The sequence below is a fragment of the uncultured Azohydromonas sp. genome (genome assembly GCF_937926365.1).
Lineage (GTDB): Bacteria > Pseudomonadota > Gammaproteobacteria > Burkholderiales > Burkholderiaceae_C > Azohydromonas.
Genome location: NZ_CALAOH010000226.1, coordinates 1 through 57421 on the forward strand (window position 1 = coordinate 1; position 57421 = coordinate 57421).

General features: G+C 68.2%; 49 protein-coding genes and 1 pseudogene (1 of these 50 cut by a window edge). 36 read left to right on the top strand and 14 right to left on the bottom strand.

The genetic code is table 11. The features are described from left to right. A partial coding sequence (locus tag Q0741_RS24755) for a sigma 54-interacting transcriptional regulator (protein WP_298235860.1) occupies window positions 1-840 on the bottom strand: 840 nt, incomplete at its 3' end. A gap of 709 nt (window positions 841-1549) precedes the next feature. On the opposite strand from Q0741_RS24755, the pseudogene Q0741_RS24760 reads away from it, so the two are divergent. The 13 genes and pseudogenes from Q0741_RS24760 to Q0741_RS24820 all read left to right on the top strand — a co-directional run. After that, window positions 1550-2137, top strand: a pseudogene (locus Q0741_RS24760) (sugar transferase); the annotation flags it as partial. Continuing rightward, a complete protein-coding gene (locus tag Q0741_RS24765) occupies window positions 2137-3348 on the top strand; it encodes a glycosyltransferase (RefSeq protein ID WP_298235862.1) in 1212 nt (403 codons plus the stop codon). The pseudogene Q0741_RS24760 and the gene Q0741_RS24765, both read left to right, overlap by 1 nt. Continuing rightward, on the top strand, window positions 3345-4682 hold the full coding sequence (locus tag Q0741_RS24770; protein ID WP_298235863.1) for a UDP-glucose/GDP-mannose dehydrogenase family protein: 1338 nt from the start codon (window positions 3345-3347) through the stop codon (window positions 4680-4682). The genes Q0741_RS24765 and Q0741_RS24770 overlap by 4 nt, the downstream gene beginning before the upstream one ends. Beyond that, the gene (locus Q0741_RS24775) at window positions 4679-6103 is read left to right on the top strand and encodes a chain length determinant protein EpsF (protein ID WP_298235864.1); all 1425 of its coding nucleotides are present in this window, start codon (window positions 4679-4681) and stop codon (window positions 6101-6103) included. Before Q0741_RS24770 ends, Q0741_RS24775 begins: the two co-directional genes overlap by 4 nt. Then, window positions 6096-7049: a cellulose synthase operon protein YhjQ/BcsQ gene (locus Q0741_RS24780; RefSeq protein WP_298235865.1), complete on the top strand. Its 954-nt coding sequence runs from the start codon at window positions 6096-6098 to the stop codon at window positions 7047-7049. The genes Q0741_RS24775 and Q0741_RS24780 overlap by 8 nt, the downstream gene beginning before the upstream one ends. A gap of 14 nt (window positions 7050-7063) precedes the next feature. Beyond that, on the top strand, window positions 7064-8557 hold the full coding sequence (locus Q0741_RS24785) for a DUF6418 domain-containing protein (protein ID WP_298235866.1): 1494 nt from the start codon (window positions 7064-7066) through the stop codon (window positions 8555-8557). After that, the gene (locus tag Q0741_RS24790) at window positions 8557-9675 is read left to right on the top strand and encodes a glycosyltransferase (protein ID WP_298235867.1); all 1119 of its coding nucleotides are present in this window, start codon (window positions 8557-8559) and stop codon (window positions 9673-9675) included. The genes Q0741_RS24785 and Q0741_RS24790 overlap by 1 nt, the downstream gene beginning before the upstream one ends. Next, on the top strand, window positions 9675-10820 hold the full coding sequence (locus Q0741_RS24795; protein WP_298235868.1) for a glycosyltransferase family 1 protein: 1146 nt from the start codon (window positions 9675-9677) through the stop codon (window positions 10818-10820). Before Q0741_RS24790 ends, Q0741_RS24795 begins: the two co-directional genes overlap by 1 nt. 116 nt (window positions 10821-10936) lie before the next feature. Beyond that, window positions 10937-12196 carry a glycosyltransferase family 4 protein gene (locus tag Q0741_RS24800; protein ID WP_298235869.1) on the top strand — a complete coding sequence of 420 codons (1260 nt, stop codon included), beginning with the start codon at window positions 10937-10939 and terminating at the stop codon, window positions 12194-12196. Between the two features lie 15 nt (window positions 12197-12211). Continuing rightward, window positions 12212-13642 carry an oligosaccharide flippase family protein gene (locus tag Q0741_RS24805; RefSeq protein ID WP_298235870.1) on the top strand — a complete coding sequence of 477 codons (1431 nt, stop codon included), beginning with the start codon at window positions 12212-12214 and terminating at the stop codon, window positions 13640-13642. A 17-nt stretch (window positions 13643-13659) separates the two neighbouring features. Continuing rightward, on the top strand, window positions 13660-14760 hold the full coding sequence (locus Q0741_RS24810) for an acyltransferase (protein WP_298235871.1): 1101 nt from the start codon (window positions 13660-13662) through the stop codon (window positions 14758-14760). A gap of 19 nt (window positions 14761-14779) precedes the next feature. Further along, complete coding sequence (locus tag Q0741_RS24815; RefSeq protein WP_298235872.1) at window positions 14780-15388, top strand: hypothetical protein; 609 nt, start codon at window positions 14780-14782, stop codon at window positions 15386-15388. Continuing rightward, complete coding sequence (locus Q0741_RS24820) at window positions 15385-16647, top strand: glycosyltransferase family 4 protein (protein ID WP_298235873.1); 1263 nt, start codon at window positions 15385-15387, stop codon at window positions 16645-16647. The genes Q0741_RS24815 and Q0741_RS24820 overlap by 4 nt, the downstream gene beginning before the upstream one ends. Here Q0741_RS24820 and Q0741_RS24825 read toward each other — a convergent pair. After that, complete coding sequence (locus tag Q0741_RS24825; protein ID WP_298235874.1) at window positions 16634-18475, bottom strand: right-handed parallel beta-helix repeat-containing protein; 1842 nt, start codon at window positions 18473-18475, stop codon at window positions 16634-16636. The genes Q0741_RS24820 and Q0741_RS24825 overlap by 14 nt on opposite strands. 329 nt (window positions 18476-18804) lie before the next feature. Between Q0741_RS24825 and Q0741_RS24830 the strand changes: the two genes are divergently transcribed. After that, window positions 18805-20412: a galactose oxidase-like domain-containing protein gene (locus Q0741_RS24830; RefSeq protein ID WP_298235875.1), complete on the top strand. Its 1608-nt coding sequence runs from the start codon at window positions 18805-18807 to the stop codon at window positions 20410-20412. 240 nt (window positions 20413-20652) lie between these two features. Further along, window positions 20653-21456 carry a TSUP family transporter gene (locus Q0741_RS24835; protein ID WP_298235876.1) on the top strand — a complete coding sequence of 268 codons (804 nt, stop codon included), beginning with the start codon at window positions 20653-20655 and terminating at the stop codon, window positions 21454-21456. Between the two features lie 22 nt (window positions 21457-21478). On the opposite strand, the gene Q0741_RS24840 is transcribed toward Q0741_RS24835, so the two are convergent. Together Q0741_RS24840 and Q0741_RS24845 are read right to left on the bottom strand one after the other, a co-directional pair. Further along, a complete protein-coding gene (locus tag Q0741_RS24840; protein WP_298235877.1) occupies window positions 21479-22396 on the bottom strand; it encodes a stomatin-like protein in 918 nt (305 codons plus the stop codon). Between the two features lie 43 nt (window positions 22397-22439). Further along, entirely contained in the window at window positions 22440-22868 is a 429-nt protein-coding gene (locus Q0741_RS24845) for an NfeD family protein (RefSeq protein WP_298235878.1), read from the bottom strand. A gap of 106 nt (window positions 22869-22974) precedes the next feature. On the opposite strand from Q0741_RS24845, the gene Q0741_RS24850 reads away from it, so the two are divergent. Further along, the gene (locus Q0741_RS24850) at window positions 22975-25236 is read left to right on the top strand and encodes an arginine/lysine/ornithine decarboxylase (RefSeq protein ID WP_298235879.1); all 2262 of its coding nucleotides are present in this window, start codon (window positions 22975-22977) and stop codon (window positions 25234-25236) included. A 104-nt stretch (window positions 25237-25340) separates the two neighbouring features. On the opposite strand, the gene fabI is transcribed toward Q0741_RS24850, so the two are convergent. After that, window positions 25341-26132 carry an enoyl-ACP reductase FabI gene (gene fabI / locus Q0741_RS24855; protein ID WP_298235880.1) on the bottom strand — a complete coding sequence of 264 codons (792 nt, stop codon included), beginning with the start codon at window positions 26130-26132 and terminating at the stop codon, window positions 25341-25343. Between the two features lie 234 nt (window positions 26133-26366). Here fabI and rimP point away from each other — a divergent pair, with 234 nt between their 5' ends. From rimP to Q0741_RS24900, 9 genes are all read left to right on the top strand, one after another. Continuing rightward, complete coding sequence (rimP, locus tag Q0741_RS24860; protein WP_298235881.1) at window positions 26367-27041, top strand: ribosome maturation factor RimP; 675 nt, start codon at window positions 26367-26369, stop codon at window positions 27039-27041. Beyond that, window positions 27038-28516 carry a transcription termination factor NusA gene (gene nusA / locus Q0741_RS24865; RefSeq protein ID WP_298235882.1) on the top strand — a complete coding sequence of 493 codons (1479 nt, stop codon included), beginning with the start codon at window positions 27038-27040 and terminating at the stop codon, window positions 28514-28516. Before rimP ends, nusA begins: the two co-directional genes overlap by 4 nt. A 59-nt stretch (window positions 28517-28575) precedes the next feature. Beyond that, window positions 28576-31635, top strand: coding sequence for a translation initiation factor IF-2 (infB, locus tag Q0741_RS24870; RefSeq protein ID WP_298235883.1), 3060 nt, complete (start codon window positions 28576-28578; stop codon window positions 31633-31635). Between the two features lie 70 nt (window positions 31636-31705). Beyond that, the gene (gene rbfA / locus Q0741_RS24875) at window positions 31706-32071 is read left to right on the top strand and encodes a 30S ribosome-binding factor RbfA (protein WP_298235884.1); all 366 of its coding nucleotides are present in this window, start codon (window positions 31706-31708) and stop codon (window positions 32069-32071) included. A 4-nt stretch (window positions 32072-32075) separates the two neighbouring features. Then, window positions 32076-33068, top strand: a complete 993-nt coding sequence (truB, locus tag Q0741_RS24880) for a tRNA pseudouridine(55) synthase TruB (protein WP_298235885.1) — start codon at window positions 32076-32078, stop codon at window positions 33066-33068. Window positions 33069-33081: 13 nt separating this feature from the next. After that, complete coding sequence (typA, locus tag Q0741_RS24885) at window positions 33082-34911, top strand: translational GTPase TypA (RefSeq protein ID WP_298235886.1); 1830 nt, start codon at window positions 33082-33084, stop codon at window positions 34909-34911. Window positions 34912-35109: 198 nt separating this feature from the next. Beyond that, entirely contained in the window at window positions 35110-36051 is a 942-nt protein-coding gene (locus Q0741_RS24890; RefSeq protein WP_298235887.1) for a DMT family transporter, read from the top strand. A 218-nt stretch (window positions 36052-36269) separates the two neighbouring features. After that, window positions 36270-38171 carry an AAA family ATPase gene (locus tag Q0741_RS24895; protein ID WP_298235888.1) on the top strand — a complete coding sequence of 634 codons (1902 nt, stop codon included), beginning with the start codon at window positions 36270-36272 and terminating at the stop codon, window positions 38169-38171. Then, on the top strand, window positions 38168-39835 hold the full coding sequence (locus Q0741_RS24900; protein WP_298235889.1) for an ATP-dependent helicase: 1668 nt from the start codon (window positions 38168-38170) through the stop codon (window positions 39833-39835). The genes Q0741_RS24895 and Q0741_RS24900 overlap by 4 nt, the downstream gene beginning before the upstream one ends. A gap of 9 nt (window positions 39836-39844) precedes the next feature. Here Q0741_RS24900 and Q0741_RS24905 read toward each other — a convergent pair whose 3' ends face one another. The 7 genes from Q0741_RS24905 to Q0741_RS24935 form a co-directional block, all read right to left on the bottom strand. Then, complete coding sequence (locus Q0741_RS24905) at window positions 39845-40099, bottom strand: pyocin activator PrtN family protein (protein ID WP_298235890.1); 255 nt, start codon at window positions 40097-40099, stop codon at window positions 39845-39847. Then, window positions 40096-40482: a DUF4326 domain-containing protein gene (locus Q0741_RS24910; protein WP_298235891.1), complete on the bottom strand. Its 387-nt coding sequence runs from the start codon at window positions 40480-40482 to the stop codon at window positions 40096-40098. Before Q0741_RS24910 ends, Q0741_RS24905 begins: the two co-directional genes overlap by 4 nt. A 143-nt stretch (window positions 40483-40625) precedes the next feature. Further along, on the bottom strand, window positions 40626-41627 hold the full coding sequence (locus Q0741_RS24915; protein ID WP_298235892.1) for a hypothetical protein: 1002 nt from the start codon (window positions 41625-41627) through the stop codon (window positions 40626-40628). Continuing rightward, window positions 41624-43681, bottom strand: a complete 2058-nt coding sequence (locus Q0741_RS24920) for a ParB/RepB/Spo0J family partition protein (protein ID WP_298235893.1) — start codon at window positions 43679-43681, stop codon at window positions 41624-41626. Before Q0741_RS24920 ends, Q0741_RS24915 begins: the two co-directional genes overlap by 4 nt. Further along, window positions 43681-43905: a hypothetical protein gene (locus Q0741_RS24925; RefSeq protein WP_298235894.1), complete on the bottom strand. Its 225-nt coding sequence runs from the start codon at window positions 43903-43905 to the stop codon at window positions 43681-43683. The genes Q0741_RS24920 and Q0741_RS24925 overlap by 1 nt, the downstream gene beginning before the upstream one ends. Beyond that, window positions 43896-44261, bottom strand: coding sequence for a hypothetical protein (locus Q0741_RS24930; RefSeq protein WP_298235895.1), 366 nt, complete (start codon window positions 44259-44261; stop codon window positions 43896-43898). Before Q0741_RS24930 ends, Q0741_RS24925 begins: the two co-directional genes overlap by 10 nt. Next, entirely contained in the window at window positions 44258-44572 is a 315-nt protein-coding gene (locus Q0741_RS24935) for a hypothetical protein (protein ID WP_298235896.1), read from the bottom strand. The genes Q0741_RS24930 and Q0741_RS24935 overlap by 4 nt, the downstream gene beginning before the upstream one ends. 2055 nt (window positions 44573-46627) lie before the next feature. Between Q0741_RS24935 and Q0741_RS24940 the strand changes: the two genes are divergently transcribed. After that, window positions 46628-47128 carry a phage regulatory CII family protein gene (locus tag Q0741_RS24940; protein WP_298235897.1) on the top strand — a complete coding sequence of 167 codons (501 nt, stop codon included), beginning with the start codon at window positions 46628-46630 and terminating at the stop codon, window positions 47126-47128. Between the two features lie 261 nt (window positions 47129-47389). Here the strand turns inward: Q0741_RS24940 and Q0741_RS24945 are convergent, their stop codons facing one another. Then, complete coding sequence (locus Q0741_RS24945; RefSeq protein WP_298235898.1) at window positions 47390-47875, bottom strand: hypothetical protein; 486 nt, start codon at window positions 47873-47875, stop codon at window positions 47390-47392. Window positions 47876-48143: 268 nt separating this feature from the next. Continuing rightward, on the bottom strand, window positions 48144-48350 hold the full coding sequence (locus Q0741_RS24950; protein WP_298235899.1) for a hypothetical protein: 207 nt from the start codon (window positions 48348-48350) through the stop codon (window positions 48144-48146). 127 nt (window positions 48351-48477) lie between these two features. On the opposite strand from Q0741_RS24950, the gene Q0741_RS24955 reads away from it, so the two are divergent. From Q0741_RS24955 to Q0741_RS25000, 10 genes are all read left to right on the top strand, one after another. Next, complete coding sequence (locus Q0741_RS24955) at window positions 48478-48843, top strand: hypothetical protein (protein ID WP_298235900.1); 366 nt, start codon at window positions 48478-48480, stop codon at window positions 48841-48843. Window positions 48844-48909: 66 nt separating this feature from the next. Next, the gene (locus Q0741_RS24960) at window positions 48910-50007 is read left to right on the top strand and encodes a DUF1376 domain-containing protein (protein WP_298235901.1); all 1098 of its coding nucleotides are present in this window, start codon (window positions 48910-48912) and stop codon (window positions 50005-50007) included. 86 nt (window positions 50008-50093) lie between these two features. After that, on the top strand, window positions 50094-50813 hold the full coding sequence (locus tag Q0741_RS24965; RefSeq protein ID WP_298235902.1) for a hypothetical protein: 720 nt from the start codon (window positions 50094-50096) through the stop codon (window positions 50811-50813). Between the two features lie 152 nt (window positions 50814-50965). Next, entirely contained in the window at window positions 50966-51367 is a 402-nt protein-coding gene (locus tag Q0741_RS24970; protein WP_298235903.1) for an HNH endonuclease, read from the top strand. 263 nt (window positions 51368-51630) lie between these two features. Beyond that, window positions 51631-52119 carry a hypothetical protein gene (locus tag Q0741_RS24975; RefSeq protein ID WP_298235904.1) on the top strand — a complete coding sequence of 163 codons (489 nt, stop codon included), beginning with the start codon at window positions 51631-51633 and terminating at the stop codon, window positions 52117-52119. 83 nt (window positions 52120-52202) lie between these two features. Then, the gene (locus Q0741_RS24980) at window positions 52203-53822 is read left to right on the top strand and encodes a terminase TerL endonuclease subunit (RefSeq protein WP_298235989.1); all 1620 of its coding nucleotides are present in this window, start codon (window positions 52203-52205) and stop codon (window positions 53820-53822) included. A gap of 4 nt (window positions 53823-53826) precedes the next feature. Then, on the top strand, window positions 53827-55158 hold the full coding sequence (locus Q0741_RS24985) for a phage portal protein (RefSeq protein ID WP_298235905.1): 1332 nt from the start codon (window positions 53827-53829) through the stop codon (window positions 55156-55158). Then, the gene (locus Q0741_RS24990) at window positions 55106-55885 is read left to right on the top strand and encodes a head maturation protease, ClpP-related (RefSeq protein ID WP_298235906.1); all 780 of its coding nucleotides are present in this window, start codon (window positions 55106-55108) and stop codon (window positions 55883-55885) included. The genes Q0741_RS24985 and Q0741_RS24990 overlap by 53 nt, the downstream gene beginning before the upstream one ends. Window positions 55886-55952: 67 nt before the next feature. Beyond that, entirely contained in the window at window positions 55953-57236 is a 1284-nt protein-coding gene (locus tag Q0741_RS24995) for a phage major capsid protein (RefSeq protein ID WP_298235907.1), read from the top strand. Window positions 57237-57291: 55 nt separating this feature from the next. Then, window positions 57292-57421, top strand: partial view of a hypothetical protein gene (locus Q0741_RS25000; protein WP_298235908.1) — the 5' portion only. The gene runs 101 nt beyond the window's last position; the window shows 130 of its 231 coding nt (coding positions 1-130); it begins with the start codon at window positions 57292-57294; its stop codon lies off the right edge, out of view.

The window sequence follows — 57421 nt, forward strand, 5'->3', positions numbered from 1 at the left end:
CGCCACCGCGCGCGCGGCCGCCGCGGCGGCGGCCCGCGGCGGCGGCTTGAGGTTGAGGCAGTCGGCGCCGATGACGTCGCCCTTGGCGACGATCAGCGCGTAGTGGATGACGTTCTCCAGCTCCCGGATGTTGCCGGGCCAGCCGTGGGCCAGCAGCGCTTCGCGCGCATCAGGGCCCAGCCGCATGTCCGAGCGGCCCTGGCGGCGGCTGTAGACGGCGACGAAGTGCTCCGCCAGCGCCAGGATGTCCGCCGGACGCTGCGCCAGTGCCGGCAGCGTCAGCGTCGCGATGTTGAGCCGGTAGTACAGGTCGCGGCGGAAGTGGCCCGCCTCCACGGCCTGCGCCAGGTCCACGTTGGTCGCCGCCACCAGGCGCACGTCCACGTCGATGGGCTTGCGCGCCCCCAGCCGCACCACCTGGCGCTCCTGCAGCACCCGCAGCAGCTTCACCTGCATGGGCATGGGCAGGTCGCCGATCTCGTCGAGCAGCAGCGTGCCGCGCTGCGCGGCCTCGAACCAGCCCGGCCGGGACTGGCTCGCGCCGGTGTAGGCGCCGGCCTCGTGGCCGAAGAGCTCGGCCTCCACCATCGTCTCGCTGAAGGCCCCGCAGTTCACGGCCACGAAGGGACCGGTGCGCCCGCTGCAGGCATGCACGTGGCGCGCGAGCAGCTCCTTGCCGGTGCCGGTCTCGCCAATGATGAGCACCGTCGCGTCGCTGGCCGCCACGCGCTCCGCATTGGCCAGCAGTGCGCGCGACACCTCGTCTTCGAACACCAGGGCCTTGGCACGCACGGACAGCGCCTGGGACTGTGCTTCCGGCAGGGTCAGGATCTTGGACACGTCTTGCTTTCAGAGAGCAGGGCCTTGCCTTGCGAAATCAGGAGCCCACCGGCGCCGATTCCCACGTTTTGGGACAGAGGCGGGTGGTGAATGACCTGCAATCTATTCAGGGTTTACACGCAGGCCAACGGATGAATCCGACTTTGCATATGCCAGTCCAGACACATCCGGTGACACCCTGGGCGCTGGCGCCGCGAGGCGGCGCGCGGGTTCGGGTGGAGGCCGGCAACGCCGGCGGGGCGGCGTGGCGGCGGCGGGTTGCAGGGGCCGTGCCAACGCCAGAGCCGCCACACGGGCCCGTTTTGCACCCCGGCTGCTGCGCAGGCAGCAGCGGCGGCCCGCGGCTGTTGGCATGCGTGCAGGCTGTTGCTGGCGCAACAGGCGGCGTCCGCCCGCGCTTTTTCGGTTTGAAAATACGCTGGCTTGAATTTCTCATATTGAAGCCAGCCTCCGGCGGAGTGAGCCGTCAAATGCCGCCTCGTTTGCCAAGGCGCATGTTCCGCAGCTGAATATGAGTTTTCCGATAATGCAAGCCATAATCCCTTGAATAGGGGAAAGCACTTATTGGGCATGACATGCTGCAATGCATCAGAAGCAGGCGAAATGCTTGTGCAAAAGGAATGCCGTGCAGTCAGCAGTCTCGTCATCCAGATTTTCGGACAGGCTTTTCGCTGAGGAAGACCGGAACCAGGCGCTCTTTTGGAGCGTGTTCAACCAGGCCGCGGCCATCGTTTTGCTGGTGTTGCTGTCGCCGGTGATGGTGGTGATCGCGGTGCTGATATGGCGTATCGACGGCGCGCCGACGGTTTTTCCGCATTACCGCGTGGGCCTGGGCGGCAAGGTGTTTCCGTGCCTGAAATTCCGCACGATGGTGCGAAACTCGGAGCAGGTGCTGCAGGCTTTGCTCTGCAGCGACCCGGCGGCGCGCGAGGAATGGGAGCGGGATCGCAAGCTCAGCAGCGATCCGCGCATCACGCCCATCGGCCGGATATTGAGAAAAACCAGCCTCGACGAGCTGCCTCAATTGATCAATGTATTGCGGGGGGAGATGAACCTGGTCGGGCCACGGCCCGTCATGCTGTGCGAATTGCCGCGCTACGGGCCGGTGCGGTGGCATTACCTGAGCGTCAAGCCCGGCATGACGGGCCTGTGGCAGGTCAGCGGCAGAAATACCACCAGTTATGAGGAGCGGGTGGCGCTGGACCGGCATTACGTGGAGCAGCGCTCGGGCTGGCTGGACCTGTGCATCCTGTTCAAGACCCTGGGCGTGGTCGTGAGCGGGCGTGGAGCGCAGTGATGGGGCCGGTCTCCTCGCCACGCCTGCGGGCGCCCGAAGCGCCGCGGCCGGGGGCCGATGCGCAAGTACCGGGTGAGCACGCCGCCCCGGCGCCGGCGGCGGCGCCCAGGCCCCAGGCCGTCGTGCACGTCGTGGGCCACGTCACGGCCGAGCTGCTCGGCCCCTTGCGTGCCTCGCTGCGGGCCTGCACGGCGAACGGCCTGGAAGCCTGCGTGGTGCTGATCGATCGGGACAAGCACCGCCACTGCCTGGTGCACCTGGACGGGTCGGCTGAGTTGTTCCTGGTGGCGCCGGTGCGCAACCCGCTGTCGCAATGGCGGGCCGTGTCGCGGACCATCGACAGCCTGCTGCATACCGCCTTGCCGCAGGCGGTCCATCTGCACGGCCTGCTGCCCTGCGCCGTCGGCGTGTTGGCGCTGCACCGGGCCGGGGCCGAGGTGCCGGTGTATTTCTCGCTGTACGGTTTCAGGACCCTGAATTTGCTGGGCCGCTCGGCGGCCCGGGTTTTGTCGCGCTGCCGGAGCATTTTGCAGGGCACGCGCCCGGCTTCCATCGTTTACGTGCCGCGCGAGGAGCGGGCGCTGCAAATATGGAGCGCTTCGGGCTGGTCCGGGTTGGGCGACGCTGCCGGGCGCGCCTCGGCGCTGCGCCACGAATCGGCGCAACCGCTGATATTGTCGGGCGGGCACGCGCATGAATCCCGCGGTGTCAAGGCGTTCTCGCAATTGGCCGTGCTGCTGGGCGGGGGTGAGTCGCGCATCGGGTTCAAATGGATCGGCCCGGTGGGAGAGCAGGAAAGAAAACACCTGGAAGCCGCCGGCGTGCGCCTGCTCGGTACTGACGACAAGGACCAAACGCTGCATTTGACCTCGGGCTGGATTTACGTCGCTCCCGATGTGGCGGAGGGTTTTCCGGTCACGCTGGTATGCGCCATGGCGTTGGGGCTGCCCTGCGTGGCCCGGGATTGCGAGCAGCACCGGCAAGTCATTGAACACGGGCGCAGCGGCTATTTGTGCGGCAGCCTGAAGGAATTCATGGATCACATCGGCGCGCTGCTGGAGGATGCGAATCTGCGCGAGCGCATGGGTCACGAAGCCCGGCAGCAGGCGGTTTTGCGCTTCAACGCCGAGAGTTTGGGCAGGCGGCTGTTCGCAGCCTATTCGCTGGACGCCATGGCGGCCGGCGCAATTTCACGGCGGGGGCAATCTTGAAAGTCACCATCATCGGCAGCGGCTACGTGGGGCTGGTCACCGGCGCCTGCCTGGCCGAAGTGGGCAACGACGTGACGTGCCTGGACGTGGACGCGCGCAAGATCGCGCTGCTCAACGACGGCCAGGTGCCCATCCACGAGCCCGGGCTGGAACCGCTGATCCGCCGCAACGTCGCGGCCGGGCGTCTGCACTTCACCACCGACGTGGCGGCGGCCGTGCGCCACGGCGAACTGCAGTTCATCGGCGTGGGCACCCCGCCCGACGAGGACGGCTCGGCCGACCTGCAGTACGTGCTGGAGGCCGCGCGCAACATCGGTCGGCACATGAGCGACCACAAGCTCATCGTCAACAAGAGCACCGTGCCGGTGGGCACGGCCGACCGTGTGGAGGCCGTGGTGCGCGAGGAACTGGCCGCGCGCGGGCTGAGCCTCGAATTCGCGGTGGCTTCCAACCCGGAGTTCCTGAAGGAGGGCAGCGCGGTCGAGGACTTCATGCGTCCGGACCGCATCATCGTCGGCGCCTCGGACGAGCGCGCGCTGCTGCTGCTGCGCGCCCTGTACGCGCCGTTCTGCCGCAACCACGAGCGGCTGGTGCTCATGGACCGCCGCAGCGCCGAGCTGACCAAGTACGCGGCCAACGCCATGCTGGCCGCGCGCATCAGCTTCATGAACGAGCTGGCGCGGCTGGCCGAGCGCGTGGGCGCGGACATCGAGGCCGTGCGCCACGGCATGGGCAGCGACCCGCGCATCGGTACGCATTTCCTCTACGCCGGCATCGGCTACGGCGGCTCGTGCTTCCCCAAGGACGTGAAGGCGCTGCTGCGCACGGCCCAGGAGCACGAGGTCCCGCTGGACGTGCTGCAGGCCGTGGAAGGCGCCAACGAGCGCCAGAAGCACGTGCTGGTGGCCAAGGTCGTGAAGCGCTTCGGCGACGACCTGGCCGGCCGCCGCTTCGCCTTGTGGGGCCTGGCCTTCAAGCCCAACACCGACGACCTGCGCGAGGCGCCGAGCCTGGTGCTGATCGCCGAGCTGCTGCGCCGCGGCGCGGCCATCCGGGCCTTCGACCCCGTGGCGATGCCGCAGGCGCGGCGCCGGCTGGGTGCCACGCCGCGCCTGGAGTTCGCGGCCACGGCGGAGGAGGCGCTGCAGGGCTGCGACGCGCTGCTCGTCGCCACCGAGTGGCTGGAGTTCCGCAGCCCGGATTTCGACCGGCTGCGCGCCACGCTGCGCGAGGGCGTGGTGTTCGACGGCCGCAACCTCTACAGCCCCGCGGCGATGAAGGCCGCCGGGCTGGAGTACCACGCGGTCGGGCGTGCCCTGGCGGAGGTGGCATGAACATGACCTTCTCCCGCCTGGCCCTGACGCTGCGCGCGCGCTGGCGCGCGGCGCTGGCCGCCTTCGCGCTGGTGCTGGGTGCCGGCGCGCTGCTCACCGCGCTGCTGCCGCGCCAGTACACCGCCGAAGGCACCGTGATGCTGGACGTGCGCACCGCCGACCCCATCGCCGGCACGCCGCTGCAGCCGCTGGCCTTCGCCAGCTACATGGCCACGCAGGCGGACCTGCTGCTGAGCGAGCGCGTGCTGCGCGGGGCGCTGCGGCGCACCGGGCTGGACCAGGACGAGGAACTGGACACGCGCTGGAAGGAAGCCACCGGGGGCCGCGGCGACAAGCTGAGCTGGCTGGCCGACGCGCTGCTGCAGGAGGCCGAGGTGGTGCCGGCGCGCGAGTCCAACGTCCTGACGCTGCGCTACACCGACGCCTCGGCGCAGCGCGCGGCCGACGTGGTCAACGCCATCATCGAGTCCTACATCGCCACCACGGTGGAGCTGCGCGCCGAGTCCGCGCGCCAGCAGGACGCCTTCTTCGACCAGCGCGCCAAGGTGCTGCGCGACGCGGTGCAGCAGGCGCAGGCCGCGCTGTCGGAGCACCAGCGCCAGGCCGGGCTGGTGGCCAACGACGAGCGGCTGGACATCGAGAACGCGCGGCTGTCGGACCTGTCCTCGCAGTTGGTGGCCGCCCGCGGCGCGGCACAGGAGGCCGCCACGCGCCAGGGCCTGGCCAGCCGCGACCCGGCGCAAATGCCCGAGGTGATGGCGCACCCGCTGGTGTCCGGGCTGATGGCGCAGCTGGCCCAGCAGCAGGTGCGGCTGCAGGAGCTGGAGACGCGGCTGCAGGCCGCGCACCCCTCGGTGGTCGAGGCCCGCACCAGCATCGAGCAGCTGCGCCGGCAGATCGACGAGCAGGCGCGCAAGGTCGCCACCGGCCTGGGCATCAACCGCAGCGTGGGCGACAGCCGCGTGGCGCAGCTGCAGGCGGCCGTCGATGCGCAGCGCGCCAAGGTGATGGAACTGAAACTCAAGCGCGAGCGGGCCGGGGTGCTGCAGCGGGACCTGGACAACGCGGTGCAGGCCTACGCGTCGGTGTCCAAGCGATCGGACTACGCCAGCATGGAAGGGCAGGCCACGCTCAACAACGTCTCGCGCCTGAAGCAGGCCACACCGCCGGCGCTGCCTTCGCAGCCGCGGGTGGCCGTGAACCTGGCCGTGGCGCTGGTGCTGGCGACCCTGGCCGCGCTGGCCACGGCGGTGGTGCGCGAGGTGCGCGATCCGCGCCTGCGCGACGAGGCCGACATCGAGCAGCTGCTGGGGCAGGTGGCCCTGGGGCGGCTGCCCGACCACCGCGCGCTGCGCGGCCCCTCCGACCAATGGCAGCGCCTGGTGGCGCCGCAACCCGCCACGGGAGGCGCTCATGGGTAAGCGCGAGAGCACGATCCTGGCTTCGCAGGCCGGTCCGGTCCTGGAGCGCCTGATGCGCGGTCCGGGCAGCGCCGCGCCGCAACACCACGACGAGGAGCCGCCGGCCGAGCAGCGCCGCATCGGCGACCTCGTGCGCCAGGTGCGGGGCCTGAGCGAGCAGCAGGTGGGGCAGGTCATGGCGCTGCAGCGCCAGCGGCCCCTGCTGCGCTTCGGCGAAGCGGCGGTGGCGCTGGGGCTGGCTTCGGAGCACGACGTGCTGTGGGCGCTGTCGCAGCAGCATGCCTATCCCTACGCACGCAGCGGCGACGCCGGGCTGGGTGCCGAGCTGGTGCTGGCGCGCGAACCGTTCAGCCGCCAGGCCGAGCATTTCCGCCGGCTGCGCAGCCGGCTGCTCGCGGGCGTGCTGGCGCCGCATCCCGCGCGGCGGGCGCTGGCCATCGCCAGCGCGGACCGCGGCGACGGCAAAACCTATTTCGCCGCCAACCTCGCCGTCGCGCTGAGCCAGCTGGGCGCGCGCACGCTGCTCATCGACGCCGATCTGCGCACGCCGCGCCTGCACGTCCTGTTCGGGCTGCCCGGCGACAGCGGCCTGAGCAACGTGCTGGCGCGGCGGCAGCAGGGCGCGCCGTCCATCCTGGCGGTGGAGAGCCTGCCGGGCCTGTTCGTCATGCCCGCGGGCACGTTGCCGCCCAACCCGGTGGACCTGGTGCAGCGCGCCACGCTCGACGCGCTGCTGCAGGAGATGGCCGGCACCTTCGAGCACGTGCTCATCGACACGCCCGCGGCCTGCCACGGTGCCGACGGCGCGGTGATCGCCGGCAAGGCCGGGGCCGCGCTGCTGGTGGCGCGGCGGCATGCCTCGCGGCTGGCGCCGCTGCGGGAGCTGCTGCGGGATCTGGCCGAGCGCCCGGTGGCGCTGGCGGGCGTGCTGGTCAACGAGCGTTGAGGACGCAACGCTCCATGCCCGTCGCCGCTTCCGTGCCTGCCCACGCCTGTGCTGTTGGCCATCGGTCCCTGGCGCTGTCGCCGGGCGTGCTGGCGCTGCTGGGCCTGCTGGTGGCCAACGCCGCGCTGGCGGTGGCCTGGCCGTTGCCGCTGTGGTCCCTGGCCGGGCTGGCGCTGTTCCTGTGGGGCGTGGCGCGGCTGTTCGCGCTGGCGCCGGCGGCGGCCGTGATGCTGCTGCCCTTCGTCGTGGTGCATGCGTCGGTGATGGTGTCGCTGCCGGCCATCGAGAGCGGCGCCTTCATGAAGGAGATGGGCTTCTCCGGGCGCGCCTCGCCGGCGGGCGCGGGCTACGTGCTGTGCTCGGCGCTGTTCCTGTGCACGGCCGCGCTGGTGTTCTCGCGCCTGCACGGGCGCGCGCCGCGGGTGGCGCCGCTGGCCGAGCGCGTGGCCGCCGGCCAGCGGCTGCTGCTGTGCGTGGCGGTGCTGGGCGGGGCCGTGCTGGTGGTGGCGTGGCTGGCGGGCACCGGGCTGCGGCTGGGCTTTCCGCTGCTCACGGGCACCGACCGCTTCGCCTTCCGGGCCGCGAACGCCGACGTGCTCACGCTCAACTTCCTGATCCTCAAGTACGTGCTGGCCGCCACGCTGGGCAGCAGCGCGGCGTGGGCGCCGGGGGCGTTCTGGCGCCGCTGCCACCACGCCGCGTTCGCGAGCTACGTCGCGGTGTCGTTCCTGTTCGGCGACAAGTTCTTCATCGTCCTCATGGCGGCGTGCTTCTACGCCATGCCGTTCCTCGTGACCCGGCCGGCCGGCATCGCCGCGCGCCTGCGCCGGGCCGTTCCCCTGGCGCTGCTGGTGCTGGGCTGCGCCTCGGCGGTCACCTTCCACATCTACTCCAACCAGGGCGAGCTCAGCGCGGCGTTGACGCTGCAACGGCTGGGCGAGCGCGTGGCGGGGCAGGGCCAGCTCTGGTTCCTGGCCGTGCGGGACGCCTCCGCGCTGCTGCGGCTGGACACGCAGGCCCTGGGGCTCAACTTGACCAACCTGCTGGCGCGCCCGCCCGCGGATTTCACCTTCGAGCACCGGCTCGCGCCCTTTTACTTCGTCGAGCGCTACTCGCCGGGGGCGATCTACAGCTCCTTCCTGAACAACGGCGGGATGGTCACGCCGACCATGGTGTTCGAGGCCTACGCGCTGGTGCTGGGCGGCTACGTCGGCCTGGCCGTGGCGCTGCTGGCCGCCGGGGCCTGGACGGGCTGGCTGGCGCACCACCTGGCCCGTGCCATGGCCAGCGGCAACCCGGTCAACGTGCTGCTGCCTTCCTACGCGATGCTGCAGACGGTGGTGCTCATGACGCAGGGCACGCTGCACTCGCTGCTGAGCCTGAGCACCTGCAAGGGCTACGCCGCCTTCCTGGTGCTGCAGGGGCTGGTGGCCGCCTGGCTGAAGCACTGCGCCGCGGCACCCCGCGCGGACTGGCCGCTGCCGCGGCGGCGGGAGGGACTGTCGTGATGAAGGTCCTGCACGTCGCGGAGTCCATCAAGGGCGGCTGTGGCACCTACCTCGACGAGATCGTGCCGCTGCAGGTGCGCGCGCTGGGCGCGCGGCAGGTGCGCTGCCTCGTGCCGCGCGAGCACGCGGCGCAGCTGCCGCGCGTGGATGCCGCGCTGCTGCGCACCTTCGAGCGGCCGGGGCGCCTGGCCGGGCTGCCACGGCTGGCGCGCGAGATCCGGCGCGTGGTGCGCGAGTGGCGGCCCGATCTGATCCACGCCCATTCCACCTTCGCCGGCGCGCTCACGCGCGCGCTGCCGCTGGCCGGGCCGCTGCCGCCGGTCGTGTACTGCCCGCACGGCTGGGTCTTCGACGTGGAGCAGCCGCGCGCGGCGCGCTGGGCCACGGCATGGGCGGAGCGGCTGATGTCGCACCGCTGCGCGCGCATCGTTGCCATCTCCGAGGCCGAGCGCCGCCGTGGCGAGACGGCCGGCATCGCGCCGCGGCGGCTGGTGGTGGTGCCCAACGGCATCGCCGCCGAGGCGCCCGGGGAGCGGGCGCCCTGGGACACGCCCCGGCTGCGCGTGCTCTTCGTCGGCCGGCTGGACCGGCAGAAGGGCGTGGATGTGCTGGTGGAGGCGGCGCGCGGGTTAGGTGATCGGGCCTCGGTGCGCATCGTGGGCGACGCGGTGGTGGCGGGCCGGCGGCCCGACTGGGGCGCGGACGCCGGCCACGTGGAATGGCTAGGCTGGCTGGACCAGGCCGGCGTGGCGGCGCAGCTCAACGCCTGCGACGTGGTGGTGATGCCCTCGCGCTGGGAAGGCTTCGGCCTGGTGGCGGTGGAGGCCATGCGCGCCGGCAAGCCGGTGTGGGCCTCGGCGGTGGGCGGGCTGCGGGAGGTGGTGGCGGACGGCGTCACCGGGCGGCTGTTCCCGGTGGGCGACGTGGCCGCGCTGCGCGCGCTGCTGATGCAGGCCAGGCCCGCCACGCTGCGGCGCATGGGCGAGGCGGGCCGTCGGCGCTTCCTGGCGCACTACACCAGCGACCGCACCCACGCGGCGCTGATGAACCTGTACGCGGAGGTGCTTCGGCGGCCGGTGGCCGCGACGGCGCGCGCGGGGATGGTGGAGGAAAGCTGATGAGCGCAAGGCCCGAGACGCTGCCCGTGGGCAGCCCCCGTACCGCCACCACGGCGCGGGACCGCGCCGTCTGCATCAACGGCCGCTTCCTCGCACAGCGCACCAGCGGCGTGCAGCGCTTTGCCGGCGAACTGGTCAAGGCGCTGGATGCCGAGCTGGCGCGCGGGCAGGGCTGGCACATCGCCGCGCGCTGGGAGCTGCTGGTGCCGCCGGGCGACTGGCCGCTGCCGCCGCTGCGGCACATCCGGGTGCGCCAGGTCGGCCAGGGGCACGGCCACCTCTGGGACCAGCTGCTGCGCCTGCATTGCGCGCGCGAGGACCTGCTGGTGAACCTGTGCAACGGCGGCGCGGTGCTGCGCGGGCGCAGCCTGTCGGTGATCCACGACGCGGCGGTGTTCCGCACGCCGCTGAACTTCACGCGCGCCTACCGTGGCTTCCACCAGCTGCTGGGCCGGGCGCTGGCGCTGCGCTCGCGCATCGCCACGGTCTCGCGCTTCTCGCAGGAGGAGCTGTCGCAGGCGCTGGGCATCCCGGCCGGCCGCATCGCGGTGGTGCCCAACGGCAGCGAGCACCTGCGCGGCGTGGAGCCTGACTTTTCGGCGCTGCAGCGGCTGGGGCTGGAGGGGCAGCGCTTCTTTCTCTTCATCGGATCGCCGGTGCCCAACAAGAACCTGGGCACGGCCATGGCGGCCTTCGCGCAGCTGCAAATGCCGGATCTGCGCTTCGTGATCGTGGGCGCGGTGGACGGCGCCGTGTTCGGCGGTGGCGGGCTGCAGGGCCCGCCGCCGGGCGTGGTGCCGGCCGGGCGGCTCAGCGACGCGCAGGTCGCCGCGCTGCTGCAGCGCGCCCGCGCGCTGGTGTTTCCCAGCCTCTACGAAGGCTTCGGCATCCCGCCCCTGGAAGCCCTGCTGCACCGCTGCCCCGTGATCGCCTCCGACATCCCGCCGGTGCGCGAGGTGTGCGGCAACGCGGTGCTGTATTTCGACCCGCGCAACGCCGGCGCGCTGGCGCTGCGCATGCGCCAGGTGCTGGAGCACCCCGCGCCGCTGCGGCCGCTGCTGGACCGCGGCGAGGCCCGCGTGGCGCAGTTCTCCTGGCAGCGCAGCGCCCGCTGCCTGCTCGATGCCCTGGCCCCGCTGGCCTGAACCCGAACGAGTGCACCCTCAACGAAAGCCCGCATGACCCGCATGACCCGCATCCTGCACCTGAGCATGCTGTACCCGCCGCAACCCGAACGAGTGCACCCTCAACGAAAGCCCGCATGACCCGCATCCTGCACCTGAGCATGCTGTACCCGCCGCACATCATGGGCGGCGCCGAGCGGTCGGTGGCCCTGCTGGCCGAGGCGCAGGTGGCCGCCGGCCACGCGGTCGCGGCCAGCTGCATCAGCCCCACGGGCTGGAAGGAGGAGGAGCGCAACGGCGTGCGCGTGTGGCGCATGCCGCACGAGACCGACTTCTGGCCTGAGGAGTGGCCGCAACACCACGTGCTGGCGCGCGGGGTGCGGCGCTTCAAGCAGCAGTTCAACCACCGCATCGAGGCGCATTTCGGCCGCGTCATCGACGCGTTCCGGCCCGACGTGGTGCACACGCACTCGCTGCTGGACGTCTCCACCCGCGTCTGGCTCGCGGCCCGCGCGCGCGGGCTGCCGGTGGTGCACACGCTGCGCGACTTCGACCTGGCCTGCGGCACCGCGGCCATGTTCAGGGACGGCCAGCGCTGCCGGCGCCGCTGCCTGGAGTGCCGGGGTTTCACCTTCATGAAGGCGCGCCACCACCGGGCGGTGGACGCGGTGGTGGGCGTGGGCGCGGGCATCCTGCGTTCGCACCTGGAGCTGGGCTACTTCGGCCACGTGGCCGAGCAGCTGCGCCGCGTGATCTGGAACCCGGCCGTGGTGGAAGGCATCGGCGCGGACTACGTGAAACCCTCGTTGGCGGGGCAGCCGCTGACCTTCGGCTACCTGGGGCGCATCAACGTGGAGAAGGGCGTGGGCACGCTGCTGGACGCCTGCGCCCGGCTGCCCGTGGGCGACTGGCGGCTGCTGGTCGCGGGCAAGGAGGCGTCCGAGGCGGACTCGCTGCGGCCGCGGGCCGCGGGGCTGCCGGTGGAGTTCCTGGGCTTCGTGCCGCCGCGCGAGTTCTTCGACCGCATCGACGTGCTGGTCGTGCCTTCCCTCTGGGCCGAGCCGCTGCCGCGCACCATCCTGGAGGCCTACGCCGCGGGCGTGCCGGTGATCGGCGCCGATTCCGGCGGCATCCCGGACCTCATCGGCGCCCACAACCGCGAGTGGCTCTACCCGCCCGGCGACGCCGCCGCGCTGGCGCAGGCCATGCTGCGCGTGTGGGCCCGGGGCCGGGATGCGCTGCCGCGGCGCGAGGCTTTCGCCTCCGTGCTGCAGGACACCACGCCGCGGAAGGTGGCGCGCCGCTACCTGGAGCTCTACGACGAGGTGCGCGCCCACCGGGCCGCGCACGGGCGCCGGTCCCCGGTGGCGCGGGCCGCCGCCGGCGCGTCGGCCTGAGCCGGAGCCGCGGCCGTGATCCTGCGCAACCTGCTGACCATGACCGGCCTGAACCTGGCCAAGGCCGGGGCGATGGTGCTGATCTCCGTATTGATCGCCGGCGCCGTGCCGCCGCACGAGTACGGGCTGGTGGCTTTCGCCATCCCGCTGATGGCCTTCGTGACGCTGCTGACCGACCTGGGCCTGTCCAGCGCCGTCGTGCGCCACCCGGGGCTGGACGCGCGCCAGGCGGGCACGGCCCTGGGGCTGATGGGCCTGGTGGGTGCGCTGGCCGGGCTGGCGGTGGCCGCCGCGGCGGCGCCGCTGGAGCGCGCGCTGGCGATGCCGGGGCTGGCGCCGGTGCTGCTGGGCTTCGCGGCCGTGACGGCCTGCGGGCTCTGGGCCACGGTGCCGCGGGCGCTGCTGGAGCGGCATCTGGCCTACCGCCGCGTCGCGCTGGTGGAGGCCGGCGCGCTGCTGGCGGCGCTGCTGGGTTTTGGGGTGGCCTTGCTGGCGGGGTTGGGCATCGCCGCGCTGGTGGCCTTCCACGTGCTGCTGCAGGCGGTGCGTGCCATCGGCTTCACGGGGCTGGCTCGCGGCCTGGCCGAGCGGGGCGGGCGCCTGGGGGCCATCGCGCCGCTGCTGCGCGTGGGCGGCTGGGTGTTCATGACGAACCTGCTGGGCTTCGCGGCGCGCAACCTGGACCGCTTCCTCATCGGCGCGGTGCTGGGCGCCGCGGCGCTGGGCCTGTACGGGCTGGCCTACCAGTTCATGACGCTGCCGCTGATGCTGATCTCCTGGCCCGCCAGCGGCGTGCTGATGGCGACGCTGTCGCGCATGGAGCACGACGCGCCGGGCCGGGCAGAGGTGGTCTGCGCGGTGTTCACGGCCACGGCGACGGCGGTGATCCCGCTGATGGCTTTTCTCGCCTTCGGCACCCGTTATCCGGTCGGCGCCTTCCTGTCGCCCCAGTGGGCGGGCCTGGCGGAGCTGATCGCGGTGCTGGCGCCGGTGGGCGCGGTGCAGGCCATCGCCGCCTACAACGGCGCCGTGCTGGTGGCGCGGGGCCGCGTGCGCCTGAATTTCCTGCTGGGGCTGCTCAACGGCGTGGCGCTGTGCGCGGCCTTCGCGGCCACGGTCTGGCTCGGCCTGGCGGCGCTGGTGCGGGCCTACGCCGTGGTGGCGCTGCTGGTGTCGGCGGTGATGGTGGCCGCCACCTGCCGCGCGGCCGGCATCGACGGGCACCGCTTCGCGCGCTGCCTGCTGCCGGGTGCGCTGGCTTCGGCCGCCGGGCTGCTGGCGGCGGCACTGGGCGGCGGCTTCGAGGCACGGAGCACCGCGGGCTACGCCGTCTCGGCGCTGGCCTACCTGGCCGCGGTCGTGGGCGTGGTGCTGCTGTTGCGGGGCCGCCTGCTCGCCTCGCTGCGGGTGCTGGTGCACACCCGCGTGGCGAGCGCGCCGAGGTGATTCATGGAGGGGGCGCGATGACGGAGCGGCTGTTGATGGTGCAGGCGCTGCGCGGCGTGGCCGCGCTGCTGGTGCTGCTGGGGCACGCCCAGGGCGAGTTGTTGCGGGCGGCGGCCGGGCAGGGGCAGGTGCTGGAGCGCTGGCCGCTGCCGCCGGGCGGTTTCGGCGTGGACCTGTTCTTCTGCATCTCGGGTTTCATCATGGTGCTGGCGTCCCGGCCGCTGTACGGGCAGCCGGGCGCGGCCGGCGCCTTCCTGCGCCGGCGCGCGCTGCGCCTGGTGCCGATGTACTGGTTCGCCACCGGGCTGTGCGTGCTGACGCTGCTGCTGGGCCGGCACGGGCTGGCGCAGACCTCCTGGACGGAGCTGGTCGCCTCGCTGCTGTTCGTGCCGTACCCGGTGTACGGGGATGCGGCGCAGCCCTATCCGCTGCTGTCGCTGGGCTGGTCGCTGAACTACGAAGTGCTGTTCTACGCGCTGTTCGCCGTGTTCATCGCGCTGCCGGCGCGGCGCGCGGTGGGCTGGACGCTGGTGGCGCTGGCCGCGCTGGTGCTGCTGGGCGCGTGGATCTCGCCGCGCTTCATGGCGCTGCACTTCTGGACCCGGCCCATCCTTTTGGAATTCGGCTTCGGCTGTGTCCTGGGCCTGTGGTGGCTGCGGGGCCGGCCCGGCCAGCCGCTGCTGTTCCTGGGCGCGGCCGCGGTGGCGCTGGGCTGGCTGGTGCTGGACCCCTTCGGGCTGGCAGTGAAGCCCGTGGGCAGCGCCTCCACGCCGAACGACGGGGTTCGCGTCATCGGCTGGGGGCTGCCGGCGGCGGCGCTGCTGGCCGGGGCGCTGGTGCTGGAAGGGCGCGTGCGGGGCGCGGCGCTGCACGCGGCGGGCCGGCTGGGCGACTGGTCGTATTCGCTGTACCTGATGCATCCCTTCGCGCTGCTGGCCGCCACCAAGGCCTGGCAGCGTTTCAGCCTGCACGAGGCGCTGCCCTGGCCGGTGCTGGGCGCGCTGATGGTCGCCGGCTCGCTGCTGCTGGCCGCGGGCTGTTACCACCTCATCGAACGGCCGCTGCTGCGGCGGCTGCGCCCGGCGGCGCTGCCGCGGCGGGCGGGGGCGGTGGCGTGACGGACCTTATGAGTTGCGCATGAAACCACTGTCCAGATTGCGCTCGATGAACGCCTCTTCTTCCCCGAGCCGGCGCCGCACCCGCGAACTGATCGCCGCCGACCTGGCGGCCTGCACGGGCCGCGTGGGCTGGCGCGCGGCGCTGTCCGCCTTCGTGTTCGAGCCCGGCTTCGCGACGCTGTGCGCGCACCGCTGCGCGCAGCACCTGTACCGCGGCGGCCGGCCGCGGCTGGCCAAGCTGCTGTGGCGCTGGAACACGGCCCGCAGTGCCTGCCACCTGCACCTGGAGGCCGAGCTGGGCCCGGGGCTGTTGCTGCCGCATCCCACCGGCGTGGTCATCGGCGCCGGCACGCGCGTGGGCGCCGGCGTCACGCTGTACCAGGGCGTCACGCTGGGGCGGCGCCATGGCGAGCACTACCCCGTGGTCGGCGACGGCGCCACGGTCTATCCCAACGCCGTCGTGGCCGGGCCGCTGCGCATCGGCCGCTCGGCCGTCATCGGTGCCGGCGCGGTGGTGCTGGAGGATGTGCCGGACGGCGCCGTGGCCGCCGGCAATCCGGCCCGGCTGCTGGCGCCGCGCGGACGCGGGGTGGCCGCCGGGGCCGCCGAGCGCGTGGAGCGGCCGTGAAGATCCTGCATCTCAGCTCCGTGTACGCGCCGCACGCCGTGGGCGGCGCGGAGAAGGTCGTGGAGCTGCTGGCCGAGGGGATGGCGGCGCGTGGGCACCAGGTGGCCGTCACCAGCGTGGTGCCCGAAGCCACCGCGCCCACGTTGCGCCACGGCGTGGAGCTGCGGCCGCTGGCGCACCGCAACCCGCTGTGGATCCAGGACTCGGCCCGCCACCCCGCGCCGGTGCGCCAGCTCAACAAGATCGCCACGCTGTTCAACGCCTTCACGGCAGCGGACTTCGCGCGGGTGCTGGACGAGGTGCGGCCGGACATCGTGCATTCGCACTCCATGGTGGAGCTCACGCCGTGGATGTGGCGCGCGGTCCGCGCGCGCGGCGCGGTGCTGGTGCACACGCTGCACGACTACGACCTGCTGTGCATCCGCGCCGCGCTGTTCATGCACGGCCGGCGCTGCGAGGGCCTGCATCGCGCCTGCGGCGCCTTCTCCAGCGTCAAGCGCCGCCACCACGTGCACATCGCCCACGTGGTGGGCGTGTCGCAGGCGATCCTGCGCACGCACCTGGAGCATGGGCTGTTCGCGCACCTGCCGGCCGAGCGGCGGCACGTGATCTGGAACCCGGTGCACCGGGCGCCGGGGCCCGCGCCGGCCCGCCCGGCGGTGCCGCAACAGAAGCCTTTCACCTTCGGCTTCCTGGGGCGGCTGGTGGCCGAGAAGGGCATCGAGGTGCTGCTGCAGGCGTGCCGCGGGCTGCTGGGCGCGGGCGTGGGCGGCTGGCAGCTGAAAGTGGCCGGGCGCGCGCCGGGAGACGACGCGGCGCTGCGGGCCGCGATGGAGGGCCTGCCGGTGGAGCGGGTGGGCTTCGTGGAGCCGATGGCCTTCCTGCGCGACATCGACGTGCTGGTGGTGCCCTCCGTCTGGCGCGAACCCTTCGGGCTGACGGTGGTGGAGGCCTATGCCGCCGGGGTGCCGGTGATCGGCGCGGACAGCGGCGGCATTGCCGAGATCGTGGGCGCGGTGGACCCTTCGGCGCTGGTGCCCGCGGGCGACGCGTCGGCGCTGGCGCGCCGCATGGCCGGTTTCGTGCGCGCCGGCCGCGGCGCGCTGTCCGCCGTGGACGCCACGGCGCTGTTGGAGCAGACCCGCCCCGAGGCCGTGGTGGAGCGCTACCTGCAGCTCTACGCTCGGGCGCTGGCGCCGCGATCTCTTTCGACCCGCGATCGCCATGGCCCGGCCCGGCGGCTGCCTACCGCGGCTTGAGCGCGCTGCTGGCCGGCGTGCTGACGAGCTGCGCGCCGGTGGTGGCGCCGCTGCGCAGGTTGTTGCCCAACTGCACCTCGGCGGCGGTGGGCATCACCAGCAGGCTGGCGCCGCGGGGGTCGAGCAGGTTCGTATCGGTGCACTGGTTGTCACGCACGCTGACGTCCACGCTGTTGGACACCGTGACGCAGCCCAGCGGCACGTTCTCGATGGTGTTGTTGGCGATGCGCACGTGGCGGTTGACCGGCGCCGTGGAGAGCGTGCCGTCGCGCGCGCCGCCGTACACGCTGATGGCCGCCCAGGGCAGCAGGCCCGCCGGGTCGCCGCCGGTGCGGCGGATGCGGTTGCCGCGCACGATCACGTTGATGGCGCCCACGCCCTCGTTCCACTGGCCCACGTCGGTCAGCAGCCGGATGGCGTTGCGGCCGATGTCCTGGAAGGTGTTGCCCTCCACCAGCCCGTTGGGCAGCTGCGCCAGCAGGCCGTGGCAGTAGCAGCGCTCGATGACGTTGTCGGCCACCGCGTAGCGCGAGCCCAGCAGGCTCAGGTCGCGCACCACGTTGACCGCCCAGCCGGCGTCCAGCGGCTGGTCCAGCGTCACGCGGTGGTCCAGGCCGCCCAGCGGCGCCGGCGTGGCCGCTACCTTGCGCTGGCCCAGGTACTGGCCCTGGGCGTCGAAGAAGGCGAGCCGGTCGCCCGCGCCGATGAAGCGCGAGTACTTGCCCAGCACCACGCTGCGCCGGCCGTCCTCGACCCGCGTGATCGGGTGCACCGGGCCGTTGAGGTTGATGGCGTCGTCGCCCTGGGCCGTGATGTGGTTGTTGGTGATGAGCGTGTCGCCGCCGCTCATCACCACGTGGATGGCGTCGTAGCTGGCGCTCAGCGGCTGGCTGCCGTCGCGCGGCGCGAAGCGCGAGCGCGTGATGGCCAGCCCCCGCTTGAGCCCGTAGGCGACGATGCCCATGCCCGGCGCGGCATGGATGGTCACGCCGTCGATGACGATGTCCTCGCTCTGGCGCGGCTGCGGCGTGTCGTCGATGCGGATGGCGTTGCCGCCGTACCACTGGTGCTTGACGGTGACGCCGCGGCCCTCGGGCAGGGTGGCGAAAGCGGTGGAGCCGTAGCTCTGGTTGCCCGCATAAACCGCCGGCGTGGAGGAGCCGGGCGGCAGGATGACCCGTGCGGCGTCGGTCGGGTAGCGCTTGGCGGCCGCGTCGTACTCGGTCACGTAGAAGGCCGGGTCGGCCGAGGTCACGGGGAACTTCGGGTCGATGCGCACCCGCGTGTTGCCGCCCTGGCGTTGCACCGTGCCCAGCGAGGCGGTGCGCAGCCCGTAGTCCAGCCGCAGCTTGGACAGCTGCAGCCGGCGGCTGCCGCGCACGAGCAGGCCATGGGCGTCCTGCATGAACACCAGCGTCGCGCCTTCGCCCTCGATGCTCACGTCGTCCAGGTCCTGCAGCAGCAGGTGCGCCGCCAGCACGGCGGGCGGGCCGGACTGCGCCGTGGTGCGGAACACGTAGCGCCCCGGCAGGATGACCAGCTTCGAGGCGCGCGAGGCGCGCACCTGCCGCAGCGCGGCTTCGAACACCGGGCGCGCGTCCTGGTCGGCCGCCAGCGGGGACACCACCACCGTCAGCGCCGCGGCACTCTCGCGGGGGCGCTGCACCACCACGCGCACCGTGCGGCCGTCGGGCGCCTTCCACTCGCGCGTCAAATCGCCCGCCTGGGCCGTGGCCGGGCTGGTGTTTTTCTCGGCGGCAATACCCGTCCAGGTATTGAAGAGATCCTGCGGCTGGGCATTTGCCGTAGTTTGAATGGCAATCAGCAAGCCGGCAGTCAAAAGCCTGCGCACGAATTTAGCCCCTTTCATGATTCAACGGATTCCAATATTAAGGTTGTAAACCAAATCCGGCCGCCGTGCATGGCGCCGGTTGTAACGTCTTGCGGTGCAAAGAAAAAGCTAAAGGCTTCAACGTACTGTGCAACGGCCGGAGGGAATCCAGCATGAATCCAGCGTAATGCGCCCGGAGGGCTGGGAATCGTATCCCTGCGCGGAATGCGGTTTGAATCCGGTAAATCTGCTCAATATTCTGGGGTTTCCGATTCCGCCTTATTTGGCGGGATCGCGTTTTCATGTTGGTTATCTGAGGAATTCGAATGAGAACTTCGGGAGTACCGCGGCGCGCGCATTTGACGGCGCTGCTGCTGATGCCGCTGCTGGCGGCCTGCCATGGCAGTTCCGAACGGCAGGGGCCGCATCCCGTGCCGCGTGGCCTCGTGACTTCGCAAGGGCCGGTGGCGCCGGAGAACGGCGGCGCGCGGGCGCACGTGGAAGGGGCCTTCGGGCCGACCTTTGGCTGGCCGGTGGTGCCGATCCACATGGTGCTGTTGCCCGATCAGCGGGTGCTGGCCTACGGCACGGACGCCTCCGGGCGGCAGGGGGCGCATCTCCACTACACCGTCTGGGACCCGCGAGGCGGCGGCGGTCCGGAGGCCTTCCTGACGCTGCCCAACGTCACCGGCACCGACATCTTCTGCGCGTCGCAGTCGCTGCTGCCGGACGGCACGGTGACGCTGCTGGGCGGCGACGACCACAGCCGCAAGCCGCTCAACAACGGCAACCCGGACATGAACGTCTTCGACCCGAGGCGCAACGAGCTGCGCAAGGCCGAGGGCATGGCGTACGCGCGCTGGTATCCGACCCTGGTGGTGATGCCTTCCGGCGACCGCGTGGCGCTGGGCGGGCGCATCCGCGATGCCGGCAGCCGCTGGACCTTCTACGAGCGCGCCGCGGCCAGCACGCCGGAGGCGTACACGCCCGGCAGCGGCTGGCGCACTTTGGACGCTGCGGCCAGCGACCGGGCCTACGGCAGCCGGCGCGAGAGCTATTACTACCCGCGCGCCTGGCTGGCGCCGGCGGGGGACGTGTTCATCCTGGGCCACGACGGCCGCATGTTCACGCTGGACCCGCGCGGCCCGGGCCGGCTGCGCGAGCTGTCGGTGACGGCGCCGCCCTCGCGCGAGCGCGTGCCGGTGGCGATGTTCGAACCGGGCCGGATCCTGGCGCTGCGCGACGGGCGGCGCGCGGTGGTGGTGGACATCAACGGCGCCGAGCCCGTGGTGCGGGAGACGGGCCGGCCGCAAGCGGAGCGCCAGTGGGGCAACGCGACGGTGCTGGCCGACGGGCAGGTGTGGCTCAACGGCGGCTCGGTGACGCCCAACGAGCTTGGGGACGAGCACCTGGACTCCGAGATCTGGAACCCCGCCACCGGCCGGTGGACGCGCGCGGCCCGCGCGGCGCAGCCGCGGCTGTACCACTCGGCCTCGCTGCTGCTGGCCGACGGCAGCGTGCTCACCGGCGGCGGCGGCGCCCCGGGGCCGCTGATCCAGCTCAACGGCGAAATCTATTTCCCGCCTTACTTGTTCCTGCGCGACGGCTCCGGGCGCTTCGCGCCACGGCCCGCGGTGGTGGAGGCGCCCACGCAGGCCGGTGCCGGGGGCGAGCTGCGCGTGTCGCTGGGCCAGGGCGTGAAGGCCAGGCGGCTGACCCTGGTGCGCATGGGCTCCGTCACGCACAGCCTCAACCACGAGCAGCGTTTCTTCGCGCTGGACTTCAGCCAGCAGGGCACGGCGCTGCGCGCCCGGCTGCCCGCCGATGCCAACCAACTGCTGCCGGGCTACTGGCTGCTGTTCGTGTTCGACGAGCAGGGCGTACCGTCCCTGGGCCGGCCGGTGCTGATCACCAACCCGACGGTGGCGGGGTGATCCCGACCCATGGGTGAGAAGGCTGCTCCGGGGAACCGGTGTCAGCCAGAACTAAGGGTTTCCCCTTATACCGGTGCATGGCGAGGCCGCCGTGTCCGGCGGCCCTTGCCGGGCGCACTCGGGGAGGGATCACATGACGCATCGCAGATGTTCAGCTTGCAAGGCCGGCCGGCCGGGGCTGTCACAGGCCGCGCTGCCGGTTCACGAGGGGGCGCGTCCAGTGACGCGGGAGGGCGGGCGGTGAGGGCGGCAGGCCGGCATGCCCGTCATGGGCAGGGTTTCGTGGCGGGCTCGCTGCTGGGGGCGCTGGGTGGCCTGGCCGGGCTGAGCGCGGGCGGGCTGCGCTCCTTCCTGGTGGCGGATCTGGTGGGCCGGGAGCGGCCCCAGGGCTTCATCGTCGGCCAGGCCATGAGCCTGCTGGCGGTGGCGTGCGCGCTGCTGTTCCGCGCCAGCGCGATCCCGCTGGACCTGCTGGTGGATCACGCGGACGTGCTGGCCTACCTGCTGGCGGGCAGCCTGGCGGGTGACTGGTGGGCGGCGGGTTCCGTGGCGGCCCTGTCGCGCCGGCGCCTGGACCGGGCCGTGGTGCTGCTGCTGGCGCTGGGCGGCCTGTGGCTGCTGTTGCTGGCCGCCGTTCCCGCGCCGGCGCTGGCCGCGCCCGATCCGCTGCGCCAGGCGCTGGGCGTGTTGGCCGGCGTGGCCGTGGGCATGGCCACCGCCGTGCTGGGCGTCGTGGGCAGCGCGCTGCTGATCCCGGTCCTCGTGCTGCTCTACGGCATCGAGCTGAAGGTGGCGGGCAGCCTGGCGCTGCTGGTGAGCCTGCCCACGCTGGTCACCGGCTTCATGCGCCATGCCCGGGTGCAGGCCCTCGACGGCTTGCGGCGGGAGCGGGCGCTGGTGGGCTGGATGGCGGCCGGCGGGGTGGCGGGGGCCGCGCTGGGCGCGCTGCTGCTGGGCCTGGTGCCCGCGCAGGCGCTGCTGGTGCCGCCGGGGCTGGTGCTGCTGGCGGGGGCGGTGAAGGTGCACCGCGCCGCGCGGCCGTAGCGGCACGGCGCGGCGGCGCGGCTCAGCGCGGGACCTTGGCGTTCTGCATCAGCGCCATGGCGCTGGCGATGAGCCCGCTGACCTCGCCCAGGCTGGCCGGCACGATCATGGTGTTGTTCTTCTGCGCCAGCTGGGCGAAGGCTTCCACGCCCTTTTCGGCCACGCGCAGCTGCACCGCCTGCTCGCCGCCGGGCTGGCGGATGGCCTCGGCGACCTGCCGGATCGCGTCGGCCGTGGCTTCGGCCACCGCCAGGATCGCCGCGGCCTCGCCCTGGGCCTGGTTGATCTCGGCCTGCTTCTGGCCCTCGGAGCGCGCGATGAAGGCCTCGCGCTCGCCGCTGGCGATGTTGATCTGCTCCTGGCGCCGGCCCTCGGAGGCGGCGATGAGGGCGCGCTTCTCGCGCTCGGCCGTGATCTGCGCCTGCATCGAGCGCAGGATCTCCGCCGGCGGCGTGAGGTCCTTGATCTCGTAGCGCAGCACCTTCACGCCCCAGTTCAGCGCCGCCTCGTCCAGCGCGGCGACGACCTGCGCGTTGATCGCGTCGCGCTCCTCGAAGGTGCGGTCCAGCTCCATGCGGCCGATGATGCTGCGTAGCGTGGTCTGCGCCAGCTGCGTGATGGCCACGATGTAGTTGGACGAGCCGTAGCTCGCGCGCATCGGGTCCGTGACCTGGAAGTACAGGATGCCGTCCACCGTCAGCTGCGTGTTGTCGCGCGTGATGCAGACCTGGCTGGGCACGTCGAGCGGAATTTCCTTGAGCGAGTGCTTGTAGGCGACCTGGTCGACGAAGGGCACCAGCAGGCTCAGGCCCGGCGTGAGCGTCGTGTGGTACTTGCCCAGCCGCTCCACGACCCAGGCGTGCTGCTGCGGCACCACCTTGACCGAGCGCACGATGAACACGGCCGCGACGGCCAGCAGTACCAGGGCGAGGATGTCCATCGGTAAGGAATCTCCAGGTTTTGTGGTTCGAGGGTTGTAGGGGTCAGTGGGCGACGCGTTCGAGCAGCAGGCGGTTGCCGTCGATGGCGCGGATGCGGTGCTCGCCCGGCGCCGGCGCGCCCGGGCCGACGTGGCGGGCCTGCCAGGCAGCGCCCCGGTAGCGCACCTGGGCCTGGCCCTGGGCGTCCCAGCGCTCGACCTGCACGTGCTCGCCGATGTCCAGGTGCAGGTTCTGGTCGCGCGCCTGCGGCGGGCCGCGCCGGCGCCGGAGATGCCACAGGCCTACCGTGGCGCTGCCCACCAGCGCCGCGGCCAGCAGCTGCGGCGCGAGGCCCAGGCCGGCGTGCGCCGCCAGCGCGCCGGCCATGGCGCCCAGGGCCAGCATCAGCAAGTAGAAAGTGCCGCTGGCCAGCTCGGCCAGCACCAGCGCGGCGGTGGCCAGCCACCACAGGGTCACGTCGCTTGGGTCCATGGGTTGCTCCGATGGCGATAGGGGAGGTCGCTCCAGGCGGGGTCGCAACCAGCGCCTACACTTCGCGGTTTTCCTGAAGGACCAACGCCCGGGAGGGCAGCCCGCAATGTTGCGTTACCGTTTCCCCATTTTCATCATCGACGAGGATTTCCGCTCGGAGAACACGTCGGGCCTGGGCATCCGGGCGCTGGCGCAGGCGATCGAGAAGGAAGGCTTCGAGGTGCTGGGCGTCACCAGCTACGGCGACCTCAGCCAGTTCGCGCAGCAGCAAAGCCGTGCCAGCGCGTTCATCCTGTCCATCGACGACGAGGAGTTCACCGCCGCCGACAGCGAGGAAGACGCGGCGGTGCAGAACCTGCGCAAGTTCATCGCCGAGATCCGCTTCCGCAACACCGACATCCCGATCTACCTGTACGGCGAGACGCGCACGTCGCAGCACATCCCCAATGACATCCTGCGGGAGCTGCACGGCTTCATCCACATGTTCGAGGACACGCCGGAGTTCGTGGCGCGCCACATCATCCGCGAGGCCAAGAGCTACCTTGACGGCCTGGCGCCGCCGTTCTTCCGCGCGCTGGTGGACTACGCGCAGGACGGCTCCTACTCCTGGCACTGCCCGGGTCACTCCGGGGGCGTGGCCTTCCTCAAGAGCCCGGTGGGGCAGATGTTCCACCAGTTCTTCGGCGAGAACATGCTGCGCGCGGACGTGTGCAACGCCGTGGACGAGCTGGGCCAGCTGCTGGACCACACCGGCCCCGTGGCCGCGAGCGAGCGCAACGCGGCGCGCATCTTCAACGCCGACCACTGCTTCTTCGTCACCAACGGCACCAGCACCTCCAACAAGATGGTGTGGCACCACACGGTGGCGCCGGGCGACGTGGTGGTGGTGGACCGCAACTGCCACAAGAGCATCCTGCACTCGATCATCATGACGGGCGCGGTGCCGGTGTTCCTCACGCCCACGCGCAACCATTACGGGATCATCGGCCCGATTCCGCAGAAGGAGTTCACGCGCGAGTCGATCCAGAAGAAGATCGCCGCCAACCCGCTGCTCGAAGGCGTTGACGCCGCGACGGTGCGCCCGCGCATCCTCACGCTCACGCAGAGCACCTACGACGGCGTGCTCTACAACACCGAGACCATCAAGGGGATGCTCGACGGCTGGATCGACACGATCCACTTCGACGAGGCCTGGTTGCCGCACGCAGCCTTCCATGGCTTCTACGGCTCCTACCACGCGATGGGCAAGAGGCGCGCGCGGCCCAAGCAGTCCATGGTCTACGCCACGCAGAGCACGCACAAATTGCTCGCGGGCCTGTCGCAGGCCTCGCAGGTGCTGGTGCAGGACTCGCAGACACAGAAGCTCGACCGCCACCTCTTCAACGAAGCCTACCTGATGCACACCTCGACCTCGCCGCAGTACGCGATCATCGCGTCGTGCGACGTGGCCGCGGCGATGATGGAGCCGCCGGGCGGCACCGCGCTGGTGGAGGAGAGCCTGCGCGAGGCGCTGGACTTCCGCCGCGCCATGCGCAAGGTCGAGAAGGACTTCGGCCACGACTGGTGGTTCAAGGTCTGGGGGCCGGAGGCGGAGCTGGCGCCCGAGAGCATCGGCCAGAGCGCGGACTGGATGCTGCATGCCAACGAGGAGTGGCACGGCTTCGGCGACCTGGCGCCGGGCTTCAACATGCTCGACCCGATCAAGAGCACGATCATCACCCCGGGCCTGGACGTCAACGGCAAGTTCGACGCCACCGGCATCCCGGCCTCGATCGTGACCAAGTTCCTGGCCGAGCACGGCGTGGTGGTGGAGAAGACGGGCCTGTACTCGTTCTTCATCATGTTCACCATCGGCATCACCAAGGGCCGCTGGAACACGCTGCTGACCGCGCTGCAGCAGTTCAAGGACGATTACGACCGCAACCAGCCGATCTGGCGCATCCTGCCCGAGTTCTGCGCCGCGCATCCGCGCTACGAGCGCATGGGGCTGCGCGACCTGTGCCAGGCGATCCACAAGGAGTACACCCAGCACGACATCGCGCGGCTGACGACGGAGATGTACCTGTCGGACCTGCAGCCGGCGATGAAGCCCGCCGACGCCTACGCGCGCATCGCGCACCGCGACACCGAGCGCGTGGAGATCGACGAGTTGGAGGGGCGCATCACCACCTCGCTGGTGACGCCGTATCCGCCGGGCATCCCGCTGCTGATTCCGGGCGAGCGCTTCAACCGCAAGATCGTGGACTACCTGCGCTTCGTGCGTGCCTTCAACGAGAAATTCCCCGGCTTCGCCACCGACGTGCACGGCCTGGTGGAAGAGGAAATCGACGGCGTGCGGCGCTACTACGTGGACTGCGTGCGCGCCTGAGGCCGCGAACCGCTTTGCGGCAAGGCATGAAAAACGGCGCCCGAGGGCGCCGTTTTCTTTTCCTCGCCGTTCGCGCCGGGGGGGGCGGCGCGGGGAGGGCGGGCTTACTGCGGGGTGGAGCGCTCGCCGCCCATCACCTGGCTGAAGCCGCCGTCCACGTAGGTGATCTCGGCGCTAATGCCCGAGGCCAGGTCCGACATCAGGAACGCGGCGGCATTGCCCACGTCGTCGATCGTGACGTTGCGGCGCAGCGGCGCGTTCGTTTCCACGATGTCCAGAATTTTGTGGAAGCCCTTGATGCCCGAGGCCGCCAGCGTCTTGATCGGGCCGGCGGAGATGCCGTTGACGCGCACGCCGCGCGGGCCGAGGTTGGCCGCGAGGTAGCGCACGCTGGCTTCCAGCGAGGCCTTGGCCAGGCCCATGGTGTTGTACGAAGGCACGTAGCGCGCGGCGCCCAGGTAGCTCAGCGTCAGCAGCGCGCTGTTCTCGCGCAGCATGGGCAAGGCGGCCTTGGCCATGGCGGGGAAGCTGTAGGAGGAAATGTCGTGCGCAATGCGGAAGGCTTCACGCGAGAAGCCGTCGAGGAAGTCGCCGGCGATGGCTTCGCGCGGCGCGAAGCCGATGGAGTGCACGAAGCCGTCGAACTGCGGCCAGTGCTCCGAGAGATCGGCGAAGAGCTTGTCGATCTGCGCGTCGTCCGCCACGTCGCAGTCGAAGACCAGGTTCGAGTCGAACTCCTGGGCGAACTCGGTGATGCGTTCCTTGAAGCGCTCGCCGACGTAGCTGAACGCGAGTTCCGCGCCTTCGCGGCGGCAGGCGCGTGCTATGCCGTAGGCAATCGAGCGGTTGGACAGCAATCCCGTGATCAACAGCCGCTTGCCGGCAAGAAATCCCATGGTGGCTCCGAGAGGTCAAAAATTCGGGCGGGATTCTCGCACGCAGCTTGCTCCACTTCAGTGGGGTGTGTCGGTCACTTGCCGGTACAGCTCTTGCAGGGTACAATCCGCTTCTCGCTGAATACCTGAATGGGCGGATCTTCCAGCCCTTTTTTTTTGCTTGATCGAATTTCGCATCCCTCACCGTTGCAACCACAGGAGGCCGCAGGTGGCGCCAGCCGCATGCGGGAAGGCATGAACTGGCAGGCTGCCATCGAGCGCACCGTCACGGGTCTGGGCTATGAGCTCGTGGAGGTGGAGCGCGCCGCGCGCGGCTTGCTGCGCGTGACCATCGACCGCGTGCCGGGCCAGGTGTACCCCGGTCCCGAGTCCGAGTCGGTGACGGTGGACGACTGCGAGGCCGTGACGCGGCAGCTGCAGTACGTGCTGGAGGTGGAGAACGCAGATTACGCGCGGCTGGAGGTCTCCTCGCCCGGACTGGACCGTCCGCTCAAGCGCGAAGCGGACTACGTCCGCTTTGCCGGGGAACTGGTGGAGATCACGCTGAAGCTGCCGTTCCAGGGGCGGCGCAAGTACCGCGGCGTGCTGCAGCCGCGGCCGGCGCCGCAATCGGGTGCCGGCGAGGGCAGCGCCGCCGAGGAGGCCGTCGCGGTGGCCCCTGCTGGCTGGCGGCTGGTGCTGCAGGACGAGACGCCGGCGGCAGCGCGCAAGGGCGGGAGCAAGGCCGGACGCTCCAACGCCAAGGCGCGTGCCAAGACCGTGGACGAGGAGGCGCCGGTGCAGGTGCTGGACTTCGCCTTCGATGAAGTGCGTGAGGCCCGGCTGGTGCCGGTGGTGGATTTCAAGGGCCGGCGGGCCCGCGCTGCGCAGCCGCAGGAGCCGCAGCAGGACGGAGGACGCACAGAATGAACCGCGAAATGTTGATGCTGGTGGACGCCATCTCGCGCGAGAAGAGCGTCGAGCGCGACGTGGTGTTCGGCGCCGTGGAGGCGGCCCTGGCCTCGGCCACCAAGAAGCTCCATGGTGGCGAGGTGGACATCCGCGTGGCCATCGACCGCGACACCGGCGAGTACGAGACCTTCCGCCGCTGGCTGGTGGTGCCTGACAGCGCCGGGCTGCAGAACCCGGACGCCGAGGAGTTGCTGTCGGATGCGCGCGACCGCATCGCTGACATCGAAGAGGGTGACTACATCGAGGAGCCCATTGAGTCCGTGACCATCGGGCGCATCGGTGCGCAGGCCGCCAAGCAGGTGATCCTGCAGAAGATCCGTGACGCCGAGCGCGAGCAGCTGCTTAATGACTTTCTCGCCCGCGGCGAGAAGATCATGGTGGGCACCGTCAAGCGGCTGGACAAGGGCGACATCGTCGTCGAGAGCGGCCGCGTCGAAGGCCGGCTCAAGCGCAGCGAGATGATTCCCAAGGAAAACCTGCGCACCGGCGACCGCGTGCGTGCGTTCATCGCCGGCATCGACCCAACCGTCCGCGGGCCGCAGATCATGCTCTCGCGCGCCGCGCCGGGTTTCATGGTCGAGCTGTTCGCGCAGGAAGTGCCCGAGATCGAGCAGGGTCTGCTGGAGATCAAGAGCTGCGCCCGCGACCCCGGCAGCCGCGCCAAGATCGCCGTGCTCTCGCACGACAAGCGCGTGGACCCGATCGGTACCTGCGTCGGTGTGCGCGGCTCGCGCGTGAACGCCGTGACCAACGAGCTGGCCGGCGAGCGCGTGGACATCGTCTTGTGGTCCGAGGATCCGGCCCAATTTGTGATCGGTGCGCTGGCGCCGGCCAACGTGCAGTCGATCGTGGTAGACGAGGAGCGTCACGCGATGGACGTGGTGGTGGACGAGGAGAACCTCGCCATCGCCATCGGCCGTGGCGGCCAGAACGTGCGCCTGGCCTCCGACCTCACCGGTTGGCGCATCAACATCATGACGGCCGAGGAATCGCAGGCCAAGCAGGCTTCCGAAACCGAGAAGCTGCGTAGCCTGTTCGTGGAGAAGCTCGACGTGGACGAGGAGGTCGCCGACATCCTCATTGCCGAGGGCTTCGCCAGCCTGGAAGAAGTTGCCTACGTTCCCATGCAGGAAATGCTGGAAATCGAGGCCTTTGACGAGGAAACCGTGGGAGAGCTGCGCAAGCGTGCCAAGGATGCGCTGCTGACCATGGAAATTGCGCGCGAGGAAGCCGTGGAGGAGGTGTCGCAGGATCTGCGCGACCTCGACGGCCTCACGCCCGAAGTGATTGCCAAGCTGGCCGACGGCGGTGTTCATACCCGCGACGACCTGGCCGACCTGGCCGTCGATGAACTGACTGAAATGACTGGCCTGGACGACGTGGCGGCCAAGGCTTTGATCATGAAGGCGCGTGAACACTGGTTCAACGCCTGATCATCATCCCTGACCCACGCCCGCAAGACCGCATCGCCCAGCAAGCAAGGATTCCCATAATGGCCGTGACAACCGTCGCTCAGTTCGCCGCCCAGCTCAATCGCCCGGCGTCGACACTGCTCGAGCAACTGCAGTCCGCCGGTGTCAGCAAGCGCTCCACCGACGACGCGCTCACCGATGCCGACAAGGAGCGGCTGCTGGCTCATCTGCGCAGCAGCCACGGAACCGGCGGAGGCGATCGCAAGAAGATCACGCTCACGAGCCGGAGCACCAGCGAGATCAAGCAGGCCGATGCCTCCGGCAAGGCCCGCACGATCCAGGTAGAAGTGCGCAAGAAGCGCACGTTCGTGAAGCCTGACGAGGCGCCCGCGCCCGAGATTTCGGCTGAAGAGCTGCGCCGCCGCGAGGAAGAGGCGCGCGCCCAGGCCGAGGCCCTGCGCCGCCAGGAAGAGGAGCTGGCCGAGCGCCAGCGCCAGCGCGAAGCCGAGGAAAAGCGCCAGCGCGAGGAGGCCGAGGCCGCTCGCCGTGCCCGCGAGGCCGAAGAGGCCGCGGCGCGCGAGCGCGAGGCTGCCGCCACCAAGGAGGCGCAGGCCGCTCAGGCGGCGCAGGCCGCCAAGACCGCCCGTGAGCAGGCCGCGGCCCGCGCCGCTGCCGAGGCCGCGGCGTTGCAGGCGGCTTCTCGTCGCCAGCACCAGGGTGTACGCCATGCGCCGCGCCAGCAGCCCGCCTCCCGTGCCGGCGCGCCGGCTCCCGCACCGGCCGCCGCCGCTCCGGCGCCTGCCCCGGTTGCTGCACCCGCGCCGGCTCCCGCACCGATTCCCGTGCCGCCGCGTGGTGCGCCCGCGGTCGCTGCGCCGGCTACACCTGCGCCTGCCGCCGAGCCGCCCAAGCCCGCGCTGCGCGTGGTGAAGGCTGCCGAGGTGGCCGATGCCGAGAAGCAGCGCCTGGCCGAGCTGGAACGCCGCCGCAAGGCCGCCGAGGCCGAGGCCGCTGCCATTCGCGCCATGATGAATGCGCCCAAGAAGGTGCTCGTGGCCAAGAAGGAGGAGCCCAAGCCGGCGCCTGCGCCCATCAAGGGCACCATCCACAAGCCCGCAGCCAAGACGGCTGGCGGTGCGCCCGCACCCGCGCAGGCGACGGCGGCCCCCGGTGCCAAGCCCGGCGACAAGAAGTCGGTCAAGTCCGAGAAGCTGTCTTCCAGCTGGGCCGATGACGCCGCCAAGAAGCGCGCCGCGGTCAAGGGCCGCACCGACGCCGGTGCCGGCGCCGCCCGCGCGGGCTGGCGTTCGCCGCGTGGCGGCCGCCGTGGCGGCGATCGCGACGAGCGCGGTTCGTCCAGCTTCGTGGCGCCGACCGAGCCGCAAGTGCAGGAAGTGCACGTGCCCGAGACCATCAGCGTCGCGGACCTGGCGCACAAGATGAGCGTCAAGGCCTCCGAGGTCATCAAGCAGCTGATGAAGCTGGGCCAGATGGTCACCATCAACCAGCAGCTGGACCAGGAGACCGCGATGATCGTGGTCGAGGAAATGGGCCACAAGGCCTTCGCGGCCAAGCTGGACGACCCGGAAGCCTTCCTGGAAGAGGAAGCCGCCACCAGCACCGCGGAGCAGAAGCCGCGCGCCCCGGTGGTCACGGTCATGGGCCACGTGGACCACGGCAAGACGTCGCTGCTGGACTACATCCGCCGCTCGCGCGTGGCGGCGGGCGAAGCCGGCGGCATCACGCAGCACATCGGCGCCTACCACGTCGAAACGCCGCGTGGCGTCATCACCTTCCTGGACACCCCGGGCCACGAGGCCTTCACGGCCATGCGCGCCCGTGGCGCCAAGGCGACCGACATCGTCATCCTGGTGGTGGCGGCCGACGACGGTGTGATGCCCCAGACCAAGGAAGCCATCCACCACGCCAAGGCGGCCGGCGTGCCTCTGGTGGTGGCGATCAACAAGATCGACAAGCCTGATTCCAACCTGGATCGCGTGCGCAGCGAGCTGGTGGCCGAGGAGGTCGTGCCGGAAGAATTCGGCGGCGACTCGCCCTTCGTGCCCGTGTCCGCCCGTACCGGCCAGGGCATCGACGACCTGCTGGAGCAGGTGCTGCTGCAGGCCGAGGTGCTGGAGCTCAAGGCGGCGGAAGACACGCTGGCCAAGGGCTTGGTGATCGAAGCGCGCCTGGACAAGGGCCGCGGCCCCGTGGCCACGGTGCTGGTGCAGAGCGGCACCCTGAAGAAGGGCGACGTGGTGCTGGCCGGCTCCAGCTATGGCCGCGTGCGCGCCATGCTGGACGAGGACGGCAAGGCCACCGAGGCCGCCGGTCCGTCGATTCCCGTGGAGATCCAGGGCCTGACCGAGGTGCCGCAAGCCGGTGACGAGTTCATGGTGCTGGCCGACGAGCGCCGCGCCCGTGAGATCGCCACCTTCCGCCAGGGCAAGTACCGCGATGTCAAGCTGGCCAAGCAGCAGGCCGCCAAGCTGGAGAACATGTTCGACCAGATGGGCGCCGGCGACGTGCAGACGCTGCCGCTGATCATCAAGGCCGACGTGCAGGGCTCGCAGGAAGCGCTGGCTTCCTCGCTGCTCAAGCTCTCCACCGACGAGGTCAAGGTGCAGATCGTTCACGCGGCCGTGGGTGGCATCAGCGAGAGCGACGTCAATCTGGCCATCGCCTCCAAGGCGGTGATCGTGGGCTTCAACGTCCGTGCCGATGCCGGTGCGCGCAAGCTCGCCGAGAACAACGGCGTGGACCTGCGCTACTACAACATCATCTACGACGCCGTCGACGAGATCCGCGCGGCGATGTCGGGGATGCTGGCACCGGAGCAGAAGGAAGAAGCCCTGGGCACGGCGGAGATCCGCACCGTGTTCGTCGCCTCCAAGATCGGCACCGTGGCGGGCTGCATGGTCACCTCGGGTCTGGTGCGCCGCAACGCGCGCTTCCGCCTGCTGCGCGACAACGTGGTCATCTACACCGGCGAGATCGAGTCGGTGCGCCGCATGAAGGACGACGTGCGCGAGGTCAAGGAAGGCTTCGAGTGCGGCATCAAGCTCAAGAACTACAACGACATCGCCGAGGGCGACCAGATCGAGGTGTTCGAGATCAAGGAGGTGGCGCGCACGCTGTAATCCAGCCTGCCGTCCCTTTCTGACGCAGCCCCGCCCCAGAAGGGCGGGGTTTGTATTTCAGGAGCTCCGCATGCGACACAAGAGAAGCATCCCCAACCGCAGTTTCCGCATTGCCGACCAGATCCAGCGCGACGTGGCCGAGCTCGTGCGCGAGCTCAAGGACCCGCGCGTGGGCATGGTCACGATCAATGCCGTCGAGGTCACGCCCGATTACGCGCACGCGAAGGTTTTCTTCTCGCTGCTGGTGGGCGACCCGCAGCAGACCCAGCAGGCTCTCAACGAGGCTGCCGGTTTTCTGCGCAACAGCCTGTTCAAGCGGCTGCAGATCCACACCGTGCCCACGCTGCACTTCCAGTTCGATCGCACCACCGAGCGCGCGGCCGAGCTGGGCGCCTTGATCGCGCAGGCCAACGCCACGCGCGCCAAGGAGGACTGACCCCATGAGCGGCGCCGCGCGCTCCCCTCGTCCTGTCCGTGTGCGCCGCGCGCTGCACGGCGTGCTGTTGCTGGACAAGCCGCTGGGCTGGTCCAGCAACGACGCGCTGCAGAAGGTGAAGTGGCTGCTGCGCGCCGAGAAGGCGGGCCACACCGGCACGCTGGACCCGCTGGCCACCGGCCTGCTGCCGCTGTGCTTCGGCGCGGCCACCAAGTTCTCGCAGGTGAGCCTGGAGGCCGACAAGCGCTACACCGCCACGCTCAAGCTGGGCCAGGTCACGACCACCGGCGACGCCGAGGGCGAGATCGTCAGCGAGCGCCCCGTGGCCGTGACCCGCGCTGCCATCGAGGAGGCCTGCGCGCGCCTGACCGGCGTGATCGAGCAGGTGCCGCCGATGCACTCCGCGCTCAAGAAGGACGGCAAGGCGCTGTACGAGTACGCGCGCGCCGGCATCGAGGTGGAACGCGCGCCGCGGCAGATCACGATTCACGCGCTGGACATCCTGCACTGGCAAGGTGACGCACTGGTCATCGACGTGCGCTGCAGCAAGGGCACCTACGTGCGCACGCTGGCGCAGGACCTGGGCGAGTTGCTGGGCTGCGGCGCGCACCTCACGGCGCTGCGCCGCACCGGCAGCGGAGCGCTGACGGTGTCGCGCGCCATCAGCCTGGAGGCGCTGCAGGCGCTGGACGAGTCCGCGCGGCTGGCGCTGCTGCAGCCGCCGGACGCGCTGGTGGCGGACTGGCCGGCGATCCGGCTGCCAGCCGAGGAGGCCGCCCGCTTCCTCTCCGGGCTGCGCCGTCGCGTCAACCACCCCGACATGCCGGCGGTGCGCGTGTACGGACCCGAGGAGCGCGCCTTCCTGGGCTCGGCCCAGGTGCGCGCCGGCGAGCTCATTGCGCAGCGTCTGCTCAGCCCGCCCGAGGTACAGGCGCTGCTCCAAGTTCCCCAAGGCGCCGTGGCGCCGCAGGCCCAAGAGGCCGCCCTGAATCCCTGAAAGACGTTCTTTTATGAGCACCCAGATTCGCAACATCGCCATCATCGCGCACGTCGACCATGGCAAGACCACGATGGTCGACCAGCTCCTGCGCCAGTCCGGCACCTTCGCCGAGCACGAGAAGGTCGTTGACACCGTGATGGACAGCAACGCGATCGAGCGCGAGCGCGGCATCACCATCCTGGCCAAGAACTGCGCCGTGAGCTGGCAAGGCACGCACATCAACATCGTGGACACCCCGGGCCACGCCGACTTCGGCGGCGAGGTGGAGCGCGCGCTGTCCATGGTGGACGGCGTGGTGCTGCTGATCGACGCCCAGGAAGGCCCGATGCCGCAGACCCGCTTCGTGACCAAGAAGGCGCTGGCGCTGGGCCTCAAGCCCATCGTGGTCGTCAACAAGGTGGACAAGCCCGGCGCCAACTGCGACAAGGTCATCAACGCCGCCTTCGACCTGTTCGACAAGCTCGGCGCCACCGACGAGCAGCTGGACTTCCCCGTGGTCTACGCCTCGGGCATCAACGGCTGGTCCTCGCTGGAAGAGGGCGCTCCGGGCGAGCAGTGGGGCCCGGACATGTCGGCCCTGTTCAACACCATCCTCAAGCACGTGCCGGCGCACCAGGGCGACCCTGACGCCCCGCTGCAGCTGCAGATCTCGGCGCTGGACTACAACAGCTTCGTCGGTCGCATCGGCGTGGGCCGCGTCAACGCCGGCAAGATCAAGCCGGCCATGGACGTGCTGGTGATGGAAGGTCCGGACGGCAAGTCCTTCAAGGGCCGCGTCAACCAGGTGCTGACCTTCCAGGGCCTGGACCGCATGCAGGTGACGGAAGCCGGCCCGGGCGACATCGTGCTGATCAACGGCATCGAGGACCTGGGCATCGGCGTGACCGTGACCGACCCGGCCAATCCGCAGCCGCTGCCCATGCTGCGCATCGACGAGCCGACGCTGACGATGAACTTCTGCGTCAACACCTCGCCGCTGGCCGGCCGCGAAGGCAAGTACGTCACCAGCCGCCAGATCTGGGACCGCCTGCAGAAGGAGCTGCAGAGCAACGTCGCGCTGCGCGTGAAGGAAACGGACGAGGACGGCGTGTTCGAGGTGGCGGGCCGCGGCGAGCTGCACCTGACCATCCTGCTGGAGAACATGCGCCGCGAGGGCTACGAGCTGGCCGTGTCCAAGCCGCGCGTGGTGTTCCGCGAGATCGACGGCGTGAAGATGGAGCCGATCGAGCTGGTGACGGCCGACATCGAGGAAGGCCACCAGGGCGGCGTGATGCAGGCGCTGGGCGAACGCAAGGGCGAGCTGGTGAACATGGAGCCGGACGGCCGCGGGCGCGTGCGCCTGGAGTACCGCATCCCGGCGCGGGGCCTGATCGGCTTCTCCAACGAGTTCCTGAACCTCACCCGCGGCTCGGGCCTGATCAGCAGCCTGTTCGACGGCTACGAGCCCTTCAAGGGCGACGTGGGCGGGCGCAAGAACGGCGTGCTGATCTCCATGGACGACGGCGAGATCTTCACCTACGCGCTGGGCAAGCTCGACGACCGCGGCCGCATGTTCGTGAAGGCGGGCGACCCGGTGTACGAAGGCATGATCGTGGGCGTGCACAACCGCGACAACGACCTGGTGGTCAACGCCACGCGCACCAAGCAGCTGACCAACTTCCGCGTCAGCGGCAAGGAAGACGCGATCAAGATCACGCCGCCGATCGAGTGCACGCTGGAGTACGGCGTGGAGTTCATCGAGGACGACGAGCTGGTGGAGATCACCCCGAAGTCGATCCGGCTGCGCAAGCGCTTCCTGAAGGAGCACGAACGTAAGCGTGCACAGCGCGAAGGCGCTTGAGCGCTACGCGCTCAAGCACCGGGGGCGCTGTCATGGCGGCACCCCCAGTCCCCGCCAGCGGGGGCTCTAGCTAGACGATTGCCCGGGCCGCTCTGCGGCCCTCTTTCATTGGGCCGCAGGTCTGTTGCGATGAGGTGTCGCCTCCCTCGCTGCTTCTGTCCCGAACCTCGTTAACCGTTCTCTGGAGCCGTTCTCGTCATGACCCACCGCCAAGGCATAACCGCCATGCTGCTCGTGACCCTGCTGTGGAGCATCGCGGGGGTGGTGACGCGGCACCTGGACAGCGCGGCCAGCTTCGAGGTGACCTTCTGGCGCAGCGCCTTCAATGCGCTGACGCTGGGCGTGCTGCTGGCCGTGCTTCGCGGCCCGCGCGTGGTGTGGGCCACGCTGCGCTCGGGCGGGCGCACGCTCTGGCTGTCGGGCCTGTGCTGGAGCGTGATGTTCACCGCCTTCATGGTGGCGCTCACGCTCACCACCGTGGCCAACGTGCTGGTGACCATGGCGCTGGGGCCGCTGTTCACGGCGCTGCTGTCGCGCTTCGTGCTCAAGCACCGGCTGGCCCTGCGCACCTGGACCGCCATCGTGCTGGCGGGCGCGGGGATCGCCTGGATGTACGGCAATGAGCTGCTGCACAGCGATTCGCGCGCGCTGCTGGGCATCGGCGTGGCGCTGGCGGTGCCGCTGTTCGCGGCCACCAACTGGACGGTGTTGCAGTACAGCCGCCGCCGTGGCGCCGAGCAGCCCGGCGGCGGGGACATGCTGCCGGCGGTGCTGATCGGCGCGCTGCTCTCGGCCGCCGCCACGCTGCCGCTGGCCGCCCCCTTCCAGGCCACGGGCTCCGACCTCGCCTGGCTGGCACTGCTGGGCGCGATGCAGCTGGCCGTGCCTTGCCTGCTGTGCGTGGCGGTGTCGCGCGTGCTGCACGCGCCGGAGATGTCGCTGCTGGGCTTGCTGGAAGTGCTGTTCGGCGTGCTCTGGGCCTGGCTGGGCGCGGGCGAGACGCCATCGTCTTCCGTGCTGGCCGGCGGCACGGTCGTGCTGGGAGCACTGGCGCTGGATGCGGCGCTGGGGTTGCGGCAGTCGTCCACGAGCAAGCCTGGTTCCGCACAACCTCAGACCGGCACGCGCATGCGTGCCTGAGGACAATCCCGCCCGTGAATTCCACCGCTACTTCCCCGATCTCTCCCTGGCGCCTGTCCGTCGCCCCCATGCTGGATGGGAAGCATGCATGTCTAAGTTATTGATTTGAAAGACGAAATTTCAGTAAATGCCGTTACGTTGCACTGGCATTGCATTTTTCGGCTGACGTGCCGATGAAGAGTGCAACATCTGTGCATCTGAGAAGAGGGACGGCTTAAGTGGAACTTCATGCAATTCGTTTGTTCAATTTTCAATCTTTTGGTGCGGGCCCGACAGAACTTACTCTGACCGATATAACTTATCTAATAGGTCCAAATGGATCCGGGAAAACAGCGGCTTTGCAAGCGCTGTGTCGACTTTTTGCGCTTGATCCTTCGTTGCGACGGATTCAGAAGTCAGACTTTTATGTTCCTCATAATGAGATAGAAATCCCAGAGGAAAGGGGTTTGTGGATAGAGGTCGACTTTTTATTCCCGGAGTTACTTGAAGACCAGGATGGTTCCACGGTTGCAATGCACTTCGGGCATATGCGCCTTGATGAAATGGGGGGTATACCTCGGGTTAGATACCGCCTTAGTGCTACCATGGGACTTGACGGGGATATCGAGGAAGTTTTGGTTTATGTGCTCGATCTAAATGAAGATGGATCACCGCTGAGCACGTCGCAAGTACCGAGAGCCGAGCGCAATTATATTCACGTGCATTATTTGCCGGCAAGGCGCGATCCTGCTGACCATATAGCTTATGGCGCAACAGCGCTTTTGGGCAGGATGCTGCGAGCCGTGAATTGGGATTCTGAAAGAGAAAAGGTAAAAAGTTTTACAGATCAGATCAGTAAATGTTTGTCGGAAAACCTATCGGTGAATTCGCTCAGCGATAGTTTGACACGTGTTTGGGGCGCTCTTCATAAAGGTAAATTTTTTGCTGACCCAAGGATAACCTTTGTCGCTTCTGAGGTTGAGGCTCTGCTGCGACATCTGTCGGTTTCATTCTCTCCCGGTCATGCTGAAGAAGTGGTTGATTTTTCTCGTCTTAGTGACGGTCAAAAATCAATGCTTTACCTTTCGTTGGTTTTATCATCTCAGGTAATTGGGCGTGATGCTCTTGCGGGAAATAGTTCATTCAATTTGGATAAACTTCTTCCGCCAAGTTTCACGATTATTGCAATCGAGGAGCCGGAAAATAGTTTATCTCCTTTTTATTTGGGGAGAATTGTTAATGCATTGAAGGCGACGACGAGTTATCCTGACGCTCAAGCACTTATTGCGACGCATGCCCCTTCAATGTTGCGTCGTGTTGACCCAAAGCAAATTCGTTATTTGAGGCTTAACGAGGGTCGCGTGACTTGTGTGACGCGTATCGTATTGCCAGAAGAAAATGATGAGGCATATAAATTCGTGCGAGAAGCTGTAGAGGCTTTCCCCGAAATTTACTTTTCACGCTTGGTTGTTCTAGGGGAGGGGGATAGCGAAGAGATTGTGTTGCCAAGAATTTTGCAAGCTAAGGGAGCGCCGGTTGATGAGTCTGCCGTTACTATAGCTCCTTTAGGTGGGCGGCATGTAAATCATTTTTGGCGCCTTTTGTCTGCGCTGCAAATACCCTTCTTCACTTTGCTTGATCTTGACGTTGCAAGACATCAGGCCGGATGGGGTCGCATTAAATATGTAAATGATCAGCTTGGGAAATATATGCCCAGCAAAAAGCTTCCTTCGAATTATGAGATTCCGCCTTGGAACTCTGATGAGTACAAAATTTTAGATTATCAGATGTTCCTCCATGAGTTGGAGGCAAGAGAAGTTTTTTTTGCGCAACCTTTGGATTTGGATTTTTCTATGCTTTCGGCTTATTGTGCCGCCTACGGGGTTAAAGCAGTCGCTCCTTCCGAGACTATAGTAAAGGCAGTGTTGGGGGATAGTCATCATAACTCTGCCCAATACAGCGCCGACCAGCTGCAACTTTTTCCCGGCTATCAAAAACTTTTTAAACTGGGCAGTAAACCGGCAGCCCACATAGAAGCCCTAGCAAAGCTTGATGACAGGCAGCTTTTGGCCGCTATGCCTCCGTCACTAGGACGCCTTGCGGATGCCGTAATTGCCAAACTTCTGGAGCTGCCCGAATGATTGCCGCTGATGCATGGAGTCCTGCAGACGAGATGACCCTTGAGCCCAATGCGTTGAAAGCTGCAAAAGAGCAGGATCGTTGCTTGGTGCTTACGGCAGGGCCGGGTGCGGGTAAAACAGAAATGCTTGCTCAGCGTGCCGACTTTCTACTTCGGACTGGGACTTGTCGCTACCCGAGACGGGTTCTAGCTATTTCTTTTAAGGTCGATGCGAGTAAAAATTTGAAGGAGCGCGTTCAGCGTCGATGTGGGCGAGACTTATCTTCTCGGCTTGATAGTTATACATTTCATGCTTTTGCTAAACGTATTATAGATAAATTTAGACCAGTATTGACGGGCAAAGATGCTCTTGATGCTGGATATAAAATTGGTAATCAGAGGATTTCTAGAAAGCAGATCGAATTTAGCGATCTTGTTCCGTTGGCAATTCAGATATTGGAAAATTCTGTGGTTGCTCGGAACGCTATTCGTCAAACTTATACTGATGTGTTTTTGGATGAGTTCCAGGATTGTACTGATAAGCAGTACGAGTTGGTGAAGCTGGCTTTCCTTGGTACGTCTATTCGTCTTACAGCGGTAGGCGATGTTAAGCAAAAAATTATGGGCTGGGCCGGTGCGCTAGATGGAATATTTAAGAAATTCGAAGTGGATTTCAGGGCTGTTTCATTGCATATGTACCGCAATTTTCGATCGCAGCCGCGCCTCTTGCGCTTGCAAAATGAGATTATTCGTGTGCTTGATCCTGCGTCGGTCATGCCCGATGAGCAGTTGATGGGAGATGGTGGAAAAATATTTGCTTGGAGCTTTAAGAATTGTGAAGGCGAAGCGAATTTTTTGGCCGACATGATTTTGAGCTTGATTGAGGTTGAGCGAGTTCCTTTGTCGGAAATTGCGGTTTTGGTTTCGAGACAACTGAATCTTTATGCTGCTCCTCTAATGTCTGCTTTGGAGCGTAGAGGGGTGCCTTTCCGAAATGAACAGGAAATTCAGGATATTTCCACTGAGCCGGTGGCTAGGCTTATTGTTGATTATTTATCTTGCTTGTATGGTGAGCGTGAGCCTAAGGCTTGGACTCGGTTGATAGAATTAATGGCCCCATTTGCCGATGAAGATGTTCGGGGCGGTATTCGGCTGGATTTTTTAAGCTTTATCAAGAATGAGCGGAAGAATAGGATTGATGCTCATAGAAGCAAAGGAGCATATTTTGGTTGGTGGGAATCTGTATGTGCATTCTTGGAAAAAGTTGGAATAGAAGGCTTGACGGCGCTTTCGCCGGATTATGAATCTCATAACAGACTTGGAGACGTTATTTTTGATGCAAAATCAAAAATAGAGGAATTAATGAAACTGGAGCCTGATTTGCCGAAGGCTTTGATGAGGTTCTCCGATGATCAGGCTGTTCGTATTCTGACAATTCATAAAAGTAAAGGGTTAGAGTTCGAGTCGGTAATCATGATAGCTGTTGAGGATGAGATTTTCTTTGGTGATGCTGATGAAAATCGTTGTGCCTTCTTTGTTGGCGTATCGCGTGCTAAACGAAGACTTGTCGTAACGCACGCTTGGGAGCGGGCAAAACCAGTTGGGCACAGTGGCAACTGGACTGTGTGCCGTTCGCCTCAGAAGGAATATATTGGCTATGTTTTGCCGTTTATTAATAACAAATAGCCAATATTTTCATACTTGCGACTGCTCCCATAGTCGGGAAGCCTCGGACCGCGCCTTATCAATCCAGGCTCCTAAATCTTCACAAGACACCATCAGCGGAGCCTTCCTGCTAGCGGTAAGGCGAAACGTCGGAACCGGCAATTCGTTACGCGCTGCCTTCTTCAATGCCTCCTCGTAGCTCAGGCAAAAGAACCGCTCGCACACTTCCGACAGCGGAATGGTCGGCGTCTTGTAGAGGCTCATGAGGGCGAAAGCCGTGATCACGGGGCAACCTTCTTCGATGCGTTGTTGAGCGGTGCGGCATCGATGCCGCCCTTTTCTTCATTGGCCAGCTGCAGCAGCACGTCCGCGTGGCAGGGCCCGCTCAGCGGGCACCAGCACGCCAGGTTCTTGCCGCGCAGCTCGCGACGGATGTCGGCCAGCGTCGTCTGGATGGCTTGGCCGCGGACCTCGGCGACAAAGCCGCCTTGCTCCTGGAGCAGGCGCCGGAACAGGCCGACAGCAACCTCGGGCGCCATGGGCTGGCCGTCGCCGTGCAGCTTGAACGGGTTGCCCCAGCGGGTGGTCCGGTCCACCTTCACCGTGTTCGCGGGCATCCGCCAGCCTTTGGCACGGCTGAGCTGGATGCGGATCGGGATGCTGCTCATGTGTCGAATCCTCTTTTTGATCGCCCTTTGTGCCGGGCCTAGGCCTGCTATGGCGCGAAATGTTTGGTAGGTAATTCGCGCTCGGCCCGGCTGCCCTTAGGTAAGGCCAGTAATCCGAGGGCAGATGAAAAAATCGGTGTCCGTTAGGTCGCACGTAGGTCGACGTTGGTGCGGCTGTTGAGGTGGTCAGGACTTCGTCGTCGTCGTCTCCGCTGTCCGTGTCCGTTGGGCAGCGCGTGCAGACGTCTGTGCTCATGCAGCGCTTCACCTGGAGCCGGCGCTGCAGGTGCTGCGGTCACCTCCGATGTGGTCGCAGCAGTGACGCTGTTGGCCAGCGCGGCAGCAGGTGCCGGCGAAAGCCACGCGGCCGCGGCGGCGCGCGCCTGGTCCACGACACGGGCCGCCGCCGGCGCGCCTTTTGAGGGGGGTGCCAGCTCAGCCACGGCCGGCGCTGCCTGCGCTTCACGCGCCGTGCGGAAGAGGGCGCCGGCGGCGGACATGAACACCAGGCCCACGAGGCCGATCAGCCCGGCGCGCAGCGTCGCGTACAGCGCCGTGCGGTCCGCGCCCAGCAGGGTAGTGAGCGTCGGCCGGCGCGCGGCCTGCAGCTGCTGCAGCTCGGCGGCCAGCGGCGCGATCGTTGCCTCTGCATCGTCGGCTTGGCGCAGGGTGCGCGCCGCGGCTGTGATGGCCTGCGCCTGGGCCTGCGTGGCCGCGAGCTCGCGGCGGCCGGCGGCCACGGCGCGGTGGTTGCTGATGGCGGCCTGCAGCTCCTCGATGCGGGCACCAGCGGCGGCCTCCGTCGCATCCGCGGACTGCACTAGCGCGAGCTGCGTGACGGCCATGGAGCCGACTTCGAAGATGAACAGCGCCGCGCCCAGCGACAGCAGCACGGCGCGCACGCCGCGCAGCACGTACCGCGGCAGCACGGCGGCAAAGCCGAAGGCAGCGAGCTGGCCGACGGTCAGCAGCACGCCGGCGGCGATCAGCGCCTGGCGCGCCGTCTCGTCGCGCTCGGTCTGCAGCAGGCCCAGGACGAAGAACCAGGTGGCGACGGTGCTGGCGGACAGGCCGATCAGCCCGGCCACGCCGCCCAGCGCGCGGTACGCGCCCGGCGTCATGTGAGAGTGCATAGGGCTGCTCATGCCGCGGCGCGTTCCTGTTGCGCAGCGAGCCAGGCGCGGCCAGCGTCCGTGATCTCCACATGCGTGCCGCTCTGCCGGCCGTCCTGGCCTTGCACCAGGCCCATGCTCATCAGCGTCAGCACCGTGGCCTTGTGCAGCAGGCGCAGCTCTACGGCGGCTTCCTGCAGCAGCCGGCGCAGGATGCCGCCGGCCATGGACTGGGTGACGATGTCGAAATCCTCGATGCACGGCTCCGCCCGGACCACGGGCGCGGGTGCGCTGGCCGGCTCTGCTGCATCTCCATCGGCGGCTGCGGCAGGCGGTTCAACAGCTGGCGTGTCGGCGTCGTCCAGCGTCAGCCAGCCCTGGGCCTGCAGCTCGGCCAGTTCCTCCGGCGTGTGCTCGATGCGCTCCTCGGCCGCAACGGCGTCGTTAGGCGCATTCGGCTCCGAGGCCTCGCCCGTCGGCTCTTCCACCAGCAGCATCTGGCCGGCGCGCGCGGCCTCGATGTCAACGCCGTAGTACTTCGCGGCCGCGAGCAGCTGGTGCGGCTGCTCGTCCTCGTCGTCAATGCAGCCCGCCGGGACGATGACGTTTTCAACGAGCGTGCAGTCGATCAGCAGCTGCGTCATCTCCTGGGGCGAGGCCTGCTCGATGCTCTCCAGCAGCGTCTCCACGTCCTCGCAGTTCCACAGGCGCAACAGCGCGGTTTGATTCCAGGTCGGCGCTTCCTTGACGGCCGTGCGCACCACCATGCGCAGGTCGAACTCGCTGCGCTCGGTCGCGGCCATCGCGGCGCGCACCGACTGCAGCAGCGCGAAGCGCTTGGGCAGCTCCTCGGCGGCGCGCTCTTCCTTCTTCGCATACTCCGCCTGCCGCTGGCGGTTCACTTCCTGCCAGTCGTAGCCGCTGTTCTTCTTCTTCGCCGGCGGCTCGATGTCCGCGGCCTTGAGCGAAGCGGCGGCCACCGCTTCAACGACCTTGCCGTCGTACGGGCTCTGAATCAGCACCGTCTCGACGGCCGGCGCGTCTACGCCCTTTCCCTTCTTGGCCTTCTTGAGCTGGTCCTTGACGTCCTTGAGCGCGACGTACGCGCCCTTCACCGTGCCGTCCTTGCCGATCGATGCGCGGGCCCGGTTGCCCTCGATCACCACCTTGCCCTGTTCCTGCAGCGCTTCAGCCTGGCGGCGCAGGTGCGCTTTCTTCTTCTCGGCGCAGCATGCCGGGTCGGTGCACAGGTCGGGGCCGTAGGCGGCACGGCGGGTGCCCCAGGACGTTTGTGAGTCCTTGAGCGTGTCGGCGTACTCCGGCGCATTGCCGGAGCGCTTCGGGCATGCACTGCAGACGCCTGCACTGGGCAGCAGGGTTGCGTCTTCAGGGGCAAAGATCACGTCCTTCAGGCGCAGCGTGAACTGTTCGATCAACAGGTCGCGGATGTTCCGGAAGTTGCGTTTCCCGCCGTCGCCCAAGTCCCAGTACTTCGCCTTGATGCGCGCCAGTGCCTTCTGCTGCACCGTCGCGGGGCCCAGGCGCGCAATCAGCAGTGCAACCTCGCTGCCGATCTCGCCCTTCACGCACGCTTCGCGGATCTCCGGCACGGCCTCCAACAGTTTCAGCCTGCCGTATACGTAGGACTTGGACTTGCCCGCTTGCTCGGCCAGCTCGTCGGCCGTCACGCCGTGGTCGCGCATGAGAGCCTGAAAACCTTCGGCCTCCTCGATCGGGTGCACATCGCGCCGCTGCAGGTTCTCGCTGATCTGCGCGCGCTTGACCTCCTCGTCGGTCATCTCGCGCACCATGCAATCCACGCTGGTCAGGCCTGCCGCCACGGCGCCGCGCTTGCGGCGGTGGCCGAAGACCACCTCGTAGCCGTCCACCAGGTCGTCGCGCAGCGGGTTGGGCCGGCGCGGGCGCACCAGCAGCGGCTGCAGCACGCGGCGGTGCTGGCGGATGTCGGCGGCTAGCTCCTCGATGTCAAGGAACGTGCGGCGCGGGTTGGTGGGCGAGTCGTGCAGCTGGTCGAGCGGGATCTGAACGATCGTCGCCGGGTCAACGGTCAGGGTAGGGGTGTCCATCACGCTCCCTTCTGCAGCGCCGGCCCGGCTCGGTAGGTGTCGCCCTCGCGCACCAGCACGCGCCGGCGCACCTGCGCGGACAGCTTGGCCGACGCGGTGCGTACGTCGTCGACGTCGAACTTCACCGTGACGTCGTTGACGGTCAGCTCCTCGTCCGGGTTGGCCGTGAAGAAGGCCAGCACCTGGTCGGCGAGGACGTTGCGAGGCAAGTTCTTCAGCGGCATGCGGCCTCCTCGTTGCGGGCCAGTGCCGTGTTGACCAGCCGCGTCAGCCCCTTGTCTTCCGCCTCGCGCGCCAGTGCCGAGAACTCCGCCCCGGTGGGGCAGGCCCGGCGCAGCGCGCGCAGCACCAGGGCGGGCACGTCGCGGTCCGCGGCGCCGGGCAGGTCCTGCCACAGCTCGGGCGCCACGAGGCCCAGGTCGATCACCATCCAACCCGCGGCACCGCGCAGCGCGCGCAGGCGCACGGCGCGGGACGATGCGGTGTTCACGCGGTGCAGGTGCATGGCGGTACCGTCGGGCAGCCAGATGGCATGAGGGGCCGCGCGCACCACGGTGCAGTACATGGGGGCGGTGCTCATGCCGGCCTCGCCGCGGCGCGCACCAGGTGCGCGTGCTGCCCATGGCGCAGCAGCAGGCCGCGCTCGGCGAGGTAGTCCAGCAGCTCGCGCGTGGTGTCGGCCGTGGTGGGGCAGACCTCGCGTTCATCGAGCAGCGGGCGCACGTCGCGCCACACGGTGCCGTCGAGCTTCACCGGGTAGGCGCCGGCCTCGATGTTCTGCAGCAGCGCCGCGTCGGTGCGGGCGAACTGCACACGCAGGGCTTCCAGCTCGGTGGCAGTCGGCTGCGTGTTGGCCAGCGTGGTCCGCTGGGCAAGGGCGCCGCGGCTCATGACAGCACCGCAACAAGGTTGACGATCACCGCAGCGTAGGCCGCGAAGGACGTTGCCACGTACAGCCGTGCGTTTCGGGCGAGCTGAGCGGTGCCCCGTAGGGTGTCGTCGGTGATGAGCTGATTGGTAGTGGCCGGCTGTGCAGGTGTCCGCACATAAAACAGTCGCTGCGATGGGGTCTGACCCAGTCCCATAGTTGCCTCGTCCAGTAAAAGTGGCGATGATCAAAACTATGCGATTTGCATCGTACGCTGTCAAGCAAGATGCATAGCAGCGCAGCGCAATGTGCTCAGAGATCAAGCACGTGAAGATGCGATTGTGTTAGAAACTGTATAAAACAACAGTATCAAGGACTGGGATGGTTCCAGAGCAGTACGTGGTAGTGCACAACGAGGTTGTGGCGGCAATTGGCCGCGACCGGGTTGTGTATGCACGCGCCCGCGGAGCGCTGTGTCCGGCCGGTGTCTCTGCGCTGTATGCGTGCTTAGCGGCGACCTATTCAGGTCGCGCACCACGTGGCTTGGTGCTGGATTTCAGGTTCGCCCGGAATGTTGGCGGCGCCGACATTCAAGATGCGGTAGTGGAGTCATGCGGCTGGAATCGGTTGAGGTTGCCGACAGCAGTCATTTGCCTGCCTGAGCAGGCGCATGCATTCAGGTGGTCGATTGCCTTGGACGCCTTACGTACCGGGCATCAGCGTCGCCTGTTTTATTCCCCTGAGCAGGGGCAGGGTTGGGTGCTAGATCCTGAGTCTGGGCTTCGAGGCTGACTGCATTGGTCGGCAGTGTGGGTAGCAGCAAGGCCTGTAGGAAAGCAAGAACGCGTTGCTGATCTTCCGCTAGAAGCCGGCCGTACAGCCGCGCTACCGACAGGGCCTCCGCGTCTAACGGCTCCGCCCCGGGCGGGCTGTCCATCCAACCGCGCGGCTTACGCATACCGGTTTCTAAAGAGTCGGCCATGTCGTCGCCGATCATGCGCCGGCCCTTTTCGCAGGCCGTCAAATGCGTGTCAGTAACCCCGGTAAGGGCCATCAGAGCAGACGGACCGCCGGCTTCGCGTAACAGCTCGCGTAGACGCTGACGCCGCGTTTCACGGTACGGCCGTGGCGCCTGATGGTCGTTGCTCCCCATAGCCAAACTGTATGCGTTTTGCATCGGGGAGGGCGATGCAGTATGCTTCGAATCAAACGGAGCAAATTGCATAGGATGGACCTTAGAACCTATATTGGGTCGCGCTCTGGTAAGCGCTCAGATGTCGTTGCGGACTTGGCAGGTCGGCTGGAGATCTCTGCGGTCTATCTCACGCAACTGTGTGCCGCGGGCGGAGCCAAAGCCAAACGTGAGCCTGCGCCACACCTGGCGGTAAGCATTGAATGGGAAACCAAGGGCGCTGTCCGACGTTGGGACTCCAGGCCGCGCGACTGGTGGTTGATCTGGCCGGAGATCATCGGGGTGCCTGGTGCGCCCGCAATCCCAGCTACGCCTGAAATCTCGGCGCCTGCTGACCAGCGCAGTGGCAAGGACCGGCGCAGCGGTGGGGATCGGCGTAGGGGTAAGCGGCGGAGCACCGATCCAGGCGGCACTTCATGAGCCGCGTGCTGCACAAGCTCGGCGCCGTCTCGACGAACTGGTCGTTACGCCGCCCCGACGGCGATCCTGCCCAGAGTTCCCAGCGCCCAGCTCATCTTGCGAAACATCACTTGTCCTTCCTGAGGTGGTTGCGTTTTGAAGCCAACAGCGTAACCCGACCCAGGAGGGAACTGGCTGCAGCCGTGTGCTGGCAGTACAGCGGCGGAGTGGGAACGGGTGAGTTCGCTCGCAGTTCCGATATCGACTCGCTCTCAGCATCGCGCGCAGCCCACGGGTATTGCCCAGCGCACGCCTGCCCATGCCGCACCTGCGGTCCGCGCCACGCGCGCCGGCAGGTATCGAAGAACGGGCGGCCTGTAGTGGCTCGCCCTGACATGGTTCCTGAACTCAACCAGTTTTCTACCCATGCCGCGAGTGTCCGCAGCTGCGGGCAGGGCGGCCATGGCGCCGTGAGGAGGTCGCTGCCATGGACATAAACGACGCGCCGCGCTATCTGGCGCGCAAATATCCGGGCGGCGCGGCTGCCCTGGCCTTCCGGATGGGAATGTCGTCCTCGACGCTGCAGCATCAGCTCGATCCCAACTGTCCCGGCCACAAGCTCGGCTGGGACACGGCCGTGGAGATGAGCGTGCTGGCCGACGACCCTGTGATGCTCAACGCCTTCGCCGCGGCGCTGCGGCGCATGACGCTGCCGCTGCCCGACGTGAGCCTGGCCGGCGAGTGCGTGCTGCAGGGCGTGGCCCAGGTCACGCGCGAGTTGGGCGACTACCTGGCGCACGTGAGCGAGGCCCTGGCCGACGGCCAGGTCAGCGACAACGAGCTGCGGCACTGCGAGCGCGAGCTCGGCCAGCTCATCGCCGCCGGCCAGCACCTGCAGGCGCTGCTGCACGCGCGCAACCAGGCCGCGAAGCCCGCGCACGAGCGCCGGCAGACGGTGCGGCGGGCGGCCGATCGGGGGCCGCGGTGATGGCCTGGATCAGCGGTGAACCCGGTGCCGCGGCTTGGCTGTTGGGGGCGGCACTCGCCGTGGCCGTTCGCGCGGCGCTGGCCCTGGCGCGCCGGCGCACCAGGCGCATGACCTGGAGCGGCCAGTGGTTCGAGGCCTCTACGTCCTGGCCGCCGCGGCGCGGTGTGAGCGCCGGGCAGGTGCCGCCGCACCGGAACCCGCCGAAGTCTCAATCCGATATCGGGTGCAGCGCAGGGGTTGGGAAGGGCGGGCGGTAGTGAGCTACAGGTCAAGCATCTGCGGCAACTGCTGCAGCACGTCGGGGGCCTGGTCCAGTGCGGCATCGAGGAGCCGCTTGGAGACCTCCTTCAGGGCGTCGGCGCCCAGTTGCTTCAACGCGCCCAGCACCTTCGACTTCTTCTCCGGCGGTAGTGCAGACGCCTGCACTTTGGCGGCCAGCAGTGCCTGCAGTGTTTCGGCCTCAAAGCGCACGGTGACGGTGCCGAGGATGGCGCCGAGGCCGCCGTCGTCTTGTAGGAAGTCCAAGCCTTTGGCGGTGATGCCGGCGAGGTGTATCTGCCTTCCGCGAGACAGCATGTCTGTCCAGCGCGCGTGTATCAGGCCGTGCTGGTGCAAGTACATCGCATTGAAGTTCCAAGCGCGATCGTCATTGCTCATGCCGAGCTGCCGAGGGTCCAGCTCTTCCGGATACGCAGCGGCGAGTTGCTGCAGCAGCGTCAGCTGCAGCTCGCGGTTCATCAATTCCATCGGTGCCCTCCCTGGGCACGGTTGTCGCGGGCAAGCCGCGGCGTTTCTAGAAGGCCGCCTATGCGCGGCAAGGAGCCAGTGATGAAACAACAAGCCCCCGCCGCGGCGGGTGATGTGGTGGAACGCCTAACCGGCGCGGAGCAGCAAGCGCTAGAGCGGGTGCTGGAGCGCCTGAGCGGTGGCTTGACCAACGCCAGCCTCACTCAGCTGCAGGGCGAGATGCCTACCGAGCTCGGCCAAGCCGCCCGACGCTTAGTGTTGGCGGCGTTCAGGCCTCGCTCGACTCCCGCAGCGTCTTGGCCAGTGTCGTCGTGATCAGGCCCAGAAACCGACCCGCGTTCGCCGCTTGTTCGTCGTCCGAGATGTCGTAGGCGAACCGAAGGCTGCCGCTGCCCAGTGCGGCCATGACGATGCGCTGCGCAGCGATTTCAGCGCGGTACGTCTCGGAGGAGTAGTCAAGAAAGTTGTCTGCCATGGGTAGCCCTCCCGGGGCTGGTGGTTGGTTACGGGATCGCCAGCTTACCCGGGGAGGTCGCCCGTCCTTTTGATCTACAGCGGCGCCGATATCGGCCCGTGTCTTCACCGGCCATAGGGAGGTCGTGATGGAAAAACAAGAAGTGTCCCGAGCGGTCACGCGTGCGGTCCAGGCAGATGTGTTGCAAGGTCCGCGGCTGCCGCGGCCGGGGAGCCAGCCGGACACGGTGCTCCAGATCGTGCGCGAGGCGTACAGGCTCGGACAGAAGGACCTGACGCGTCGAGAGATTCAGCGGATTTGGATGGCGCTTGACGAGCGCAACGGCGTACAGGAGGTGCTGCGCGATGCCGGCCTCGTCAGCCGCTGCGTGAGCGACCTGGTGAAGCGCCAGGCGCTGCAGCAGCTGCCCGCGTCCAGGAACCGGCACTGCACCGTCACCGGCGAGCTGGTGAGCGTCGTGGCGTTGATCAGCGCCTCAGCCGACGGCACGTAAGGAATTGCCGATTTCCGATATCGGACCTTATGGTCCGGCGCGCAGTGTTGAGGAGGTCGTTGCGCGATGAAATGGTTCAAGCGAAACATCGGCGACGAGCTGCTGGCCGTGGGCCGGCTGCCAGCGTTGCAGCGGGGCATCTACTGGTCCCTGGAGCTCTACTACAAGGGCGACGAGTCAGGCCTCGTGGTGGACCTGCAGGAGCTGGCCGCCATGGCCGGCGTCAACGTCCGCAAGAAGGGCGAGCGCGAGGCGCTGGAAGGGGTGCTGCGCCGCTTCTTCGTGCTCGGAGACGACGGGCGCCACCACCGAGCGGACTGGGATCGCGCCGTCGCGGCGTACCAGCGCGGCGCGCCGGCGGAAGACGATGCACAGGAGGAGGGCGGCCAGTCGTCAGGTGCTGAACGGCAGCGCCGGTACCGCGAGCGCAAGCGCCGCCGCAAAGCCCTTTCCGATATCGGCGTGCCCGTTCAGGCGGACGCCAGTCTTGAAGAGCTGCGTGCCCTGTGTGTCCAGCATCTGGGCGAGACGGCATCGGCGGCGCTGGGCGACACGGACGGGGCCGGCGACACCGATGGCGTAACGCCGGTGACGTCACGCGTTACGCCCGTGACGCAGCCCCTTAAACCAGTAACCACAACCCATGAACCACCTTCCACCCCCACCACCCCCGGCGATGCAACGGTCGGTGTGGGTGGCGGAGAAGGTGACGCCGTAACGCCCTGCGTGACGGCTGCCGTCACGCCGTTACGGGAGGCGTCACGCTCCGATGCCGTGCGGTCCGTGGCGGCAGAGCTGACCGCCCAGGGGCTGCTCGTGCACCACACCGACGGCGATCTGCAACGGCTGGTCAGCGCCGGCTGGACGGCGCAGGCCATCCTGGACCAAGCGCCCAGGGCAGGCTGGAGCAGCGTGAAGGCGCCCATGGCCTGGCTGGCGGGAAAGGTGGCGAACCGGAGCGCCACCGCGCTGCCTGCGCCGGACGGCCCTGGTGCGCCAGGCGGCTGGCCGCAGACGCGCAGCGGCGTGGAGGCTATCGGCGTTGAGGCGGGTCTTGGCAAGTGGGATGAGGCGGCCTTCTACGCCCAGCGCGGCGAGTCGTTTGCGGAGTACGAAGCCCGGGTGAAACAGGCTGCCGGGCGCGAGCTGGAGGCTGTCGCATGAACGCACCGCTGGGGCCTTTGAAGCCCGACCGCGCGCCGCGGCGGCTCACCGGTGGACGGATTCAGCAGCGGCGAAGGGGGTAGGGAATGGACAAGGATGTCATCACGACAGAGGAGCGGTACAGCCGCGCCATCACCAGCAGCCATCTGCGGGCCGGCGATGCGGCCAGCGACGTTGATGTGCTGATCGCAGCCGGCGCCATGCGCGACGAGCTGGGGCCATTGCTCTACCGGCTGCGTGTCGAGCTGGACGGCGTGCGCGGCGAGCAGCTTCTCGTGCAGCAGCGACAGCGAGAAGTACAGGCGGCGATCAAGGTGTCCATGGCCTTGGTTCAGCGGGAGATGCGGCGCGGTCCGCCCCGGGCTGCCGAGGACCTCGAAGTCCTGCTGCGCCGCCAGCAGCAGCTGCACGGTGAAGAGCGCGTCGCCTATGCAAAGGCGCTGCAGCAGCTGCGCTCACTGCCGGCCGCACGCGACGCGCTGGGTCGTTGGGCCGTGGTGGAGGCGACCCGGCGGTACTTCATGCGGCCGGACAGCGTGGTCGTTGCGATCACCGGTCAGGTGTTGCGCACGTTCCTGGAACCGCGTTGCCAGAGCTGCCACGGCCTGGGCACCAAGGGAGGCAACGGCAAGCCGTTGCAGGTGTGCCGTTGGTGCAGTGGCACCGGTCGCGCGCAGGAGGCGCTGGGCCGTGATGATGTGGAGCGCAACTTCGCCACGTACCTGCTGGCGGAGATGGAGCGGCGCTTCTCGTTTGTCGATGCCGACATGCGGCACCACTTGCGCGGTCGGAATTTGCGCGGTTAGACTCCGCCCCACGCCGTGCCATGGTGCGTCCCGCACGGTGAATCTGACCAGCACGCTAGTGCTCAACCCGGTTCCGACCCGGGAGCTATCGGTGGGGTCAGTGCGTCTAAACAGCCCGCAGCAGCGGGCTTTTTCGTTTCTGGATCATCCACATGCCCAAGGCCGCGCCGAGATCCTGCGTGACCTGCGGCACGCTCGTGCGCGACGGCACCGCCCGGTGCGACGCCCACAAGGTCCGCGCCGGTACCTTTGCAGATCGCAGGCGCGGCACGCGGCAGCAACGCGGATACGGCGCCGACTGGGAGAAGCGCCGCCTGCGCATCCTGGAGCGCGACAAGGGCTTGTGCCGGTGTGACGAGTGCAAGCGCCTCAACCGCCTGCGCGTCGCTACCGAGGTGGACCACCGCATCAACAAGGCGACGTGGCTCGCACGCTTCGGCACGCTGGAAGGTGTGGACGAGGACGACAACCTGCAGGCCATCAACGTGGACTGCCACAAGGCGAAGACCGCCACCGAGAACCGGCCCCAGCTCCGCAGCGTGGCGCCGCGTTGAGGGCTCAACGGGTGCTCCCAGCGGGCAGCCGGCGCAGGCCGAGGCGCGCCGGGCGGCGGCGGCCAGGCCGGCCCCGACCCCAGCCCGTTTGGCGGGGAGGGGGGGGCCAAAAGTCTGGAGCCCGCCGCGCAGGACCGACCGTCCACCTGGATTTTTATGGGGACCAGAAAACTACCCCCGGGGGGTTGAAGGCGATAGAGGCCCCAGGACGCGCTGAAGCGCTCGGGGCCGCGCGCGCGCTCCCCGACTGAGAAAGCCGCTCCATGAGCCCAAAACCCTTCTCCTTCGCGGCCGGTGCGCCGCCCGATGGCGCCTCGAAACCCGCCTCCGGCGGCACCGAGGTGCGGTCGCCGGACCCGCCGCCGTGCACCGACCTGAGCGACCGCGAGGTCGCGCTCTACCACCACCTGTGCCAGATGCTGCGCGAGGCCGGCATCGAGCACATGACCGCCGGCCTGCCGATCGTGGTCATCGTCAAGACCTACGACGCCTGGCTCGATGCGCTGCAGCTGTGCGACGACCGCGGTCGCTACCGCACCTCGCAGAACGGCTACTCGTCCCTGCAGCCGTGGGCTGAGGACGAGAAGCGCCTGAAGATGGAGCTCGGCCAATGGTTGCCGAAGGCGTGCTTGACCATTCCGTCGCTGGCCAGGGTGCGCAAGGACGTCGGCGGGCCCAGCCCGCAGGACGACCTGTTCAGCGAGCTCGTCGGCCACGCTACCACCTCACCAAGAAGCAACTCGCCGCACTGACGCCGGCGCAGCTGCAGGAGTGGGACACGGCCTATGGCCTGCCCGTCCTGCAGGGCGACATCGTCACCGGCAAGTACACGTACCTGGCGGTCAAGCGGCACTACGAGGACCTGCAGCGCGCCGGCGAGCGCGGCCTCTACTTCGACGCGGCCAACGGCTGGCACGTCATCCAGTTCATCGAGCGCTTCTTCGTCCACATCAAGGGGCCGCTCGCTGGGCGGCCGATCCTGCTGGACCCGTGGCAGAAGTTCTGGACGGCGGTGCTCTACGGCTGGCGGCGCACCGCCGACGGCTCCCGGCGCTTTCACCGCGGCTATGAGGAGGTCGCGCGCAAGAACGGCAAGAGCACGTGGAAGGGGCCGCAGGGCGCCTACCTCTTCGGCTGGGCCGGCGAGATCGGCGCCGAGGTCTACGCCGTGGCCACCACGCGGGCCCAGGCCATGACGGTCTTCAAGCCCGCGTTCGACAACATCAAGAAGTGGGCGCGCCGCTCGCCCGGCGTCGCGCGCTCGTTCAAGATCTTCAACGGCCTCAACCAGGAAAAGATCGAGTGCGGCGAGTCGGTCTTCGCGCCGCTGCCGGCCAACGCCGACAACCTGGACGGCCTGAACCCGTCGGCCATCCTCTTCGACGAGCTGCACGCGCAGAAGACGCGCGACGTGTGGGACGTCATGGAGTCCGCGCTCGGTGCCCGGCGCGACCCGCTGCTGTCGGCGATCACCACCGCGGGCTACGTGCTCGACGGCATCTGCACCGAGATCCGGCAGTACCTGATCTCCGTGCTGGAGGGCAAGCGCGTCGATGACGCCTTCTTTGGCTACATCTACACGCTGGACGAAGGGGACGACCCCTTCGATGAGCGCAACTGGGTCAAGGCCAACCCGGGCCTGGGGCTGTCCAAGACCTGGGAGTACATGCGCACCATGGCGCGCAAGGCAGCCGCGCTGCCGTCGGCGCTGGCCAACTTCCTGACCAAGGACTTGAACGTCTGGGGCAGCGGTGCGGACAGCTGGTTCGACATCACGGTTTGGGACAAGGGCGGCAAGAAGTTCGACCCCGCGCTGCTGAAGGGCCGGCGCTGCTACGGCGGCCTGGACTTGGCCAGCACGCGCGACCTGGTCGCGCTGTCGCTGGTGTTCCCGCCCGACGATGACGACCCGGACGGCGATTGGTACGTGCTGGTGTGGCACTGGTGCCCGCAGTCGAAGATCGACACGCAGGAGCAGGACGACGCGGCCAACTACCGCGCCTGGCAGCAAGCCGGCTGGTTGGTGGGCACGCCGGGCGACGTGACCGACTACGAGCCGGTCAAGCAGCAGATCCTGCAGGCATGCCGGGACTACGACCTGGTCGAACTCGGCTTCGACCGCTGGAACGCACAGCAGCTGGCCAACGAACTGCTGGACCAGGACGTGCCGTTGGTGGAGGTGCCGCAGAACACCGGCGGCATGTACCCGGGCAGCAAGAAGCTGGAGCAGCTGGTCTACAGCAGACGTCTGCACCACGGCGGCAACCCGGTGCTGCGCTACTGCGCGGGCAACGTGGCGCTGCTCTTCGACAGCAACGACAACTTCCGGCCGGACAAGAAGAAGAGCCGGCCGCGTGGACGCATTGACGGCATCGTCGCGACCGTCATGGCGCTGAGCCGTGCCGCGGCGCCGCAGCCTGACAACTCGCCTGGCATCCAGGTGCTGAGGATCTGACCCGATGACCCGAACCTTCGACCTGTCCGCCAGGCGCCACGACTCGCGCGTGCTCGGCTCCTGGCTGGCCTCGCGCGAGGGCGGGGCCCAGCGGGCCGGCATCCAGGCCTCGGCCGCCGACGAGAACGCCGTCACCACGGGCCTCACGGCCCAGCAGCTGGTGAACGTGCTGGGGATGAGCAACACCTCGGCTGCCGGCGTGGCCGTCACGCAGGACACCGCGATGCGCGTGTCTGCCGTGTACGGCTGCGTCTCGCTCATCGCCGGTGCCATCGCTGGCCTGCCGCTGGCGATCTACGAGCGCAAGGGCGAGGAGAAGAGCCGTGCGTCACACGAGTACTGGGGCATGCTCAACGAGCAGCCGTGCGAGGAGATGTGCGCCTACACGGCCTGGGAGTACCTGATCAGCGCCAAGCTGTTCGGTGGCGACGGCTTCGCCAAGCTGCTGCGCCCCAGTCGCGTGAGCAGCCGCGTGATCGGCTGGAAGCCCTATCACTGGCAGCGCGTGACGCCGTTCAAGTCGGACGGCGAGCTGCTGTACCGCGTGGTGGAGGACGACGGCTCGGTGAACGTCCTGTACTCGGCAGACATGATTCACCTCACGTCCTTGGGCTTCGACGGTCGCACCAGTCCAAGCCCGATCACCTACGCCGCGCGCGAAGCCATCGGCATCTCGCTGGCCGGCCAGTCCTACAACGCCAGGTTCTTCAGCGAGGGTGCGGCCTTCGACTACGCGCTGAAAAGCGCCGGCAAGCTGGACGACAAGCAGCTCGCGCAGCTGCGCGAGAGCCTGGCCTTGAAGTACACCGGCGGCCCGAACAGCCGGCTGCCGCTGCTGCTCACCGGCGGGGTGGACGTGGCGCAGCTCACGGTGAACCCGAAGGACGCCGAGGTCCTGGCCACGCGGCTGTTCTCCGTCCAGGAGATCTGCCGCATCCTGGGTGTGCCGCCGTTCATGGTGGCGCACACCGACAAGACGACGAGCTGGGGAACGGGCATCGACTCCCAGGGCATCGGCTTCGTGCGCTACACGCTCCTGCGCCACCTTACGCAGATCCGCCAGGAGTTCAACCGCAAGTTGTGGCCGGGCCGCGGGCAGTACTACGCCGAGCACATCGTCGAGGCGCTGGAAAAAGCCGACCTGCTGACCCGCTTCCAGGCGTACCGCATTGCCGTAGGCCGCGCTGGTGAGCCGGGCTGGATGGTGCCCAACGAAGTGCGGCGCCGCGAAAACATGCCGCCGATCGAAGGCGGCGACAAGATCAACACCGGAGCACCCGACGATGCGCCAGCTTCTTCTCCTTCGCCTCCTGGCGGAAAACCGCCGGGCGTTTAAGCCCATCGAGCAGCGCATCGTCCGCACTGCAGACGCCAGCGATGCCACGGTCTACGTCTACGATCCCATCGTCGGCGACCGCGCCACGGCCGAGTACTGGGGCGGTGTCTGCCCGCAGGACTTCGTGCCCGCGCTCGCCGCACTGGACGTGGAAACCATCCACCTGCGCGTCAACACGCCGGGCGGCGATGTCTTCGCCGCGCAGGCCATGTCGCAGGCGATGCGCGAGCACAAGGCGCGCATCGTGGGCCACATCGACGGCTTGTCGGCCAGCGCGGGCACCGACCTGTGCTGCGCCTGCGACGAGGTGCGGATCAGCCCGGGCGGCATGTACATGATCCACCAGGCGTGGACCTTCGCCGCCGGCAACGCCGACGACCTTGAGGGCGTGGTGGGGCTGCTGCGCAAGGTGGACGGCACGATCGTGGACACCTACGAGCGCTTCACCGGCGGCGACCGCAAGCAGATCGAGGACTGGGTGAAGGCTGAAACCTGGTTCACCGCACAGGAGGCGGTGGATGCCGGCTTCGTGCACGCCATCGACGCCGGCGACAAGGGCGGTGACACCGCGGCCAAGGCCTCCGCCTGGAACCTGTCGGCCTACGCCAAGGCGCCGCGAATGCAGACGTCTGCACCGCCCCCGCCGGAGCCGCCCGCGGCCTCGGCCGACCACAGGGCCCGCCAGGCGCAGCGCATGCGGCTGCAGGCCCTCACCATCCCCAGGTAGCGCCCTCGCGCAACCGCATCCCGGCCCGCCCATCGGCGGGCTTTTTCATTTCCGGAAGGAAACCCAGATGAGCACCAAGCTCCAGCAACTGCGCGAGCGCCGCAACGCCAAGGCCCAGGAGGCCCAGGCGCTCAACAACAAGTACCCGGCCGACCAGCGCATGCCGAAAGGCGAGGCCGACCAGCTCGACGGCATCCTCAACGAGATCGAGGCCATCGACGCCGAGATCCAGCGCATGGAGCGCGCCGCGCAGCTGGCCGGCGACAACATGGGGCAGAACGAGCTGCGCGACCGCCACACGGTGGACCCCAACCGCCAGGAGAACCGCGACGGCAATGCCGCGCTGCGCGCCTACCTGGGTGGCGGCCTCATGGCGCTGACCGATGAACAGCGCCGCACCATGCTTGCGCGCCAGAACGACGACATCCGCCAGGCCATGAACCTGAACGGCGTGCGCAACGCCATGTCCACCGGCGTACCGACGGAGGGCGGCTACACCACGGCGCCCGAGTATTACGCCTCGCTCGAAGCAGCCATGCGTGCCTATGGCGGCATCTTCAGCGCGGTGGACACCATCCGCACCGGCACCGGTACGGCGATGAACTTCCCCACCACCGACGCGACGACGGAAGAGGGCGAGATCGTCGGCGAGGGCGGGCCCGCTACCGGTCAGGACACCGCGTTCGGCAACATCGCGCTGTCCGTCTACCGCTACAGCTCCAAGAAGATCGCGCTGCCCTGGGAGCTGATCCAGGACTCGTTCATCGACATCGAGGGCTACATCAACGAGCTGCTCGCGATGCGCCTGGGCCGGATTGGCAGCAAGCACCTCACCAACGGCACCGGCACCAACCAGCCGAAGGGCATCGTTACCGCCGCCACGTTGGGCAAGGCCGGCGCCACCGGTTCCACCACCAGCGTGGGCTATGACGACCTGGTGGACACGGAGCACAGCGTGGACCCGATCTACCGCGGCATGCCGGGTGTGGGCTGGATGTTCCACGACAACACGCTGAAGGCCGTCCGCAAGATCAAGGACGGCAACGGCCGCCCGATCTTCGTGCCCGGCTACGAGGCCGGCACGCCCGGCGGTGCACCCGACTCGTTGATGGGCAAGCCCATCGTGATCAACCAGGACATGCCGACCATGGCTGCCAATGCCAAGTCGATCCTGTACGGCGCGTTCAAGAAGTACAAGCGCCGCCTGGTGATGGACCTGACCATCTTCCGCATGACCGACTCGGCGTTCACGCTCAACGGCCAGGTCGGCTTCGTTGCCTTCAACCGCCAGGGCGGCAACCTCATCGACGCCGGCGGCGCCGTCAAGTACTTCCAGAACTCGGCCACCTGATGGCCACGGCACCGCCGGGCGCAGGCGTGCCCGCGGGCCACACCAGGAGAACACCATGGCAACGACCAAAACCGAAAAGCCGGCGCGCGCCCGCGTGCTGGTGGACTGCCCCGCGCTCGGCGTGAAAGCGGGGCAGGTGATCGAGGCTGCACCGGACGTCATCAAGGCGCATCCGGGCGAGCTGG

Bases quoted from the DNA above. Each gene is read 5' to 3' on its own strand.
- Q0741_RS24765 (WP_298235862.1), top strand. From the start codon at position 2,137: ATGGGGCCGGTCTCCTCGCCACGCCTGCGGGCGCCCGAAGCGCCGCGG.
- Q0741_RS24775 (WP_298235864.1), top strand. From the start codon at position 4,679: ATGAACATGACCTTCTCCCGCCTGGCCCTGACGCTGCGCGCGCGCTGG.
- Q0741_RS24780 (WP_298235865.1), top strand. From the start codon at position 6,096: ATGGGTAAGCGCGAGAGCACGATCCTGGCTTCGCAGGCCGGTCCGGTC.
- Q0741_RS24785 (WP_298235866.1), top strand. From the start codon at position 7,064: ATGCCCGTCGCCGCTTCCGTGCCTGCCCACGCCTGTGCTGTTGGCCAT.
- Q0741_RS24790 (WP_298235867.1), top strand. From the start codon at position 8,557: ATGAAGGTCCTGCACGTCGCGGAGTCCATCAAGGGCGGCTGTGGCACC.
- Q0741_RS24795 (WP_298235868.1), top strand. From the start codon at position 9,675: ATGAGCGCAAGGCCCGAGACGCTGCCCGTGGGCAGCCCCCGTACCGCC.
- Q0741_RS24800 (WP_298235869.1), top strand. From the start codon at position 10,937: ATGACCCGCATCCTGCACCTGAGCATGCTGTACCCGCCGCACATCATG.
- Q0741_RS24810 (WP_298235871.1), top strand. From the start codon at position 13,660: ATGACGGAGCGGCTGTTGATGGTGCAGGCGCTGCGCGGCGTGGCCGCG.
- Q0741_RS24815 (WP_298235872.1), top strand. From the start codon at position 14,780: ATGAAACCACTGTCCAGATTGCGCTCGATGAACGCCTCTTCTTCCCCG.
- Q0741_RS24830 (WP_298235875.1), top strand. From the start codon at position 18,805: ATGAGAACTTCGGGAGTACCGCGGCGCGCGCATTTGACGGCGCTGCTG.
- Q0741_RS24840 (WP_298235877.1), bottom strand. From the start codon at position 22,396: ATGGACATCCTCGCCCTGGTACTGCTGGCCGTCGCGGCCGTGTTCATC.
- Q0741_RS24845 (WP_298235878.1), bottom strand. From the start codon at position 22,868: ATGGACCCAAGCGACGTGACCCTGTGGTGGCTGGCCACCGCCGCGCTG.
- Q0741_RS24850 (WP_298235879.1), top strand. From the start codon at position 22,975: ATGTTGCGTTACCGTTTCCCCATTTTCATCATCGACGAGGATTTCCGC.
- fabI (WP_298235880.1), bottom strand. From the start codon at position 26,132: ATGGGATTTCTTGCCGGCAAGCGGCTGTTGATCACGGGATTGCTGTCC.
- rimP (WP_298235881.1), top strand. From the start codon at position 26,367: ATGAACTGGCAGGCTGCCATCGAGCGCACCGTCACGGGTCTGGGCTAT.
- nusA (WP_298235882.1), top strand. From the start codon at position 27,038: ATGAACCGCGAAATGTTGATGCTGGTGGACGCCATCTCGCGCGAGAAG.
- infB (WP_298235883.1), top strand. From the start codon at position 28,576: ATGGCCGTGACAACCGTCGCTCAGTTCGCCGCCCAGCTCAATCGCCCG.
- rbfA (WP_298235884.1), top strand. From the start codon at position 31,706: ATGCGACACAAGAGAAGCATCCCCAACCGCAGTTTCCGCATTGCCGAC.
- truB (WP_298235885.1), top strand. From the start codon at position 32,076: ATGAGCGGCGCCGCGCGCTCCCCTCGTCCTGTCCGTGTGCGCCGCGCG.
- typA (WP_298235886.1), top strand. From the start codon at position 33,082: ATGAGCACCCAGATTCGCAACATCGCCATCATCGCGCACGTCGACCAT.
- Q0741_RS24890 (WP_298235887.1), top strand. From the start codon at position 35,110: ATGACCCACCGCCAAGGCATAACCGCCATGCTGCTCGTGACCCTGCTG.
- Q0741_RS24900 (WP_298235889.1), top strand. From the start codon at position 38,168: ATGATTGCCGCTGATGCATGGAGTCCTGCAGACGAGATGACCCTTGAG.
- Q0741_RS24910 (WP_298235891.1), bottom strand. From the start codon at position 40,482: ATGAGCAGCATCCCGATCCGCATCCAGCTCAGCCGTGCCAAAGGCTGG.
- Q0741_RS24915 (WP_298235892.1), bottom strand. From the start codon at position 41,627: ATGAGCAGCCCTATGCACTCTCACATGACGCCGGGCGCGTACCGCGCG.
- Q0741_RS24920 (WP_298235893.1), bottom strand. From the start codon at position 43,681: ATGGACACCCCTACCCTGACCGTTGACCCGGCGACGATCGTTCAGATC.
- Q0741_RS24925 (WP_298235894.1), bottom strand. From the start codon at position 43,905: ATGCCGCTGAAGAACTTGCCTCGCAACGTCCTCGCCGACCAGGTGCTG.
- Q0741_RS24930 (WP_298235895.1), bottom strand. From the start codon at position 44,261: ATGAGCACCGCCCCCATGTACTGCACCGTGGTGCGCGCGGCCCCTCAT.
- Q0741_RS24935 (WP_298235896.1), bottom strand. From the start codon at position 44,572: ATGAGCCGCGGCGCCCTTGCCCAGCGGACCACGCTGGCCAACACGCAG.
- Q0741_RS24940 (WP_298235897.1), top strand. From the start codon at position 46,628: ATGGACATAAACGACGCGCCGCGCTATCTGGCGCGCAAATATCCGGGC.
- Q0741_RS24945 (WP_298235898.1), bottom strand. From the start codon at position 47,875: ATGGAATTGATGAACCGCGAGCTGCAGCTGACGCTGCTGCAGCAACTC.
- Q0741_RS24950 (WP_298235899.1), bottom strand. From the start codon at position 48,350: ATGGCAGACAACTTTCTTGACTACTCCTCCGAGACGTACCGCGCTGAA.
- Q0741_RS24955 (WP_298235900.1), top strand. From the start codon at position 48,478: ATGGAAAAACAAGAAGTGTCCCGAGCGGTCACGCGTGCGGTCCAGGCA.
- Q0741_RS24960 (WP_298235901.1), top strand. From the start codon at position 48,910: ATGAAATGGTTCAAGCGAAACATCGGCGACGAGCTGCTGGCCGTGGGC.
- Q0741_RS24965 (WP_298235902.1), top strand. From the start codon at position 50,094: ATGGACAAGGATGTCATCACGACAGAGGAGCGGTACAGCCGCGCCATC.
- Q0741_RS24970 (WP_298235903.1), top strand. From the start codon at position 50,966: ATGCCCAAGGCCGCGCCGAGATCCTGCGTGACCTGCGGCACGCTCGTG.
- Q0741_RS24975 (WP_298235904.1), top strand. From the start codon at position 51,631: ATGAGCCCAAAACCCTTCTCCTTCGCGGCCGGTGCGCCGCCCGATGGC.
- Q0741_RS24985 (WP_298235905.1), top strand. From the start codon at position 53,827: ATGACCCGAACCTTCGACCTGTCCGCCAGGCGCCACGACTCGCGCGTG.
- Q0741_RS24990 (WP_298235906.1), top strand. From the start codon at position 55,106: ATGCGCCAGCTTCTTCTCCTTCGCCTCCTGGCGGAAAACCGCCGGGCG.
- Q0741_RS24995 (WP_298235907.1), top strand. From the start codon at position 55,953: ATGAGCACCAAGCTCCAGCAACTGCGCGAGCGCCGCAACGCCAAGGCC.